We start from the raw sequence: 57,671 nt of genomic DNA, 5'->3' as shown, positions 1-57,671 counted from the left end.
CCTCTGCGAGGGCTGGCAGACCCGTGACCTCGCCGCGCACGTGGTGGTGCGCGAGCGCCGTGCCGATGCCGCGGGCGGCATCATGATCAAGCAGCTCGCGCCGCGGCTGGAGCGCGTGATGACGGAGTTCACGGCGAAGCCGTACGAGGAGCTGATCCAGCTGATCCGTACCGGCCCGCCGCGCTTCTCGCCGTTCCAGCTGAAGCAGCTCGACGAGGCGTCCAACACGGTCGAGTTCTATGTCCACACGGAGGACGTACGGCGGGCTCAGGAGGGGTGGACTCCGCGCGAGCTGGACCCGGTGTTCCAGGACGCGCTGTGGTCCCGCCTGGAGCGCATGGCCCGGCTGATGGGCCGTACCGCGCCGACCGGGCTGGTGCTGCGCCGCCCGGACGGCCAGACCGCGGTCGCCCACAAGGGGACGCCGGTCGTGACGGTGACGGGCGAGCCCTCGGAGCTGCTGATGTTCGCCCACGGCCGGCAGAGCGTGGCCAAGGTCGAGCTGGACGGCGACGAGAACGCGATCGCCAAGCTCCAGCAGGCCAAGCAGCTGGGTATCTGAGCGATCAGCCGGGCAGTTCCGCCCGGCGCAGGTCGCGGACGCTCAGGGCGATGACCCCGCCGAGCCCGCACACCGCCGCGCTGACCACGAACACGGGGCCGGTGCCCCACACGCCGATCGCCGCGGCCGACAGAGGCATGCTCAGCGGCGCGAAGCCGAGGCTGACCAGGCCGGACACGGCGGTGACGCGGCCGAGGTACGCGGGGTCGGAGTGGGTCTGGAGCAGGGCTCCGCACATCGCGCCGCTGAGTCCGGCGAGCAGCCCGACGAGCAGGGCCACGCCGACCGCCGTAAGGACGCTCGGGACCTGGGCCAGGGCGCCGATCGCGACGGAACCGGCCATGATCGACCAGCCGGCGATCCGTCCGGCGTGCGGCAGCCGTCCGCGCAGGGTCAGCAGCAGCGCCGCGGCCCCGGCGCCGGTGCCGAAGCCGGAGAGCACCCAGCCCATGCCGGACGCGCCCCAGCCGCGCTCGTCCGCGAGCAGGGTCAGGCCCACGTTGAGGGGGCCGACGAAGCCGAGGTCGCCGAGGGCGATGGCCAGCATCAGCGGGACGAGGACGCGGTGGCCGCGGATGTAGCGCAGGCCGGCCCGGAGGTCGTGCAGGGCGGTGGCGCCGCGCGCGGCGGCGGTGTCGTCGGGGGGCAGGTCCCGCATCCGTACGGAGACCAGCAGCGGCACCGACACGGCGATCAGCAGCCCGGCGACCGCGAACGCCGCCGCCGCGCCGCCGACCGCCACGCCCAGGCCGCCGAGCGGGGCGCCGACGATGCTCGCGAAGCGGATGGCGAGACCCCGCATGCCCTGCACGCGCGCGAGTTGGCCGCGGCTCGTCACGCGCGCGGGGAGTGCGCCCACGGCCGGCATGAACACCGCGTCGACCGTCCCGAACACCACGGCGAGCAGTGCCAGGAGCCACAGTCCGGGGGCGGCCAGGAAGAGCAGCGCGGCGACCGCCAGCACCGCAGCGCAGCGCACCGCGTCGCTCGCGATGACGACCCGGCGCGGCCCGAACCGGTCGGCGACGACTCCCCCGCCGAGCATCAACAGGGCGCGCGGTACGGCGCTGACGGCCATCACGACTCCGGCCTGTGTCGCCGACCCGGCGCGTACCGCGGCCCAGGAGAGGGCGATGTAGTAGACGCTGTCGCCGACCATGGACGCCGTGTAGGCGCCGAGCCAGCGCAGCACGTCGGGGTCGCGGTGGGCGGGCCTGTCGGTGGCCGTGCCGGCGGGTATGAGCGTGGTGGTCACGGGAGTCGGTCCTCTCCGGGGGTCAGACACGGAACGGGAAGCCGTGGACGTGGACGGCGACGTTCTCGCGGCCCTCGGCGTCGCCGGACCGGCTTCGCTCGTCGTACTTCCGCATCAGGGCGACCAACTCCTCGCGCAGCTCGTTCAGTTCGGCCGGGTTCAGCCGCAGGAGGGATTCGCTGTCGGGTGCCGCCGCGTTCCACTCGGGGCCCCAGGTGGAGCGTTCGTCGAGGTAGCGGCGGTACATGTCGTCGCGCTGTTCGTGGAAGAGGCGGGTCGCCGCGAGGTGTGCGGCCGCCTTCTCCGGCGCGTCCCTGAAGTCCCTGTCGCGGATGCTCACGCCTTCCGAGGAGGGCTGCCACCACCGCTCCCGGCCGTCCGAGCTCTGTGCGGGGGCCTCGTCGATCAGCCCGTGCTCGGCGAGCTTGCGCAGGTGGTAGCTGACCAGCGCGACGGCCTCGTCGACCTGGTCGGCGAGCTGGGAGGCGGTGGCCTTCTCCGCCACGCACAGGGCCCGGTACAGCTTCATCCGCAGCGGATGGGCGAGGGCCTTGAGCGTGCCCACGTCCGTGATGGAACGACTCCCCTTGGCTGTCATGCCTGTCACCGTAGATACAAAAGAAAAGTTGCGCAATCTTTTTTGCGCAACTTTCCTTTCCTATCTGCCCACTTGTAAGCCCCGGCCGCCTGGCGACCGGGGCTTACAACGCCTCCACGGGAGTCACCGCACCGGGTGCCCCGCCTCCTTCAGCGCCTGCTTCACCTCGCCGATCCGCAGATCCCCGAAGTGGAAGACGGAGGCCGCCAGCACCGCGTCCGCGCCGGCGGACACGGCCGGCGGGAAGTCCGCGAGCCTGCCAGCGCCGCCGGAGGCGATGACCGGCACGCTCACATGCTTGCGCACGGCCGCGATCATCTCCAGGTCGTAGCCGTCCTTCGTGCCGTCCGCGTCCATCGAGTTGAGCAGGATCTCCCCCGCCCCCAACTCGGCCGCCCGGTGCGCCCATTCGACCGCGTCGATGCCGGTGCCCTTGCGGCCGCCGTGGGTGGTGACCTCGAAGGAGCCCTCGGGGGTCCGGCGCGCGTCCACCGACAGCACCAGCACCTGCCGTCCGAACCGCTCCGCGATCTCCCGGATCAGCTCGGGCCGCGTGATCGCCGCCGTGTTGACGCCGACCTTGTCCGCGCCCGCCCGCAGCAGCTTGTCCACGTCCTCGGCCGTGCGGACGCCGCCGCCGACCGTGAGCGGGATGAAGACCTGCTCGGCGGTGCGCCGGACCACGTCGTACGTCGTCTCGCGGTTGCCGGAGGACGCGGTGATGTCCAGGAAGGTCAGCTCGTCGGCGCCCTCGGCGTCGTAGACCTTGGCCATCTCGACGGGGTCGCCCGCGTCGCGCAGGTTCTGGAAGTTGACGCCCTTGACGACCCGGCCGTTGTCCACGTCCAGGCAGGGGATCACCCGTACGGCCAGGGTCATGCGGACCCCCCGGATTCCCCGGACTCCTCGCCGGAGCGGTACGCCTCCACCTCGACCTCGACGACCAGGCTCGGGTCGACGAAGCCGGACACGATGATCATCGAGGCGGCGGGGCGGATCGCGTCGAAGAGTTCCTTGTGTGCGCGGCCCACGTCCTCCACATCCCGTGCGTGGGTGATGTACATACGGGTGCGCACCACATCGGCGCGGCCGAGGCCCAGTTGGTCCAGCGCGGAGAACGCGACGTTGAACGCGTTGACCGTCTGCTCGTAGGGACCGCCCCCGGCGATCTCGCCGTCCACTATCGAGGTGCACCCGGAGACCAGCACCAGGCCGTTGGGCAGCTCCACCGCGCGGGAGTAGCCGAAGGCGTCCTCCCAGGGGGCGCCGGTCGACACGCGTCGTAGCTCGGTCACCGGGCCACCGCCTCCAATGCCTCTTCCAGGGTGAACGCCTTCGCGTACAGGGCCTTCCCGACGATGGAGCCCTCGACACCGAGCGGGACCAGCTCGGCGATGGCGCGGAGGTCGTCCAGGGAGGACACGCCGCCGGAGGCCACGACCGGGCGGTCGGTCGCCGCGCACACGGTACGCAGCAGCTCCAGGTTGGGGCCCTGGAGGGTGCCGTCCTTGGCGATGTCGGTGACCACGTACCGGGCGCAGCCCTCGGCGTTGAGGCGCTCCAGCGTCTCGTAGAGGTCGCCGCCGTCACGGGTCCAGCCGCGTCCGCGCAGGGTCGTGCCGCGTACGTCGAGGCCGACCGCGATCTTGTCGCCGTGCTCGGCGATGACCTTGGCGACCCACTCCGGGGTCTCCAGCGCGGCGGTGCCGAGGTTCACCCGGGTGCAGCCGGTGGCGAGGGCGGCGGCGAGGGTGTCGTCGTCGCGGATGCCGCCGGACAGCTCGACCTTGATGTCCATGGCGCCGGCGACCTCGGCGATGAGCTTGCGGTTGTCGCCGGTGCCGAACGCGGCGTCCAGGTCGACGAGGTGCAGCCACTCGGCGCCGGAGCTCTGCCAGGCGAGGGCGGCCTCCAGGGGGGAGCCGTAGGAGGTCTCGGTCCCGGACTCGCCGTGGACGAGGCGGACGGCCTGGCCGTCGCGGACGTCGACGGCGGGGAGGAGTTCGAGCTTCGAAGGCATCAGAGGGTTCCGATCCAGTTGTTCAGCAGCTGCGCTCCGGCGTCGCCGGACTTCTCGGGGTGGAACTGCGTGGCCCACAGGGCGCCGTTCTCCACGGCGGCCACGAAGGGCTTGCCGTGCGTCGACCAGGTCACCAGGGGGGCGCGCATCGCCGGGTTCACGACTTCGAGGGTCCAGTCGTGGACGGCGTAGGAGTGCACGAAGTAGAAGCGCGCGTCCGCGTCGAGGCCCGCGAAGAGCTGGGAGCCCGCCGGGGTGTCGACGGTGTTCCAGCCCATGTGGGGCACGATCTCGGCCTGGAGGGGCTCGACGGAGCCGGGCCACTCGTCCAGGCCCTCGGTCTCCACGCCGTGCTCGATGCCGCGCGCGAAGAGGATCTGCATGCCGACGCAGATGCCCATCACGGGGCGCCCGCCGGCCAGCCTGCGCCCGACGATCCAGTCGCCACGCGCCTCCTTGAGCCCCTTCATGCAGGCGGCGAAGGCGCCGACACCGGGCACCAGCAGGCCGTCCGCGTTCATCGCCCTGTCGTAGTCACGCGTTATCTCGACCTCGGCACCCGCGCGCGCGAGGGCCCGCTCGGCGGAGCGGACGTTCCCGAAGCCGTAGTCGAAGACGACGACCTTCTTCGCCGCGCTCAACTCCACACCGCCAGCCGCATGACCCCCGCGACCAGACACATCGCCGCGCCGATGGAGACCAGCACGATGAGGCTCGCCGGCATCTTCTGCTTGACGAACGAGTAGACCCCGCCGAGAAGGAAGAGTCCGACGACGATCAGGAGGCTGGAGAGGCCGGTCACAGCGCGCCCTTCGTGGAGGGGAGGATGCCGGCCGCGCGCGGGTCGCGCTCGGAGGCGTAGCGCAGCGCGCGGGCGAGCGCCTTGAACTGGCACTCCACGATGTGGTGTGCGTTGCGCCCGTAGGGCACGTGCACGTGCAGGGCGATCTGGGCCTGGGCGACGAAGGACTCCAGGATGTGCCGGGTCATCGTGGTGTCGTACTCGCCGATCATCGGCGCCATGTTCTCGGGCTCGGTGTGCACGAGGTAGGGGCGGCCCGACAGGTCGACGGTGACCTGGGCGAGGGACTCGTCCAGCGGGACCGTGCAGTTGCCGAAGCGGTAGATCCCGACCTTGTCGCCGAGCGCCTGCTTGAAGGCGGCGCCGAGCGCGAGGGCGGTGTCCTCGATGGTGTGGTGCGAGTCGATGTGCAGATCGCCCTCGGTCTTCACGGTGAGGTCGAACAGACCGTGCCGGCCGAGCTGGTCGAGCATGTGGTCGTAGAAGCCGACCCCTGTCGACACGTCGACCTTGCCGTGCCCGTCGAGGTCGATCTCGACGAGGACCGACGTCTCCTTGGTCGTCCGCTCCACGCGTCCTACGCGGTTCATCTGCTCTGCTCCTTCGTCAACTCACGGACCGCGTCGAGGAACGCGTCGTTCTCTTCGGGGGTTCCGGCGGAGACCCGCAGCCACCCCGGGATGCCGTTGTCCCGGACCAGGACGCCCCGGTCGAGGATCTCCTGCCAGGCGGTGTGGGAGTCCGCGAACCGGCCGAACTGCACGAAGTTCGCGTCGGACTCGACGACTTCGCAGCCGAGGGCACGCAACTCCCGTACCAGCCGGTCCCGTTCACCCTTCAGCTGCTCCACGTACCCGAGCAGCGTGTCGGTGTGCTCCAGCGCGGCCAGCGCGGTCGCCTGGGTGACGGCCGACAAGTGGTAGGGCAGCCGTACGAGTTGGACGGCGTCGACGACGGCGGGGTGCGCGGCGAGATAGCCGAGGCGGAGCCCGGCGGCCCCGAACGCCTTCGACATCGTCCGTGAGACGACGAGATTCGGCCGACCTTCGAGCAGCGGCAGCAGCGAGTCGCCGTGGCTGAACTCGATGTACGCCTCGTCGACGATCACCATCGACGGCTTGGCCGCCTGGGCCGCCTCGTACAGCGCGAGCACCGTCTCGGGCGGAACGGCGTTGCCCGTGGGGTTGTTGGGGGTCGTGACGAACACGACGTCGGGCCTGTTCTCCGCGATCCACCGCTCGGCGGCAGCGAGGTCGATCGAGAAGTCCTCGGTGCGCGGCCCGGAGATCCAGCCGGTGCCCGTGCCGCGCGCGATGAGCGCGTGCATCGAGTACGACGGCTCGAAGCCGATCGCGGTACGGCCGGGCCCGCCGAAGGTCTGGAGCAGCTGCTGGATGACCTCGTTGGAGCCGTTGGCCGCCCACACGTTCTCGACGCCGACCCGGTGACTCCCGGTCTTGGTGAGGTAGTTGGCCAGCTCGGTGCGCAGCTCGACCGCGTCCCGGTCCGGGTAGCGGTTGAGGTCGCGGGCGGCGTCACGGACCCGCTCGGCGATCCGCTCGACCAGCGCTTCGGGCAGCGGGTAGGGGTTCTCGTTGGTGTTCAGCCGTACGGGGACGTCCAACTGGGGCGCGCCGTAAGGGGACTTGCCGTGCAGCTCGTCCCGTACCGGAAGATCGTCGATTCCGAAGCTCACTTGCCGGGCACCTTCCCACCACGCGAGATCTGTTCGTCTCCGACGAACCTCGCCTTGACCGCCGCGCCGTGCGCGGGCAGGTCCTCGGCCTCCGCCAGCGTGATCACGTGATGCGCCACGTCCGCCAGCGCGTCCTTCGTGTAGTCGACGATGTGGATGCCGCGCAGGAAGGACTGCACGGAAAGTCCGGAGGAGTGGCAGGCGCAACCCCCGGTGGGCAGCACGTGGTTGGAGCCGGCCGCGTAGTCGCCGAGCGAGACGGGCGCCCAGGGTCCGACGAAGACCGCGCCCGCGTTCCGCACCCGGTCGGCCACGGCGGCCGCGTCGGCGGTCTGGATCTCCAGGTGCTCGGCGCCGTACGCGTCGACGACCCGCAGGCCCTCGTCGACGCCGTCGACCAGGACGATCGCGGACTGCCGGCCGGCCAGCGCCGGGACGATCCGGTCCTCGATGTGCCTGGTGGCCGCGACCTGCGGTTCGAGTTCCTTCTCGACGGCGTCCGCGAGGGCCACGGAGTCCGTGACCAGGACGGCGGCGGCGAGCGGATCGTGCTCGGCCTGGCTGATCAGGTCGGCGGCGACGTGCACCGGGTCGGCGGTGTCGTCGGCGAGGACCGCGATCTCGGTGGGCCCGGCCTCGGTGTCGATGCCGATCTTGCCGGTGAAGTAGCGCTTGGCGGCGGCGACCCAGATGTTGCCGGGGCCGGTGACCATGTTCGCGGGCGGGCAGGACTCGGTGCCGTGGGCGAACATCGCGACGGCCTGGGCGCCGCCGACGGCGTAGACCTCGTCGACGCCGAGCAGGGCGCAGGCGGCGAGGATCGTCGGGTGCGGCAGCCCGTCGAACTCGGCCTGCGGCGGCGAGGCGAGCGCGATGGACCGGACCCCTGCCTCCTGGGCCGGGACGACGTTCATGATCACGGACGACGGGTACACGGACCGGCCGCCCGGGGCGTACAGCCCCACCCGGTCGACCGGCACCCACTTCTCGGTGACCGTGCCGCCGGGCACGACCTCGGTGGTGTGGGTCGTCCGGCGCTGCTCGCGATGGACGAGCCGGGCGCGCCGGATGGACTCCTCCAGGGCCGCGCGGACCTCCGGGTCGAGCCGCTCCAGCGCGTCACCGAGCGCCTGGACCGGGACCCGCACCTGCTCCTGGCGTACGCCGTCGAACTTCTCGGCGAAGTCGATCAGCGCCGCGTCGCCCCGATGATGCACGGCCTCGCAGATCGGACGCACCTTCTCCAGGGCGGCCGAGACGTCGAAGTCGGCTCGGGGCAGCAGGTCGCGCAGGGCGGGTCCCTCGGGGAGGGCGTCGCCGCGCAGATCGATTCGGGAGATCACGCGCCAATTCTCTCAGACTGAGATCGGGCACCGTTCGCGCGTATCAATGGCTGATACAGAACGTGGCCGGAACCCGGAAGATCCCCCTCACGTCTAGTGTTCCGGGCGTCACGGAGCGGGCATGAACAGGTGTGCGAAACCCGTGAGTAGTTGAGAGGGATGAAAGAGCAGTGACCGAGGGTGCCGGCATCCGCGCGGGGGATCTGCCGGACGATCTGACCGCCGCCGAGGCCGGCATGTGGCAGGCCTTCCGCAATGGCAGCGTGTACGACCTGAGCAGCGGCGACACGGTCGTCGACGATCCGCACGGCGGGCATCCGTGGGGCCCGGAGCGGACCGTACGGGCCCGCATCGTGTGCTGGCTGCTCCTGGACGGCCCGCCCCCGCTGTCGGGCCGCGTGGCCTCCCTGAAGCTCACCGGAGTGCAGATCAGCGGCGTCCTGGACCTCGCGGGCGGCACGGTCGCGCCGTACGTCGAGCTGAAGGGCTGCCGCTTCGAGCGGGAGGTGCTGCTCCCGGAGGCCCACTTCCAGACCCTGCGCATGGTGGACTGCTCGGTGCCGCGCCTGGAGGCGGCCCGGGTGCACACGGAGGGTGACCTGCACCTGCCGCGCTGCCGCTTCCACAACGGGGTACGGCTGACCGACGCGCACATCGGCACCGACCTGCTGCTGAACCAGGCGATCGTCTACCGGGACCGCAGCGGGCGTTCGATCGCCGCCGACGGCATGACCGTGGGCCAGGATCTCCAGGCCGAACTCCTCGAATCGCACGGTGAGTTGAGCCTGCGCAGCGCCAAGGTGGGCGTCTCGCTGAGCCTGCGCGGCGCCCGGCTGGCCAACCCGTACACCCGACTCGCCCTGAACGCGCCCCAGTTGACCGTGGGCCGCACCCTGTACCTGACCCCGGCCGGTGTCGGCGGTCCCTGGCTGAGCGGCACGACTCCCGCGCGCGGGACCCGCATCCAGCGTTTTGCGTGCCAGGGCGGGGTGCGGCTGGACGACGGGCGGTTCGGGGACGCGGTGGACCTGGAGCGGGCCCGGTTCACCTTCACGGACGACCAGGAGCTGTCGCTGCTCCGCGTCCAGACGCCCGAGCTGCGATTCCTCGGGGAGCAGCCGCAGCGCGGCAAGGTGGTGCTGTCGGGGGCGCGGATCGTGAACCTCATCGACCGGTCGACCAGCTGGCCGGGCCCCGGCAACCTGCACATGGGCGGCTTCGCGTACGAGAACCTCGTACCGCAGGGCCCGTTCCCGCTGGACGCCCGCCTCGACTGGGTGGCGGCGGCGACCCCGGAGTACAACCCGGAGCCGTACGAGCGCCTCGCGACCGTGCTGCGGAACGCCGGGGAGGACGAGGACGCGCGCGAGGTGCTGCTCGCCAAGCAGCGCAGGCGCCGGGAGAGTCTGCCGGTCGCGGCCAAGGTGTGGGGGTTCGTGCAGGACTGGACGGTCGCCTACGGGTACCGGCCGGGCCGGGCCGCCGTGTGGATGGCGGTGCTGTGGGCGGCGAGTTCGCTGGCCTTCGCGCACGCCGACCACGCGCCGGTGAACGGGAACGGGCATCCGCCCTGGAGCCCCGCGCTGTTCGCGCTGGACCTGCTGCTGCCGGTGATCGACCTGGGGCAGGCGGGCCAGTGGCAGCTGCACGGCGGCTGGCAGTGGCTGTCGGTGGTGCTGATCCTGCTGGGGTGGATCCTGGCGACGACGGTCGCGGCGGGCGCCACACGGCTGCTCAGACGCGGCTAGGGCTGCCCTGGGAGCCCCTACGGAGCCCGCGCGCACAGCGCTCGAACAGATGAGCAACAGTCACCTTTTGCCTGCCCTTGACCGACGTGCGTACAACTTTCCGCGGGGTGGCCAATCGGTCTGGCGCACTCCGGATCCGCGGACTTTCAATGGTCGACACCATGGCTCTGCTGCGCGCGTTCATCCGCACCGCCCGGATGGCAAGGAACACCTCGCGGCTCGCCGCCGGACTGCCGGCCGACGACGAGGTCCTCCTCGACGCGCCCGACGACCGGCTCGGCCCCGCGCTGGTCGGGGCGGGCCGCGGCGAGTACGGCCCGGCGGCCGGGCTGCTGGCCGCGACCCGTGCCGACGCCGGCTGGGAGGACCGCGACCGCTACACGCGCCGGCTCGCCGCGTTCGCCCGCTGCCGCCCCGAGTGGCTGGCGGACTGGCGCGCCGCCGCCCCGCACGACCCGGACGCGCTGCTGGTCGAGGCGCAGCTCGCGGTGGACCGCCGCTGGGAGTCGCCGGCCCGCGCCGAGCTGTTGCGCGAGCTGACCCCGCTGATCACGGCGGCCGCCGCGGCCGAGCCGCGCGACCCGGTGCCGTGGCGGATCGCCCTGGACCGGGCGCGGGGCACGCACGCCGGGCACGCCGAGTTCGAACGCCTGTGGGGCGAGGCGGTCCGCCGCTCCCCGCACCACTACGGCTGCCATGTGGCCGCCCTCCAGTACCTGTCCGCCGCCTGCTGCGCGCAGTGGGGCGACACACCTCACACCGCCCGCTGCACCCACCGGGAGTGCTTCGACTTCGCCGAACCGGCCGCACAGGACGCCCTGCCGGGCTCACTCGTCCAGGCCCTCCCGGTCCGCGCGGCCTTCGCCTGTCTGACCGACGGCTGCGCTCCCACGGTCCCGCGCGCCCGCCTGGACGCGGCGGCCGACCTCGCCATCGCGCTCTCGGCCACGTACGCGGCGGCCGACCCGTGGCCCGCCGAGGTCCGCAACCTCCTCACCTACGTCCTGATCCGCCTCGAACGCTGGACGGACGCGCTGGACCAGCTCCGCCTCATCGGCCCGTACGCCACGTCGTTCCCCTGGGACCGGCTCTCCGACGACCCGCTGGGCCAGTTCCTCGAAGTCCGGGACGGCGTACGGATCGCGGTGGCCTCGGATCTCCCTCTCGGCAGTCCGATTCCGCCCGCTCTGCGGGCGATTCCGACCCAGCCGTGGGCGTTCGAGGACGCTCTCGGGTATCCACGGAGTGAGCACGGCGGTCGTGCGCGCTCCGGCGACCATTAGGCTTTTGCGCCGTGACCACCGTCCGGCTGCCGCTCTTCCCCCTGAACTCCGTTCTGTTCCCGGGGCTCGTACTTCCTCTGAACATTTTCGAGGAGCGCTATCGCGCCATGATGCGCGATCTGCTCAAGACCCCTGAGGAGGAATCGCGCCGATTCGCCGTCGTGGCCATCCGCGACGGCCACGAGGTGGCGTCCACCGCCCCGGGCATGCCCGACCAGACGGCCGTGCCCGAACGCGGGCCCGCGGCCGGCTTCGGCCCCGACCCGCTCAAGTCCTTCCACTCGGTGGGCTGCGTCGCCGACGCGGCGACGATCCGGGAGCGTGCCGACGGCAGCTTCGAGGTGCTGGCGACGGGCACGACCCGGATGCGGCTGCTCTCCGTCGACGCCTCCGGCCCGTTCCTCACGGCCGAGCTGGAGGAGCTGCCCGAGGAGAAGGGCGACGAGGCGGGCGCGCTCGCCGAGGGCGTGCTACGCGCGTTCCGCCAGTACCAGAAGCGTCTGGCGGGCGCCCGCGAACGCACCCTGTCCACCGGTGAGGCCGAACTCCCCGACGAGCCCGCGGTCGTCTCCTACCTGGTGGCCGCGGCGATGATGCTCGACACCGCGACCAAACAGCGCCTCCTCCAGGCTCCCGACACCGCCTCCCGCCTGCGGGACGAACTGAAACTCCTTCGCTCCGAGACGGCCATCATCCGTAATCTGCCGTCCCTACCGGCATCGGACCTGACCCGAGGCCCGACCAGCCTGAACTGACGCGGGAGTTCCCTGATGGCCAAGAAGCAGAAACAGCAGCAGTCGGGCGGCACCCCGGCGACGGTCGCCCTGACGGCCGCGGGGGTGCCGTACGAACTCCACGCCTACGACCACGACCCCGCCCACCCCTCCTACGGCGAGGAGGCGGCCGAGGCGATGGGCGTCTCCCCCGACCGTGTCTTCAAGACCCTGGTGGCGGACGTCGACGGCACCCTCACGGTCGCCGTGGTCCCGGTGGCGGGCCAGCTGGACCTGAAGGCCCTCGCGTCGGCGGTGGGCGGCAAACGCGCCACGATGGCCGACCCGGCCCTCGCCGAACGCACCACCGGCTACGTCCGCGGCGGCATCTCCCCCCTGGGCCAGCGCAAAAGACTCCGCACGGTCCTGGACGACTCCGCCACCGCCCACGCCACGATCTGCGTCTCGGCCGGCCGCCGCGGCCTGGAGGTGGAACTCTCCCCCAAGGACCTCGCCGGCCTCACGGCGGCGGTACTGGCGCCCATCGGGCGTGCGTGACCCCTCGACGGCATGCCTGTCCTCGGTTAAGCACAAGGGACATGTCGAAGAAAACGCGGAAACGAAAGTGGCGCACCAGAAAACACCGCGCCAACCACGGCCGCAGGCCGTCGTAACCACCGGAGCTTCTCGGCACCGGCGGCGCATCTCAGCCCGTCCGGGGTAGCCACCTGGCTCCTCAACACCGGCCGCGCATCTCAGCCCGTCCGGCGTTTGAGGACGAGGCCGTTCAGGCCGAAGCGGGGGTCTGGGGGCGGCAGCCCCCAGGGACGGGACGGGTAGGGGCGGCGGGGGCGAAAACACCTCGCCGCACCCACCCCACCCCCTAAGCCATGGGAGCCCCGTACCCGTCCTTGGGCCCCGCCCCCTGCTGCAAATACACCGGCTCAGGATCCCGAGGCCCGAACAACGCCGTAAGCCCCAGATGAACGACGAGCGCGGCCACCGGCCACGCCAGCAACGCCCCCTTCGCCCCCAACTTCAGCGGCGCGGAGAACGTGACCCCCTTGCCCACAGCCTTCGCATGCGCGAGCACGTCCTTCGTGGGCCCGAACCACACCCCCAGCCGCCACGCGATGAACGACGCGAGCAGCCCACCCAGGGTCAGCGCGGCGACCAGCGGCACTCCCCCACGCCGCCGCAGCAGGAAGACGACGAGCGCGCTCACGGCCCCGAAGGCGACGGCGAGCAGAGTGAACGTTCCGTCCACCCCCACGGCCTGCTCCCCCTCGGAGTCCTTGAGGTAGACCACCCAGCTCTTGTCGACGACGTCCCCGACGAGCGGGACGTGCGGAGCCAGCCACCACCACAGCACCCCGAGCAGCACCCCACCGACCGCCGAGGCGACGGTGACGACGAGGGCCTCGATCACTTCGGCCTTCCAGCCGGGCCCGTCCTGGTCGGACTGTCCGGCGGACGCGTCCTGCGGGCCGTGCGCGGGATATCCGGCACCCGGCGTGCCAGGGTCGCCCTGGTCGTCCGGGCCGGTCGGCGGCTGCCACGGCTCGTGCGAGGACTGGTCACGCGGCGGCGGAGGCGGAGTCAGCGGTGCGGTCACGGTGCCATCGTGCCAGGCCCGGCTGTGCGGCGCGTCACCGGACGGCGGCCCGACGGTAGGCCCAGGTCGCCACGGCCAGCGAAACGACCCCGACCCCGGCGCATACGGCGAGGTCACCGAGGACGAGCGCCCAGTCCGGATGCGCCCCGAACGTCTGCGCGAACGCCTCCACGCCGTACGTCGAGGGCAGCAGATCCCGCAGGAACCGCACCGCGTCCGGCATCCGATCAGCGGGCAGCACACCCAGCAACAGGGCCGCCGACATGCCCAACTGCCCGAGCAGTGTGGCGAGTTCGGGCCGTGGCGCGAGCAGGCCCAGGGCCGCTCCGAGCCCGGCGAGCGCGGCCCCGGCGAGCGGGATCACCGCCGCCAGAATCCAGATGTTCCCCATCGGCAGCCCGAACAGCACACACCCGAAGACGGCGGTCAGGGCGGTCCCGGGCACGGTGAAGGAGGCGTACGCCCCCGCCGCGCCGAGCACCACGGCCGCGGGCGGCACCGGCAGGGTGGCGTAGTGGTCGAGCCCGCCGCTGCCGCGCAGCTGCCCGAAGTACTGGGCGAGGAGGTTGAGCCCGACGTAGGCGACGACGAGCACGGCCGAGCCCGCGACCACGAACCGGGCGTCGCTGCTGCCGCCGTCGACGACCCCGCGCATCATGATCAGGATGCCGACCGACTGGAAGGTCGCCACGAACAGCAGCGGAATCCGCGCGACCCGCGCCCGCGACAGCTGTGCCCGGTACACGGCGGCCATGGACGGCCACAGCCTGGCCTTCGGCCCCAGCTCGGCCGCGCCCGAGGCGGTGGCCTCCGGCACGGCCAGGGGACCGCTCGGCAGAACATCGGCGGATACGACACTCACGTCGCGGTGCTCCTCTCGACGCCGGCAGTCGCCCTGTCCCATACGGATACGACGGCTCGTGCACTCATGCCTTCACCAGCCCCTGCGCGTTGCCGCCCAGTGTCAGATACACGTCCTCCAGGCTGGGCGTGGCCAGGGTGAAGTCGTCCAGGGCGGCGAACGCAGCGCCGCCGGTCACCGTGGCGACCGCGACCCGGGCCTCCTCGGGGGCCAGCCGGAGCGTCCAGCGGCGGCCCGACTCGACGGCGCGGTCCCGCAGCGCGGCGACCTCCGGGACGTCCAGCGGCGGCTTCTCCCGCCACACCAGCTCGACCCGCACCTCGCCCGCGACCTGTTCCTTCAGCCCGGCGGGGGTGTCGCAGGCGATGACCTTGCCCTGGTCGAGGACGGCGACCCGGTCGAGGACGGTCTCGGCCTCGATGACGTTGTGGGTGACGAGCAGCACGGTGGACCCGCGCTCGGCCCGGCGCCGGTCGACGGCGGACCACACGGCCCTGCGCGCCACCGGGTCCATCCCCGTGGTCGGCTCGTCCAGCACCAGCAGCGGCCGCTCCCCGACCAGCGCGGCGGCCACACACGCCAGCCGCCGCTGTCCGCCGGACAGCTTCTTCAACGGCCGCCCGGCGATGGCCGTGAGTCCCAGTTCGTCGAGTACGGCGTCCCGCTCGGCGCGGGCCTCGCGCAGGTCCAGGCCGCGCAGCCGGGCGGTGGTCTCGGCGGCGAGCGACACGGTGAGTTCGTCGAGGGCGGAGGACTCCTGGCCGAGGTAGGCGAGGATCCGCGCGGCCCGCTCCGGGTGGCGGACGATGTCGTGGCCGAGGATCTCGACGCTGCCCGCGTCGGGCCGCATGAGCCCGGTCAGCTGGCGTACGAGGGTGGACTTGCCGGCGCCGTTCGGCCCGAGCAGTCCGAAGATCTCGCCGCGGCGGATGTCGAGGGTGACGTCGTCGGTGGCCCGCACCTCGGGGGTGCCGGGCGCACCGCGCCGGCCGCGCACCGGCGGATAGGTCTTGCTGAGCCCGCGCACCGCGCACACGACATCGTCATCGTGTCGACATGCCTGTCCCGCGCGCGTACTCACAAGGGACGAGACTACGGGGTCCGGAGCCCCTGCCCGCTCGCGGGTCGGTCGAGAACAGCAAATACCCCGGTAAAGAGCGTCAATCCCCCGCGGGGGCGTGCTCGGCCGCCGTCCGTACGTCGATCTCGCGCCAGAACCCGGCCCGGATCGCGTACCGGTCGTGCTCGTCGATCTGGTCGTCCTTGTGCGCGAGGAGGCCGAACCGGGCGGCGTAGCGCAGCAGTTCGCCGTCGATGCGGTGCGGGACGCGGGGATACATCCCGGACAGTTTCTGCAGGTGGCTGCCGTGGTCGCCGAGGCGGCCCATCCAGCGGCGGGCGAAGACCTGGCCCACCTCGTAGGGGTCGCCGCCGACCGTGGTGATGTCCTCCTCGCGGTCGGCCCAGCGCTGCTCGGCGGTGGTCAGCTGCGCCAGCGTCGGCATGGAGGCGACCTCGGGCGGCTCGGCGGCGCCGCCCGGCCGGTCGACCCACCCTTTGTCGGAGGACCAGCGCAGGGTGGCGCTGGTGGGCTGGTGCGCGGGCGCAGCCGCGCCGGGGGCCTTCAGGGAGGCCAGGTCCTTGGGGGTGGGCACGCCCTTGGGCGCGGGCACCCGCTCCTGCGTGCCGTTCTCCGAGCCGGCGTCCGCGGTCGCGTGCTCGCTCTCCTCGGCCGGCCGCTCGCGCCCGGCCGGCGCGGACTCGGGCAGCGGCGCGGACAGGATCGCGGCGATCTCCGGCCGCGGCACGGGCGGCGGCGCGCACACCCCGCCGAGGTCCTTCGCCCGTACGGCCTTGGTGATCCAGGTCCGGTCCAGCACCCGCCGCTCGTCGGCCTCGGCGACCAGGTCCTCGGACTGGTTGTAGTCCCCGTCGGCGGCCTGCACGGCCCACAGGTGTACGGCGACGCCGTGCTCCTTGGCGGCCATCATGCCCGGCAGCAGATCGCCGTCGCCGGTGACGAGCACGACGTCGGAGCAGGCGCGGTTGCGGGCCAGCTCGGTCAGCTCGGCGTGCATGGCGGCGTCGACGCCCTTCTGCGCCCAGCGGCCGTCGCTGCGGGTCAGGGCGCCGAGGCGGACGGTGACGCGGGGCATCACGCGCAGCCTGCGGTGCTCGGGCTGGGGGACGCGGTCGGGGGCGCCGTCGAACCAGTAGATGCGCAGCAGGGGGCGTTCGGTGTCGGACTCGGCACGCTCGCGCAGGCCCTGGATGAGGGCGGCGTGATCGACGGTGATCCTGGAACGCGAGGGCTCCCCGGCGAGGAGACTGGCCGCCGCCCCCAGCAGATACCCGGCGTCCACCAGGACGATGCAGCGGTCCACGCGACTCACCCTCTTCCCGGTCGGTTTGCTTCGGGCTTCCTTCGAGTCTGCCCGACCGCACAGGGGTTAACGGCCCGAACTCGATCTTCGGCGTGGCGTTTGCGGACTCGACTCCTCTACCAACCCTGTCACAGACCGTAATTATCCGAAATGCGATCTCTATCAGCCTATGTGAATCTGATCCCGATCCTGGCCCCGAGATCCCTTCAGGAGGTAGATCACCATGGCCAAGAACAAGAAGAACAACCGCGATCAGCAGAAGTCCTCGGCCCCCGACCGCGCTTCGGAGCATTCCGGGTCGTCGGCACAGGACCAGGCCGAGCAGCGCATAGCCCAGGCGACTCCGGGCGACATGGCCCGCAAGAGCCGCGAGAAGCGCTTCGGCCACAACTGATCTCTGTATTGACGCTTGTTGAGATCCAGGCATGCACGGAGGGGCGCATCCGTCGACGGATGCGCCCCTCGGTCATGTCGGTCGCTCAGCCGGCCAGGCAGGCCGGGCCGAGCAGCACCTTCAGGTCGCCGAACAGGGCCGGGTCCGGCTTCACGCGGTGCCGGTCCAGGCGCAGGACGGTCGTCTTGGTCGGACCCTGGAGCTTGATGCGGACCTCGCTGTCGCCCCGGTGGTGGCTGAGGATCTCACCGAGCCTGCTGACCATGGGCGGGGTGACCCTGGTCGCCGGGATCGTGAGGATCACGGGCGCGTTGGTGCCCGCGTTCGACAGGTCCGGGACCATCAGCTCCATCGCGACCAGCCGCGGCACGTCCTCGCGCTTGTCGAGACGGCCCTTGACGAACACGATGGCGTCCTCGACGAGTTGGGTCGACACCAGCTGGTAGGTCGCCGGGAAGAACATGCACTCGATGGAGCCCGCGAGGTCCTCGACGGTGGCGATCGCCCACGCGTTGCCCTGCTTGGTCATCTTGCGCTGGAGGCCCGAGATGATGCCGCCGATGGTGACGACCGCGCCGTCCGAGTGCTCACCTCCGGTGAGCTGGGCGATGCCCGCGTCGGCCTTGTCGGACAGCACGTGCTCCAGGCCGAACAACGGGTGGTCGGAGACGTAGAGACCGAGCATCTCCCGCTCCTGCGCGAGGAGATACGTCTTCTCCCACTCGTCGGTGGTGAACTCCACGTCGAGTCCGAAGCCCGGCTCGCTGGTGTCCTCCTCGCCCATCCCGCCGAAGAGGTCGAACTGTCCCTCGGCCTCCTTGCGCTTGACCGCCACCACGTTGTCGATCATCGGCTCGAAGTGCGCGGTGAGGCCCTTGCGGGTGTGGCCCAGGGTGTCGAACGCCCCGGCCTTGATGAGGGATTCGGTGGTCCGCTTGTTGCAGGCGGCGGCCTCGACCTTGTCCAGGTAGTCGGGGAACGAGGCGTACTTCCCCTTCGCCTTGCGGGACCTGATGATCGAGTCGACCACGTTCGTGCCGACGTTGCGCACGGCCTCCAGGCCGAAGAGGATCACGTCGTCGCCCTGGGCGGCGAAGTTGTGCACCGATTCGTTGACGTTCGGCGGGAGCACCTTGATCTTCATGCGGCGGCACTCGTTGAGGTAGATCGCGGACTTGTCCTTGTCGTCCTTGACCGAGGTGAGCAGCGCCGCCATGTATTCGGCCGGGTAGTTGGCCTTCAGGTAGGCGGTCCAGTACGAGACCAGGCCGTACGCGGCGGAGTGCGCCTTGTTGAAGGCGTAGCCGGCGAACGGGACCAGGACGTCCCACAGGGCCTGGATCGCCTCGTCGCTGTAGCCGTTCTTCTGGGCGCCGGCCTGGAAGATGGTGAAGTTCTTCGCCAGCTCGTCGGGCTTCTTCTTGCCCATCACGCGGCGCAGGATGTCGGCCTCGCCGAGCGAGTACCCGGCGACGATCTGGGCGGCCTTCTGCACCTGCTCCTGGTACACGATCAGGCCGTAGGTCACCGCGAGGACCTCCTCGAGGGGCTCCTCCAGCTCCTTGTGGATCGGCGTGATCTCCTGGCGGCCGTTCTTGCGCTCGGCGTAGTTGATGTGCGAGTTCATGCCCATCGGGCCCGGGCGGTACAGGGCCGAGACGGCGGAGATGTCCTCGAAGTTGTCGGGCTGCATCTGGCGCAGCAGCGAGCGCATCGGGCCGCCGTCGAACTGGAAGACACCCAACGTGTCGCCGCGGCAGAGCAGTTCGAAGGTCTTGGGGTCGTCCAGCGGGAGGGCGAGCATCTCCAGGTCGATGCCCTTGTTGGACTTCACCATCTTGATGGCGTCGTCCATGATCGTGAGGTTGCGCAGGCCCAGGAAGTCCATCTTCAGCAGGCCGAGCGACTCGCACTGCGGGTAGTCCCACTGCGTGATGGTCACGCCGTCCGTGTGGCGGACCCACACCGGGGCGTGGTCGACAATGGGCTCGCTGGACATGATGACGCCGGCCGCGTGCACGCCCATCTGCCGGACCAGGCCCTCGACGCCCTTGGCGGTGTCGATGACCTTCTTGACGTCCGGTTCGTTCTCGTACATCCCGCGGATCTCGCCCGCCTCGCCGTAGCGGGGGTGCTTGGGGTCGGTGATGCCGGAGAGGTCGATGCCCTTGCCGAGGACGTCGGCGGGCATCGCCTTGGTGAGCCGGTCGCCCATCGCGTACGGGTAGCCCAGCACGCGCGCGGAGTCCTTGATGGCGTTCTTGGCCTTGATCTTGCCGTAGGTGCCGATCATGGCGACCTTGTCGGCGCCGTACTTCTCCGTCACGTACCGGATCACCTCGACGCGCCGGCGCTCGTCGAAGTCGATGTCGACATCGGGCATGGAGACGCGCTCGGGGTTGAGGAACCGCTCGAAGATCAGGCCGTGCGGGATGGGGTCGAGGTCGGTGATGCCCATGGCGTACGCGACGATCGAACCGGCCGCGGAACCACGGCCGGGGCCCACCGCGATGCCGTTGTTCTTGGCCCACATGATGAAGTCGGCCACGACGAGGAAGTAGCCCGGGAACCCCATCTGGATGATGACGTCCATCTCGTAGTCCGCCTGCTTCTGGCGGTCGTCCGGGATGCCGCCCGGGAAGCGCCGCTCCATCCCCCGGCGGACCTCCTCCTTGAACCAGGTGACCTCGGTGAACCCGTCCGGGATGTCGAACTTCGGCATGAGGTTCTTCGCCTCGAACATGCCGGAGGTGTCGATCTGTTCGGCGACCAGGAGGGTGTTGCGGCAGCCCTCCTGCCAGGCGTCCGAGGAATCCACGGCGTACATCTCGTCGGTGGACTTCAGGTAGTAGCCGGTGCCGTCGAAGCGGAAGCGGTCCGGGTCGGAGAGGTTCTTGCCGGTCTGGATGCAGAGCAGGGCGTCGTGCGCGACCGACTCGTGGGCGTACGTGTAGTGCGAGTCGTTCGTCACCAGGGGCGGGATGCCGAGCTTCTTGCCGATGTCCAGCAGGCCGTCACGGACCCGGTGTTCGATCTCGATGCCGTGGTCCATCAGCTCCAGGAAGTAGCGGTCCTTGCCGAAGATGTCCTGGTACTCGGCCGCCGCCTTCAGGGCCTCGTCGTACTGGCCGAGGCGCAGCCGGGTCTGGAGCTCGCCCGAGGGGCAGCCGGTGGAGGCGATGAGCCCCTCGGACCACTGGGAGATGGTCTCCTTGTCCATGCGCGGCCACTTCTGGAGCCAGCCCTCGGCGTACGCGTCCGAGGACAGCTTGAAGAGGTTGTGCAGGCCCGTCTTGTTGGCCGCCCAGATCGTCTTGTGGGTGTAACCACCGGAACCGGAGACGTCGTCTCGCTTCTGGTGCGGCTGGCCCCACTGGATCTTGCGTTTGTTGCGCCGCGACTCGGGGGCGACGTACGCCTCGATGCCGATGATCGGGGTGACGCCCGCCTTCTTGGCCGTGTGGAAGAAGTCGTAGGCCCCGTGCAGGTTGCCGTGGTCGGACATCGCGATATGGGTCATGCCCATCTCGTTGCACGCGTTGAACATGTCCTTGAGCCGCGCGGCACCGTCCAGGAGCGAGTACTGGGTGTGGACATGCAGGTGCGTGAACGGCGGCTTTGACACGGCTTGGCCTCCAGGTGATAGGTGCTGTGGCGCGCAGCGCCTCGTTGAGGGGTGGTGGTCGGGTGACGGGTGGGCGATCGACGAAGTGCGGCGGACGGTCTGGGGGGACGAGACCGAATCCTATGCCTCGGGACTGACATCGGAGGTGAGTACTGTGACGCGAGGCGTCTCGACGGGGGGCGGTGGCCGGGTGCCGGGCGGGCGGGCACTCCCACGTCCCTTCGAGCGTTGGAAGGTGACGACAGACCCGTCACATGTCACGCCCCACCCGTACCAGGAGGCACAGAGCGATGTCGGTTCCGCAGCTCAACGACGAGCACCGCGGCGAGGAGATCCTTGCCGTCTTCGACACCGCCTTCGGCGAGCTCCTGGCCGCCGACCCGGCCGCGTTCCGTGTCAAGTTCCGGAAGATGGCGGCCTCGGCCTTCGCGTTCTACCGGGGCACGGCGGCGCTTTTCTACCACGACCTCGACGCGGAGAAGCGAGGCGGCCCGTACCTGGACGACCGCACCTCGCGCGTGTGGATCCACGGCGACCTGCACGCCGAGAACTTCGGCACGTACATGGACTCGAACGGCCGCCTGGTCTTCAACGTGAACGACTTCGACGAGGCCTACGTCGGCCCCTTCACCTGGGACCTCAAGCGCTTCGCCGCCTCCGTGGCGCTCATCGGGTACGCCAAGGCGCTCGGTGACGACCAGATCACCGAGCTGGTGCAGGTGTACGCGGGCGCGTACCGCGAGCGGATCCACGCGCTGGCGACCGGCGCGAAGAGCGACGAGGTGCCGCCGTTCACGCTGGACACGGCCGACGGCCCGCTCCTGGGCGCGCTGCGCACGGCCCGCTCGCTGACCCGCTTCGAGCTGCTGGACTCGATGACGGAGATCCGTGACTTCGAGCGCCGGTTCGCGCCGGGCGGCGGGTCCATCGAGCTGGACGCGGCCACCCGGTACAAGGTCCTCGCGGCCTTCGACGGCTACCTGGAGACGCTCCCCGAGTCCTCCCTGGACCGCCCGGACTCGTACCGCGTGAAGGACGTCGTCGGCCGCCGGGGCATCGGCATCGGCTCGGCCGGTCTGCCGTCGTACAACATCCTCCTGGAGGGCAACAGCGACGCCCTGGAGAACGATGTGGTGATCTACATCAAGCAGGCCCAGACGCCGGCCGTCTCCCGGCACATCACGGACCCGGCGATCCGGGACTACTTCCAGCACGAGGGCCACCGCACGGTGATCTCGCAGCGCGCCCTCCAGGCGCACGCTGACCCGTGGCTGGGCTGGACCGAGCTGGGCGGGACCGGGCAGCTGGTCGCCGAGGTGTCGCCGTACGCGGTGGACCTGGACTGGAGCGACATCGACGACCCGGAGGAGATCGCCGCCGTCGTCGCCGACCTCGGGCGGGCCACGGCGACGATGCACGCGGCGGCCGACGACCAGTCCGGCGAGTCCCTGGTGCCGTTCTCCACGGAGCGGGCCATCGACGCGGCGATCGCGGCCGACGAGGACGGCTTCGCGGGCGTGCTCGTCGACTTCGCGCACAGCTACGGCGCACGCGCGCGTGCCGACCACCAGACCTTCGTCGATCTGTTCCGCAACGGCCGGATTCCGGGTCTGTAACCATCCGTACGCTCACAGGAACCCTTTAGCGGTGCCTTACCGGAGCACGTGACAGACTTCCTCCGCTATGGACATATCCGGGATCCAGCTCAGGGCCGTGCGCGCGGCGCTGTTCACGGCACTGGTCGTGACGCTCAGCACCGCGTCGCACGTGCTGCTGTCCCGGGTCCCCCTGCCGCTCGGCACGGTGGCGGCGATCGCCGCCGCCGTGTTCGTCATCGCGTACGCGCTGGCGGGCCGCGAGCGCGGCTTCGGCCGGATCGCCGCCCTGCTGATCCCGCTGGAGCTGGCCGCCGACACGGTCTTCACCACCGGCCAGCACGCCTGCTACGGCAGGGCGGGCGGCCCGGTCGCCGGACCGCTGCGCGCGGTCGGCCTGGACGTGCTGTGCAGCGGTGGCGGCGTGGGCACCTCGCTGGCGCGGGTGACGGGCGATCCCCCTCCGGCGGCGGCGCTGCTCGCGCACACCGACGCCACCGCCGCCTGGCTGCTGCTCGGCGCGCACCTCTGCGTCGGGCTGCTGGCCGCCGGCTATCTGCGCCGCGGCGAGCGCGCGCTCTCCGAACTGCTGCGCGCGGCCACCGCGGTGGGCTTCCGCCCGCTGCTGCTGGCCGTCAGCGCGGTGACGGGCCGCCGCACCGCGCCGGTCCGCCGGCTGCCGCGCGCCGCGCACCGCACGGCCACCGCCCGTGAGCGGCTGCTGGTGCACTCCCTGGGACGGCGTGGACCGCCGTGCTCGGTCCTCCTCGCGGTCTGAAACACCCCACAGGTACCTGAGCACCCATAAGTCCCCCACACGTATTCCGCGTACGACGTACGCGTCCCCTATGGAGATCACCAACATGAGCAAGCGGAACAGCGCAGCGGCGAAGTCGGCGGCCCGTGAGCGGCTGCGCGCCGAGCGCGAGCGCCAGGCCAAGCGCGCCAAGGTCAAGCGGCAACTCGTCGTCGCCGGCTCGGTCGTCGGTGTCCTCGCGATAGCCGGCGGCATAGGCTACGCCGTCGTCCAGAACAACAAGCCCAGTTACTGGGAGGGCCTGAAGGACGCCAAGGTCACCGCTCCGGCGAACACCTCGGGCACCAAGGGCACGACGGTGATCATCGGCAAGGCGAGCGCGAAGAAGACGCTCAAGGAGTACGAGGACCCGCGCTGCCCGGTCTGCGCCCAGTTCGAGCAGACCGTGGGCTCGACCCTCGTGAAGGACGTCGACGACGGCAAGTACAAGATCCAGTACATCGGCGGCACGTTCATCGACAACCACGACAACGGCGTGGGCTCGAAGAACGCGCTGAGCGCCCTGGGCGCCGCGCTGAACGTCAGCCCCACCGCGTTCCTGGAGTACAAGTCCGCGCTGTACTCGACGAAGTACCACCCGGAGGAGACGACCGACAAGTTCAAGGACGACAGCTACCTGATCAAGGTCGCGAACACGGTCTCCGCGCTGAAGGGCAACACGGCGTTCCAGACCGCCGTCAAGAAGGGCACCTACGACGCCTGGGCGATGGCCATGTCGAAGACCTTCGACAAAAACAAGGACGGCGTGACGGGCACCCCGAGCTTCGTCATGAACGGCAAGATGCTCACCGCCGACTCCTCGGGCAACCCGCCCATGACGGTGGCCGACTTCACCCGGGTCGTGGACGCGGCGCTCAAGGGCTGAGCCAACGAGCGGTGGAAGAGCGGGCGAACTTTACGAGTTCGCCCGCTCTCGTCAATACTGATCAGTAACCTGATCGCTCGTGACCAGTCGATACAGAGCAACCGAGGGTGTCAACCCGCCCTCCCCGCGCCGCCGTACGGTCGTCAAGGCGGCGGCCGCCACCGCCGTCCTGGCCGGCCCGCTCGTCGCCGCGCTGCCCGCGGGAGCCGCCACCCAGACGCCCGCCTTCCTGCACGGCGTCGCCTCCGGGGACCCGCTCCCGGACGGCATCCTGCTGTGGACCCGGGTGACGCCCACCGCCGAGGCGGTCCCGGGTTCGGGGCTCGGCCCGGACACCGAGGTGAGCTGGACCGTCGCCAGGGACAAGGCGTTCACGAACGTCGTCTCCCGGGGCTCCCTCACGGCGAGCGCCGCCTCCGACCACACCGTCAAGGCCGACATCCGCGGCCTGGAACCGGCCACCGACTACTACTTCCGCTTCTCGGCGGGCGGCACCGACTCCCCCACGGCGCGCACCCGCACCGCGCCGGCGGCGGACGCGAACGTCACGGGCCTGCGCTTCGGCGTCGTCACCTGCGCCAACTGGGAGGCCGGCTACTTCTCGTCGTACCGCCATCTCGCCGCCCGCGGCGACCTGGACGCGTGGCTGCATCTCGGGGACTACATCTACGAGTACAAGTCCGGCGAGTACGGGACGCGCGGCACGGTCGTACGGCCGCACGCGCCCCTGAACGAGATCATCACGCTCGCCGACTACCGCACCCGGCACGGCAGATACAAGACCGACCCCGACCTCCAGGCGCTGCATCTGAGGGCGCCCGTCATCGCGATCTGGGACGACCACGAGTTCGCGGACAACGCCTGGTCGGGCGGCGCGGTCAACCACACCGAGGGCGCCGAGGGCACCTGGACGGCCCGTCAGGCGGCCGCGAAACAGGCGTACTTCGAGTGGATGCCGGTCCGCCCCGCGATCGCGGGCACCACCTACCGCCGCCTCCGCTTCGGCAGGCTGGCCGACCTCTCGCTGCTCGACCTGCGCTCCTTCCGTTCGCAGCAGGCGAGTTCGGGCAGCGGTGCGGTCGACGACCCGGACCGTACGATCACGGGCCGGGCCCAACTCGACTGGCTGAAGGCCGGGTTGAAGGCGTCAGACACCAAGTGGCGGCTGGTCGGCAACTCGGTGATGATCGCGCCGTTCGTCATCGGCTCGCTCACCGCCGACCTGCTCAAACCGCTCGCCAAGCTGCTGGACCTGCCGCAGGACGGCATAGGCGTCAACACCGACCAGTGGGACGGCTACACCGACGACCGCCGTGAACTCCTCGCCCATCTGCGCTCGAACGCGATCGGCAACACGGTGTTCCTCACCGGCGACATCCACATGTCCTGGGCCAACGACGTACCGGTGGACGCTGGCACCTACCCGCTGTCGCCGTCCGCGGCAACGGAGTTCGTGATCACCTCGGTCACCTCCGACAACCTCGACGACCTGGTGAAGGTCCCCGAGGGCACGGTCTCCGCGCTCGCCGCGCCCCTCATCCAGGCCGCCAACCGGCACGTCCACTGGGTCGACACGGACCGCCACGGCTACGGCGTCCTCGACATCACCGCCGACCGCGCGCAGATGGACTACTACGTCCTGTCCGACCGCACCTCGCCGACCGCGACCTCGTCCTGGGAGCGGTCGTACCGCACCCGCAGCGGCACGCAGAAGGTGGAACGGACCTACGACCCGGTCTAGGTCACAGCGTGTCGAGGAAGCCGAGCGCCACCCGCCAGGTGGCCTCGGCGGCCTCCTCGTCGTAGTCCGGGAGGCCGGGGTCGGTGTACAGGTGACCGGCTCCGGCGTACCGGTAGATCTCGACGTCGGCGCCCGCCCTGCCCATCTGGAGGTACCAGGAGCTGAGCCAGTCGTCGGTCTCGAACTGGTCCGGCTCGGCGACGTGCAGCTGGACCGGCAGATCGTCGACGGAGGCGTTGGCCGCGATGTCCGACGTGCCGTGCAGGAGCAGCAGCCCGCGGGCCTTCTCGTCGCCGAGGGCGAGGGTCTGCGCGACGGACGCGCCGAGCGAGAACCCGGCGTAGACGAGCCCGCGCTCCGAATAGGGGGCGGCGGCCAGCACGGCCCGCTTCAGCAGCTCGTCCTTGCCGATCCCGTCGTTGAAGGCCATGCCCTCCTCGACCGTCTCGAACGTACGCCCCTCGAAGAGGTCCGGCGTCCACACCTCGTGGCCCGCCGCGCGCAGCCGCTCGGCGGCCTCGCGCACGGCCGGCCGCAGACCGTACGTCGAGTGGAAGACCATGATGTTCATGAAGCCATCGTGCCAGTACGGTCGGACACATGGAGAACGTACTGCGCCCGCTGATCGTCATAGGCGGCTCCGTCGTCCTCACGCTGCTCATCGGCTGGGTCACCGACCTACTGCTGCGCAAGGCGGACGCCCGGCACGACGACACCACGCTGTGGGGCCTGCTGCGCCGGGGCCGCGTGCCCTACCACCTGGTGCTCTGCGCGGCCTTCCTCAGAGCCTCCTACGACCAGGCACAACTGCTGAAGGAACACCGGGTCGGCATCGGCCAGACCCTCACCCTGGTGCTGATCGGCGCCACCGCGTGGCTGATGATCCGGGTCGCGGCGGCGATCGTGGAGTCGTCGTACACCCGCTACGCCCGCGCCTCCCGCGACGCGGCCCGGGTCCGCCGGGTCAGAACCCAGGTGACACTCATCACGCGGGTGGTCGCCGCGATCGTCGGTGTGGTGGCGATCGCCGCGATGCTGCTGACGTTCCCGGCGATGCGCGCGGCCGGCGCCTCACTGCTGGCCTCGGCGGGTGTCCTCGGCATCGTCGCCGGTGTGGCCGCGCAGTCCACTCTCGCCAACCTCTTCGCGGGGCTCCAGATCGCCTTCGGTGACATGGTGCGCATCGGCGACACGGTGGTGGTGGACGGCGAGTGGGGCACGATCGAGGAGATCACCCTCACCTTCCTCACGGTACGGACCTGGGACGAGCGCCGGATCACCATGCCGGTGTCGTACTTCACGTCCAAGCCGTTCGAGAACTGGTCCCGCGGCACCCCGCAGATGACCGGCATCGTCTACTTCCAGGTCGACCACTCGGCCCCGGTCGACGCGATGCGCGAACAGCTCCGCGAGATCCTCCGCGCCTGCCCCGCCTGGGACGGCCGCAGCTACGGCCTCGTCGTCACCGACACGACCCCCAACACCATGGAGGTCCGGGCCCTGGTCACGGCGAAGGACGCGGACGACATCTGGACGGTCCGCGTCACCGTCCGCGAACAGATGATCCGCTGGCTGTACGTGGAACACCCCTACGCCCTGCCCCGCGTGAACACGGCGGACGCGGCCCCGGTCCCCGCGGACGGTCCGTCACCCAACGGTGCGGGCAGGGGCCGGACGGCGCATGAGCCTCCGGGGCGTGACCGGGGGTGAAGGGGGCGCTGGTGAGGGGCGTCAACGCCCCCGCTCGGCCCCGCCGTTGACCTGGATCACCTGCGACGTCACATGCCCGGCAGCCGGTGAGGCCAGCCAGTGCAGGGTCGCGGCGACGTCCCCGGGCGTACCGGCCCGCCCGGTGGACGTGTCGTTGATGAGCCGTTCGCGCCGGGCCGGGTCGATCCGCGGGCCGAAGAACTCCGTGTCCTCGATGTACCCGGGCGCGACCACGTTCACGGTGATGCCGCGCGGCCCGAGATCCCGGGCCAGATCATGGGCGTACGGATGCAGGGCGGCCTTGGCCCCGCCGTACGCCCCGCTTCCCGACCCCCGGTACGCGGCGATGGAGCTCACGAACAGCACCCGCCCGCCCGGTTCCGCGAGCCGCGTCCGCAGCGCCTCGGTGAGCAGCGCGGCGCTCAGGGTGTTGATCCGGAAGTTGACCGTCCAGTCGTGCGCGACCCGGTCCAGCGGATCGCTGCTCGCGCTCCCCGGCTCCAGCGCCCCCGTGCCGCCCGCGCCGTGCACCAGCACGTCCACGGTCCCGAACTCCTCGGCGACGAACCGCGCTACCCCGCGCACGGCTTCGGGATCACTCAGATCCCCGGCGTAGGTCAGCGCCCCCGGCACCGCGGCCTTCTCCAGCACCTCGCGCCGCCGCCCGAGCAGCAGCACCCGATCTCCGTCTGCCGCGAAGGCATGCGCCGCGGCGAGCCCGATTCCCGTACCGCCACCACTGATCACCACGTTGCGAACCATGGCGCGAGCCTACAAAGAGGGTGCGGGCGACGACGAGCCATTCGACCGATGGCCGCCGACGGCGCCCCGGCCCCCACGGGAGCGGAGCACCTCTCCACCGCCCGTGAACAGGCGGTGCACGGGCGGGTGACTCACCTCAGACTGCGGACGTCGAGGTGCCGCAGCACCCGGTCCACGATCTCCGGATCGGCCCCCGGCTCACTCCGCGCCGCCAGCACCTCATGGCGGGCCGCACTCAGCATCTCCCCCTGGATGCGCCGCATCCGCTTCACCCGCTTCACCCGCTTCTCGTACGCCTCCCGCCGCTCCCCGTCCCCCACCTCGGGAGAGATCCGCACCCCGATGTCGAACGCCCGCCGCAACAACTGCTCGGACACCTCCTCCGGCAGTTCCTCGACGTCCTCGATCTCCCGCAGCCGCCGCTTCGCGGCCTTCGCCGCCCGCACCGCCAGCTCCTTCTCGAACGCCTTCTCGCTGTCGGTGTCGGCCCGCACCCCCAGCCGCTTCACCAGCCACGGCAAGGTGAGCCCCTGCAACACCAGCGTCGCCATGATCACCCCGAACGCGATGAACACGATCTCGTCCCGGTCCGGGAACGGCGACCCGTCGTCCATGGTCAGCGGAATCGCCAGCGCCAGGGCCACGGACGCCACCCCGCGCATCCCGGCCCACCACATGATCACGGTCTCCCGCCAGGACGTCGGGATCTCCTCGTCGTAGTCCCGTTTGGCGTGCAGCCGTTTCGTCAGCCAGGTCGCCGGCAGCAACCACGCCAGCCGTACGACGACCACGACCCCGACGATCGCGGCGGCCCAGCCGAGCATCTCGCCCCACCGCCCGGACGCCGTACGGATCGCGTTGTGCAGTTCGAGCCCGATCAGCCCGAACGCGACCCCGGTGACCAGCGTGTCCACGACGTCCCACACGGTCGCCCCGGCGAGCCGGGTCAGCACGTCGTCGGCGCCCAGGGAGTACTCGGCGAGGAACAGCGCGGTGGTGAGCACGGCGAGCACCCCGGAGCCGTGCAGTTCGTCGGCCAGGACGTACGAGGCGTACGGCACCAGCAGCGTCAGACCGATCTGAAGGGTCGCGTCGTCGAGGGCCGACATCAGCTTGTTCGTGGCCCAGCCCAGGGCCACGCCGACCACCACGGCGACGACGGCGGACAGCACGAAGTCGAGCCCGGCACGCCAGAAATCGAAGCTCCCACTGACGGCGGCGGCGATCGCGACGTGGTAGAGCACGATGGCCGTGACGTCGTTGAACAGGCCCTCGCCCTCCAGGATCGACACCAGCCGGCGCGGCAGCCCGAGCTGCCCGGCGACGGCGGTCGCGGCGACCGGGTCGGGCGGCGCCACCAGCGCGCCGAGCGCCACGGCGGCCGCTATCGGCAGCCCGGGCACGATCGCGCTCGCGACGGCGGCCACGGCGAGGGTGGTGACGAACACCAGGGCCACGGCCAGCAGGAAGATGGGCCGGATGTTCGCGGTGAACTGCCGCCAGGAGGTGCGCCGGACGGCCGCGTAGAGCAGCGGTGGCAGCAGCAGGGGCAGGATCAGCTCGGGCGGGACGTTCACGTTCGGCACGAAGTCGGCCACCGCGAGGACCATCCCGAGGAGCGTCATGAGCACCGGCGCCGGCAGACCGAACCGGTCCCCCAGCGGGACGCTCACCACGGCCCCGAGCAACAGGACGAAGAGGAGGGCCAATTGATCCACGGTCAGGGCTCCGGCGGGATCTCGACGTTCAACTAGCGGACGCTCAAGCCTGCCACGCCGCCCGCCCGACCAGCACTTTCGACGCCTGTCGGATACCGAGCCCCTCGCGGACCGCGCATGCGGCCCTGCTCACACGGCCGGTGTCAGCGTCTTCCGCATCGCCCGGTGCGGAATACCGGCGTCCGGGAACTCCGGCCCGTACGCCTCGTACCCGAGCCGCTCGTAGAACCCGAGGGCGTGCGTCTGCGCGTGCAGGTCCACGGCGGCCAGCCCACGCGCGCGTGCCGCGTCCTCGATGGCCCGCACCAGCGCGACCCCGACCCCGAGCCCCCGCGCCTCCTTGCTCACAGCCAACCGCCCCAGGGACCCCACGCCCAGGTCCCCGCCGGTCTTCGCCGCGGCGGCCTCGCCGTGCAGCAACCGCCCGGTCCCGAGCGGCATCCCGTCCTCCCGCACGGCCAGCACATGCGTCGCCACGGCGTCGTACGCGTCGTACTCGATCTCCTGGGCCACGCCCTGCTCGACGACGAAGACCTCCTTGCGCACCGCGAAGCAGGCCTCGCGGTCGGCCGGGTCCTCGGCGACACGCACCACGTAGGGCGTCGGACTCATGCGTACGTCTCCTCGCGCACCAGGTCCAGGGCCTGCTGGAGGTCGTCCGGGTAGCCGCTCTCGAACTCGACCCACTGGCCGTCCGCCGGGTGCTCGAAGCCGAGCCGTACCGCGTGCAGCCACTGGCGGGTCAGGCGCAGCCGCTTGGCGAGCGTCGGGTCGGCGCCGTAGGTCAGGTCGCCCACGCACGGGTGGCGGTGGGCCGCCATGTGCACGCGGATCTGGTGGGTGCGGCCGGTCTCCAGCTTCACATCGAGCAGGGAGGCCGCGCGGAACGCCTCGATGAGGTCGTAGTGCGTGACCGACGGCTTGCCCTCGGCGGTGACCGCCCACTTGTAGTCGTGGTTCGGGTGGCGGCCGATGGGGGCGTCGATGGTGCCGCTGGTCGGGTCGGGGTGGCCCTGGACCAGCGTGTGGTAGCGCTTGTCCACCGTGCGCTCCTTGAACTGGCGCTTCAAGGAGGTGTACGCCCGCTCCGACTTCGCCACGACCATCAGGCCGGACGTGCCGACGTCAAGGCGGTGCACGATGCCCTGGCGCTCGGCGGCACCGGACGTCGAGATGCGGTACCCGGCGGCGGCCAGCCCGCCGATGACCGTGGTCCCGGTCCAGCCGGGGCTGGGGTGAGCGGCGACGCCGACCGGCTTGACGATCACGATCACGTCGTCGTCGTCGTAGACGATCTCCATGCCCTCGACCGGCTCGGCGACGATCTGCACGGGCGCGGGCGCCTGCGGCATCTCGACCTCGAGCCACGCCCCGCCGTGCACACGCTCGGACTTCCCGACCACCGAGCCGTCGACCGTGACCTTCCCCGCCGCGGCCAGCTCGGCGGCCTTCGTACGGGAGAAGCCGAACATGCGGGAGATGGCGGCGTCGACACGCTCGCCCTCCAGGCCGTCGGGCACGGGCAGGTTTCGGATCTCGGGAACTGTGCTCACCCGGTCGAGTATGCCGGACGGGTCCGACACCGCCTTACCGAAGCCCGTACGGCGGCCCGGACAGCGGCCCGTGCGGTCAGTCCTTGTGGACGGTGCCGTCCGGGTCCAGGCCGCGGAAGGAGAGCAGCACGATCAGGATGCCGCCGCACACGATCGCCGAGTCGGCGAGGTTGAAGACGGCGAAGCCCTTGGGCGCGATGAAGTCGACGACCTCGCCCTGGAAGATTCCGGGCGAGCGGAAGATCCGGTCGGTGAGGTTGCCGAGCGCACCGCCCAGCAGCAGGCCGAGCGCGATCGCCCACGGCAGGCTGTAGAGCTTGCGGGCCAGCCGGGCGATCACCACGATCACGGCGGCCGCGATCATCGTGAAGATGACCGTGAAGGCCGCGCCGAACCCGAAGGCGGCGCCGGGGTTGCGGATCGCGTGGAACTCCAGCCAGTCCCCGAAGACCTCGATCGGCGCGTGGTGCTCCAGCTTGGCGACCACGAGCAGCTTGCTGACCAGGTCGAGGGTGTACGCGAACGCGGCCACCGCGAACAGCACGGCGATCCGGCGCCTGCCCCTGGGGGGCGACGCGGCGCCACCCTGCTCCGGCTCGGCCCCCGCCGCCTCTGGGGTATCCGGCGTACCGATGATGCGCTCCGCCTCTGCCACGTGAGTCCCTCAGCCTAGGTACCTAACTCAGGATGAGGGTACGGCACACCTGTCGGGGCCTTCAGTACCGGCGTTCCTGCTTCTGCTTGCACTCGACGCAGAGGGTGGCCCGGGGAAAGGCCTGCATGCGGGCCTTGCCGATCGGGTTGCCGCAGTTCTCGCACAGGCCGTAGGTGCCGGCGTCCAGCTTCCCCAGGGCGCGCTCGGTCTGGATCAGCATCTCGCGCGCGTTGGCGGCCAGCGCCATCTCGCTCTCGCGCGTGATGTTCTTGGTGCCGGTGTCGGCGTCGTCGTCGCCCGCGCCGTCCCCGGAGTCCCGCATCAGACCGGCGAGGGCCCGCTCGGTGGACGTGATCTCCTCGCTCAGCCGCGCGGCCTCGGACTGAAGCTCCGTACGGGCCTCCTCGACCTCCTCCGGTGTCCAGGGGTCCTCTCCGGGGCGCACCGCGAGGTCACCGGGCACCGCCGCGACCCGCGCCTTCGGAACGGCCCGCTTCGCCGCCGTGGCCGTGCCAGGAGTCTTCTTCGCAACCACCGTCGTGGCTCCCGTCTGCTCCGCGGCCTGCGCCGCGCCTGCCTTCGCCTTCTTGGCCGCGCTCTTCTTCGTGCCGGCCGTGCTCTTCTTTCCGCCGGCCGTGCTGTTGGTCGCCGTGGTGCGTGTGGTGCCTGTCGTGCTTTTGGTGCCTGTCGTGCGTGTGGTGCCTGTTGTGCTTTTGATGTCCGCGGTGCGTTTGGTGTCCGCGGTGCTGTTCGTGGCGGCGGCGCTCGTCGCGCCTGTGGCGCTATTCGTGCCCGTCCCTCTCTTCGTGGAACCGCTCTTGGCGCCGGTGATGCTCTTCGCAGGGCTGCTCTTCACCGACGTACTCTCCGGGGCGACGGTTTTCTTCACAGCTGCTTTCTTCACGGCCGCTTTCTTCGCGACCGTCTTCTTCGCGGCCGCCTTCTCAGGGACGGTCTTCTTCACGGCCGTCTTCTTCGTCTCCGTGGCCTTGGGAGTGGCAGCCACCTTCGTGACCGCCTTCTTCGTGGCCGTGGATTTCGCGGCGCTCTTCCTGATCGCCGCCGCCTTCGCGGCCCCCGGTCTTCCGGCCCCTTCCCCGGTCGTCTTCTTCGAAGAAGCCGCCTTCGTAGCGACCGCCTTCTTCTCCGCGGTCTTCTTCGTTGCGGTCTTCTTCGCCACCATGGCCGCGGCCCCTTCTCACATTTTGTGATCACGCACGCGAATCGTGCTGGGACGATAAATCGACTTGAGTCCCGCGGCAACGGGGCACGCCGCCCGATTCCTCCACCCTTCTGGCCTCGCGCGACAAGCCTGCATGCGTTGTGCCCAGCTCCCCGCCGGGTAATCCGCCGAGTCAGACAGCCCGAACGCCGAACGCGCGTTCACCGCCATTCGGGTCGGACGAAGGGTCGGCAGGCCGTCCGGCGGGGCCCCGGAAAATCCGGTCGGCCGCTGTCCGTGCGGCCCCGTACACTGGGCGGAGCGAGAAGCGTGGATGGGGACGAGTAGCGGCGTACGCAGCCCAGAGCGACCCGGGGACGGTGGAAGCCCGGGGGCGAGCGCGACGTGAAGATCACCCCGGAGCCGCCGGAAGAAAGCCGCAGCCTCCCAGCAGCGGCCGGTAGACCCGGCATCGCGACCCCAATGAGGGGGCTCACTGGTGCGTGGGACGCACCGGGGAGCCAAGGAGGGTGGTACCGCGGGAGCGCGCCGCACACGGCGTACGGAAAGTCGTAGCTCTCGTCCCTCCGGACGGAAGGCATAAAGTCCGCCGGAGGAAGCTCGCTGATGACAACGCCGACGTACCGCCAGGTACCCGCCCAGGTCGACCTGCCCGCGCTCGAGCACGCCGTGCTCGACTTCTGGCGCGAGCAGAAGATCTTCGCCAAGACCCTGGACCAGTCCGAGGGGCGCCCCGAGTGGGTGTTCTACGAGGGCCCGCCCACGGCCAACGGCATGCCGGGCGCCCACCACATCGAGGCGCGCGTCTTCAAGGACGTCTTCCCCCGCTTCCGGACCATGCGCGGCTACCACGTGGGCCGCAAGGCCGGCTGGGACTGCCACGGCCTCCCGGTGGAGCTGGCGGTCGAGAAGGAGCTGGGCTTCACCGACAAGCAGGACATCGAGGCGTACGGCATCGCCGAGTTCAACGCCAAGTGCCGCGACTCCGTGACCCGGCACACCGACGCCTTCGCCGAGCTGACGACCCGCATGGGCTACTGGGTCGACCTCGACGACGCCTACCGCACCATGGACCCCGAGTACATCGAGTCGGTCTGGTGGTCGCTCAAGGAGATCTTCAACAAGGGCCTGCTGGTCCAGGACTACCGCGTCGCCCCCTGGTGCCCCCGCGACCAGACCGGCCTCTCGGACCACGAGCTGGCGCAGGGCTACGAGACGGTCGTCGACCCCTCCGTGTACGTCCGTTTCCCGCTCACCTCCGGTCCGCTGGCCGGCCGTGCCGCACTCCTGGTCTGGACGACGACCCCCTGGACGCTGGTGTCCAACACGGCCGTCGCCGCCCACCCCGGGGTCACCTATGTCGTCGCGACGAACGGCGAGGAGCAGCTCGTCGTCGCCGAGCCGCTGCTCGCCAAGGCCCTCGGCGAGGGCTGGGAGACCACCGGTGAGACCTTCACCGGCGCCGAGATGGAGCGCTGGACGTATCAACGTCCGTTCGAGCTCGTGGAGTTCCCCGAGCCCGCCCACTACGTGGTGAACGCGGAGTACGTGACGACCGAGGACGGCACGGGTCTGGTCCACCAGTCCCCCGCCTTCGGCGAGGACGACCTCAAGGTCTGCCGAGCGTACGGCCTCCCGGTGGTCAACCCGGTCCGCCCGAACGGCACCTTCGAGGAGAGCGTCCCCCTCGTGGGCGGTGTCTTCTTCAAGAAGGCCGACGAAAAGCTCACCGAGGACCTCCGGGACCGCGGCCTGCTCTTCAAGCACGTGCCGTACGAGCACAGTTACCCGCACTGCTGGCGCTGCCACACCGCGCTGCTGTACTACGCGCAGCCCTCCTGGTACATCCGCACCACGGCCGTCAAGGACCGCCTTCTGGAGGAGAACGAGAACACCAACTGGTTCCCGGACACCGTCAAGCACGGCCGGTACGGCGACTGGCTGAACAACAACATCGACTGGGCGCTGTCCCGCAGCCGCTACTGGGGCACCCCGCTCCCGATCTGGCGCTGCGAGGACGACCACCTCACCGTGGTGGGCTCCCGCGCGGAACTGACCGAGCTGACGGGCACCGACCAGTCGGCCCTCGACCCGCACCGCCCGTTCATCGACGCGGTCACCTTCGCCTGCCCCGAGTGCGGCGAGACGGCCACGCGCGTGCCCGAGGTCATCGACGCCTGGTACGACTCGGGCTCGATGCCGTTCGCGCAGTGGGGATATCCGTACAAGAACAAGGAGTTGTTCGAGAGCCGCTACCCGGCGCAGTTCATCTCCGAGGCGATCGACCAGACCCGCGGCTGGTTCTACACGCTGATGGCGGTCGGCACCCTGGTCTTCGACAAGTCGTCGTACGAGAACGTCGTCTGCCTCGGCCACATCCTCGCCGAGGACGGCCGCAAGATGTCCAAGCACCTGGGCAACATCCTTCAGCCGATCCCGCTGATGGACCAGCACGGGGCGGACGCGGTGCGGTGGTTCATGGCCGCGGGCGGCTCCCCCTGGGCGGCCCGCCGCGTGGGTCACGGCACGATCCAGGAGGTCGTCCGCAAGACCCTCCTGACGTACTGGAACACGGTCGCCTTCCAGGCCCTGTACGCCCGCACGTCCGACTGGGCGCCCAGCGCGGCGGACCCGGCCCCGGCCGACCGCCCGGTCCTGGACCGCTGGCTGCTGTCCGAACTCCATGCCCTCACCGACCAGGTGACGCAGGCTCTGGAGTCCTACGACACCCAGCGCGCCGGCAAGCTCCTCTCGGCGTTCGTCGACGACCTGTCGAACTGGTACGTCCGCCGCTCCCGCCGCCGCTTCTGGCAGGGCGACAAGGCCGCGCTGCGCACCCTGCACGAGGTCGTCCAGACGGTCACCCAGCTGATGGCCCCGCTGACCCCGTTCATCACCGAGCGGGTCTGGCAGGACCTCATCGTCCCGGTGACCCCGGACGCCCCGGAGTCCGTCCACCTCTCCTCGTGGCCGGAGGCGGACCTCTCCGTCATCGACCCCGAGCTGTCGAAGCAGATGGTCCTCGTACGGCGCCTGGTGGAGCTGGGCCGGGCCACGCGCGCGGAGTCGGGCGTCAAGACGCGTCAGCCGCTGTCCCGCGCGCTGATCGCGGCCACGGGCTTCGGCACCCTGGACCCGGAGCTGCACGCGCAGATCACGGAGGAGCTGAACGTCGAGGGGCTCGCCTCGCTGAGCGAGGTCGGCGGCTCGCTGGTCGACACCACGGCGAAGGCCAACTTCCGCGCCCTGGGCAAGCGGTTCGGCAAGCGCGTCCAGGACGTGGCCAAGGCGGTGGCGAACGCGGACGCGGCTGCCCTCTCCCTGGCGCTGCGCGAGGGCACGGCGACCGTCGAGGTGGACGGCGAGACCATCACGCTGGCTCCCGATGAGGTGATCATCACAGAGACCCCGCGCGAGGGCTGGTCCGTGGCCTCCGACTCGGGGGCGACGGTCGCCCTCGACCTGGAGATCACCGAGGAGCTGCGGCAGGCGGGCCTGGCCCGTGACGCGATCCGGCTGATCCAGGAGTCCCGCAAGAACAGCGGCCTGGACGTCGCCGACCGGATCGCCCTGCGCTGGACGTCCACCGACCCGGCGGTCATCGCGGCCCTGTCCGAGCACGCGTCCCTGATCGCCGACGAGGTCCTCGCCACGGACTTCGCCCAGGGCGAGGCGGACGACAGTTTCGGCCCGGCGTTCACGGACGAGGGGTTGTCGCTGGTGTTCCGCCTGCACAAGGCGTAGTGCTGGGCGCGCTCAAGCAGTTGAGCGCCGTCGGGGTGCGGCCGGTCCGTTCAGGACCGGCCGCCCGTGGCCGGTCGCGCCCGCGCGGCGGAGCCGGACATGTCACAGCCCCGCGCCCCTCGGGGCGCGAACCAGAACACCAAAAGGGCGGGGCCCCCGGATGATCCGGGGGCCCCGCCCTTTTGAACGCTGCCGACGCCCAAGGCGTACTAAAGGCCGGTCAGTTGTCGTCCTCGTCGATCAGGAACCCGCGCATCGGCGAGGGAGCCTGGCCCATCGGCGACGGGCCCTGCGGCCGGACCGGAGCCATCGGCTGGGTCATGGCCGGGGACATCTGCTGCTGGCCGCCGTAGGACGGACCGGCGGGCGGCGGGCCGCCCATGCCCTGGTTGCCGCCGTACGACGGGGCGCTCGCGCCGGCCGGGGCCATGGAAGGCGCCGGGGACGGCGGAAGCGACGCGGTCGCCGGAGTGCGCGGCGGGGCCAGCGAGTCGTCGGCCTGGGTCTCCAACTGACGCAGCTGGGACTCGAGGTAGGACTTCAGACGCGTGCGGTACTCGCGCTCGAAGCCGCGCAGGTCCTCGACCTTGCGCTCCAGCGTGGCGCGGGCGGACTCCAGGGAGCCCATCGCGACGCGGTGCTTCTCCTGCGCGTCCCGCTCCAGGGCGTCGGCCTTGGCACGGGCGTCACGCTCAAGACCCTCGGCGCGCGAACGGGCCTCGCCGACGATCTTGTTGGCCTCGGAACGGGCCTCGGCGATCGCCTGGTCGGCGGTCTGCTGAGCCAGCGAGAGGACACGGGCGGCGCTGTCGCCACCGGGACCCTGCTGCGGCATGCCGCCCATCGGACCGCCCATGGGGCCGCCCATCTGCTGCTGCATCTGGGGCTGACCCTGCATCGGGCCCTGGCCCATCTGCTGCATCTGGCCCTGCATCGGGCCGCCCTGGCCCATCGGACCCTGACCCATGGGGCCCTGGCCCATCGGACCCTGGCCCTGCGGGCCGCCCTGGCCACCGGGGCCGGCGGGCAACTGCGGGGCACCGCTCGGCAGCTGGGGCGGGCCGCCCATGGGGCCGCCCATCTGCTGCTGCGGCGGGCCCGATATGCCGGCGGGCACCGGGGCGCCCGGACCGCGCATGCCTTGCGGGGGCATGCCCTGCTGGGGCATCCCCTGCTGCTGCATGCCGCCCTGCTGCATGCCACCTTGCTGCATGCCGCCCTGCTGCTGGTCCTGTTCGGGGGGCTTGCGCATGTTCTGTTGGTTCTGCGCGGCCGCGCGCGTGGCGGCGGCCAGCTTGGCGCGCAGATCCTCGTTCTCCCGCAACAGGCGGGTCAGTTCGGCTTCGACCTCGTCGAGGAAGGCATCGACCTCGTCCTCGTCATAGCCTTCTCGGAGGCGGACGGTCGTGAACTGCTTGTTCCGCACGTCCTCGGGGGTCAACGGCATCTCTTCACCTCAACGTAGTCATCGGCAGTCGGCAAGACCGTATCGTCCACTGTCACCTCGCGAGATTGCCCACGATAGAGATCAAGATGTAGACGATGATCATCAGGACGAAGAAGGACAGGTCGAGCGCCACGCCCCCGAGACGCAACGGCGGGATGAACCGCCGTAGAAGCTTCAACGGTGGATCGGTGACAGTGTAGGCGGCCTCCAGAACGACCACCATCGCCTTGCCGGGTTGCCATGAGCGGGCGAACTGGAAGACGTAGTCCATGACCAACCGGAAGATGAGCACGATGAGGAACACCATCAGCGCGATGTAGATCACCTGCGCGAACACGCTCATGGTCTGTCTTTCCCTCTCCCCTGTTCCGTGCTTCCTAGCGGCTGTCTGTCTCAGCTCTGATTGAAGAACCCGCCCTCTGCGATGCGGGCCTTGTCCTCCGCCGTGACATCGACGTTAGCAGGCGACAACAGGAACACCTTCTGCGTCACCCGCTCGATGCTGCCGTGAAGACCAAACACCAAACCGGCCGCAAAGTCGACAAGTCGCTTCGCGTCTGTGTCATCCATCTCAGTCAGATTCATGATCACCGGGGTGCCTTCACGGAAGTGTTCCCCGATGGTACGGGCCTCGTTGTAGGTCCGGGGGTGAAGTGTGGTGATCCGGTAAGGCTCTCGTTCCGACACGACCTTGGGCATGATCACCGGTGCGTTCTTCTCCAGGGACTGGCGTTCTTGTGTGATGGATGCCACGGGCGCGATACGCGCCGGACGTCCTGATTCCGTACCCAGGGAAGCGGAATGGGACACAGGGTCACGAGGAGCCGGAGGCTGCACCACTCGTACCGGTTCGTCCCTTTGGGACTGATGCGGGCTGTGTGACTGGTGCGACGGCTCATGCCGTCGACGGTCCCGCTCGGGCTCCGGGTCCAGTTCGGGTTCGAAGTCGTCATCGGGGTCGAAACCCCGGCCGTCGTACCCATCGTCCTCCACGAGGCCGAGGTAGACCGCCATCTTGCGCATCGCGCCGGCCATGCTCTGAGTCCTCCGCTCTGTGGTGGATCGGCTGACGACTGCCAAGTGCCCGCGATCCACGAGGTCGTTACGCCCGCCTTCGGCGGCATTGACCATATTTTCTGCTGTGGTCCGACTTCTTGGCGACGTTACCCGAGCCTGGGGCGCACGCCGAGTACCGCAGTGCCGACGCGCACATGTGTCGCTCCGGCTGCCACGGCCTGTTCGAGGTCCGCACTCATCCCTGCGGACACCATGTTCGCAGCCGGATGGGCTCGGCGCAGGTCAGTCGACAAATCCATCAACCGCCCGAACGCCGCCTGTTGGCGTCCGGCGTACTCCCCGGTGAGCGGCGCCACGGTCATCAGTCCGTCGAGCCGCAACCCCGGAGCCCCGGCGACGAGATCGGCCAACTCCCCGACGCCGCCCGGCGCCACGCCACCCCGCTCGCCCCGCCCGCTCACTCCCGCGTCGAGCGCGACCTGGATGAGACAGCCCAGTTGGCGTCCCGTCCGCTCGGCCTCCTTCGACAGCGCGGTGACGAGCCGGGCCCGGTCGACCGACTGCACGACATCGGCGTAACCGACCACGGATCGCACCTTGTTGGTCTGCAACTGACCGACGAAGTGCCAACTCAGCGCCAGATCCGCACAGTCGGCGGCCTTCGGGGCGGCGTCCTGGTCCCGGTTCTCGGCGACATGACGCACACCGAGCTCCGCCAAGATCCGCACATCGCTCGCCGGATAGGTCTTCGTGACCACGATCAGGGTCACTTCTTCACGCTTGCGCCCCGCCGCCGCACAGGCGGCGGTGATGCGCTCCTCGACTTTCGCCAGATTTACGGCGAGTTCATCCCTGCGGTCCGTCATGTCCCGTCAGTCCAGCCAGACATAGCTCGCCAGTCGCCCGGTGGTCCGGTCGCGGCGGTACGAGAAGTGGTCGTCCGATTCACGGGTGCACACCGGCGACTGCTCCCGGTCGCGCACCCCGAGCCGGTCGAGTTGCGCGAGTGCGCCGGCGGTCACGTCGACCGCGGGAGTGCCCCAACTCGTCTCGGCGTGCGCCGCCGGTTCCACCGCGGCGACGTCGGCCCGCATCTCGGCGGGCACTTCGTAGCACCGGCCGCAGACGGCGGGTCCGGTGCGGGCGACGATCCGGGCGGGATCGGCGCCGAGTTCGATCATGGCCCGTACGGCGGCGGGGACGACCCCGGCGACCATGCCCGGGCGTCCGGCGTGGGCCGCGCCCGCGATCCCGGCGACCGGGTCGGCGAGCAGGACCGGCGTGCAGTCGGCGGTCAGCACGGCGAGGGCGAGACCGCGCCGGGCGGTGACGAGCGCGTCGACGGAGGGGATGTCCGAGGCGCCCCAGGGCTCCTCGACGACCGCCACATCGGCCCCGTGCACCTGGTTCATCCAGACCACCAGGCCGGGGTCCAGCCCCAGCGACTTGGCGGCCAGTTCACGATTGGTACGCACGGCGTCGGGGTCGTCGCCGACCGCGCCGCCGAGATTGAGCTCCTCGTACGGAACGGCGCTCACCCCGCCCCACCTGTCGGTGAAGGCGAAGTGCGCGCCGCTCACGGTGTCGAGCTGTCCTATCACTTCAGGAAGTCCGGTACGTCCAGCTCCTCGGCGGCGCTGTCCGAGTAGGTCCGCGACGGCGGGACCGGCGGGGCGACCGGGAGGTCGGCGACCGGCTCCGGAGCCGGCTCCGGCTCCTCCTTGGGCTTGACGCTGCCGAGCGAGCCGAAGGACGGACGGCTCTCCTGCCGTGCCGGGGTCGGCTCGTCGCGGCGGGCCGAGGACGAACTCGAGCCCGTCTCACGGCGGGTGGGCGGCTGGCCGCCGTCGAAGCCGGCCGCGATGACCGTGACCCGGACCTCGTCGCCGAGAGCGTCGTCGATGACGGCTCCGAAGATGATGTTGGCCTCGGGGTGGGCGGCCTCGCTGACCAGCTGGGCCGCTTCGTTGATCTCGAACAGGCCGAGGTCGGAGCCGCCGGAGATGGAGAGCAGGACGCCGCGGGCGCCGTCGATGGAGGCTTCGAGAAGGGGCGAGGAGATCGCCATCTCGGCCGCCGCCACCGCGCGGTCGTCGCCGCGGGCCGAGCCGATGCCCATGAGGGCCGAACCGGCCTCGGACATCACGGACTTGACGTCGGCGAAGTCGAGGTTGATCAGGCCGGGCGTGGTGATGAGATCGGTGATGCCCTGCACACCGGAGAGCAGGACCTGGTCCGCCGACTTGAAGGCGTCGAGGACCGAGACCTGGCGGTCCGAGATGGACAGCAGCCGGTCGTTCGGGATGACGATGAGGGTGTCGACCTCTTCGCGGAGTTCGGCGATGCCGTCCTCCGCCTGGTTCGCCCGGCGCCGTCCCTCGAAGGTGAACGGGCGGGTGACCACGCCGATCGTGAGGGCGCCCAGGGAGCGCGCGATGTTGGCCACGACGGGGGCGCCGCCGGTGCCGGTGCCGCCACCCTCGCCGGCCGTCACGAAGACCATGTCGGCCCCCTTGAGGACCTCCTCGATCTCCTCACGGTGATCCTCGGCGGCCTTGCGGCCGACGGCCGGGTTGGCGCCGGCGCCGAGTCCGCGGGTGAGTTCGCGGCCGACGTCGAGTTTGACGTCGGCGTCGCTCATCAACAGCGCCTGCGCGTCGGTGTTGATGGCGATGAACTCGACGCCCTTGAGACCGACCTCGATCATCCGGTTGATGGCATTGACACCACCGCCGCCGACACCGATGACTTTGATGACTGCGAGGTAGTTCTGCGGTGCTGCCACGTCGAAGGCCTCTCGCCTCGAGTTACGTGTCGTCGGTCGCGGTGTTCCGCGACCCGACGACGGATGCCGAATGGGACGGTCCGTAGCGCCGACCCGAACCCTAACGTTGAAGTTTAGGGTTACCAGTGTGTCCGTTCCTTGAAGTCTTCTGAACAGGACACTAAGTCGACAAGTGGCGCACGTTCAACGAACACGCCGAACCTCCCGTTTTTCTTTTCACCCTATGTGATCAGCCGTAGCGCTGCCCAACCAGGGTGCTGGCCTGCGCGAATGTGCGTCAACTCCCGGCTGACGCAGGGGCGGTGGGAACGCTGACATCGAAGTGCCGGGCGCCGGAAGCTGCTTTCATGAGAGCGGTGAGCGTACGCGCCTTCGCGGCGCCCTTGTCGCCGCTTCCCCATGCGACGGTCCGGCCACCGGTCAACTCCAGCGAGATGTCGTCGTAGGAACGGACCTTGACGACCTGTGTGGTGCGGGCGACCGCGGCCGGAATGTCACCCGCTACCCGTACCGCCTCGCGGACGAGTCGGGTCTCGCCGAAGCGGCGCAGGCCGGCCGCGGACGAACCCGATGGCGAGAGCGCCAATTCGAGGGTGGGGATGGACTTCGGCGGGGTGGAAACAGTGGCGAACCGCACGCCCTCGGCGTCCACTTCGACGAAGTTTCCGCCCTTTTTCTCGACCAGGACCGGGACGCGTTCGGTCACTTTCAGCCCGATTCCGTGTGGCCAGGAACGGACTACGTCAACCGCGTCAATTCGGGGCAATTTACTGCGGAGTCGGGCTTCGATCGCTTCCGTGTCGACCGAGACGAGCGGTCCGCCGACCGGAACGTCGGCGGCTTCGCGCACCTGTTCCGGCGTCAGGACCTTCGTGCCGGAGACCGACACCTTCTCGACCCGCAGCCACGGCGAGCCGTAGAGCAGCCAGACCGCGACGGCGCCCAACACGACTGCGGCGAGGGCGAGTACGACAATCAGACGAAGGCGCCTTCGTCCCAGGCGCCGGACAAGGGGCGGGCCGGACAACTCCTGTTGGCGTTCACCGCGCTCGGCGGTGCTCGGTCCGGCCACGCTCCCCTGCCTCTCTCACATAGGACTAACGGTGCCGCGAGGCGATCGCCTCGTACACCATGCCGACGAGCAGGTCGTCGGCGTCGCGGCGGCCGAACTCGCTTGCCGCGCGCGACATCTCGTACAGCCGGTGCGGGTCGGCGAGCACGGGCAGGACGTTGCCCTGGACCCACTCGGGCGTCAGTTCCGCGTCGTCGACCAGGAGTCCGCCGCCGGCCTTGACCACCGGCTGGGCGTTCAGCCGCTGTTCGCCGTTGCCGATGGGCAGCGGGACGTAGGCGGCCGGGAGTCCGACGGCGGAGAGTTCGGCGACGGTCATCGCGCCCGCGCGGCAGAGCATCATGTCGGCCGCGGCGTACGCGAGGTCCATCCGGTCCACGTACGGTACCGGGATGTAGGGGGGCATCCCCGGCATCTGGTGCACCTGCGGCAGTTCGTTCTTCGGGCCGACCGCGTGCAGGATCTGGATTCCGGCCTGTTGGAGGTACGGCGCGACCCGCTCGACCACCTCGTTGAGGTGCCGGGCGCCCTGCGAGCCGCCGGAGACCAGCAGCGTCGGCAGGTTCGGGTCGAGGCCGAACGCGGCCCGGGCCTCGGGCCGTACGGCCGCGCGGTCCAGGGTGGCGATCGTGCGGCGCAGCGGGATGCCGATGTAGCGGGCGTCCCGCAGCTTGCTGTCCGGGGTCGAGACGGCGACCCGGGCCGCGTACCGCGAGCCGATCTTGTTGGCCAACCCGGGCCTGGCGTTGGCCTCGTGGATCACGATCGGCACCCCGAGGCGCTTGGCCGCGAGATAGCCGGGCAGCGCCACATAGCCGCCGAAGCCCACGACGCAGTCCGCCTTGGTGCGCTCCAGGATCTGCTCGGCGGCCTTGATCGTGCCGCGCAGCCGGCCCGGTACCGTGATCAGTTCCGGGGTGGGCTTGCGCGGCAGCGGTACGGCGGGGATCAGCGCGAGTTCGTAGCCCCGCTCGGGTACGAGACGGGTCTCAAGGCCGCGCTCCGTGCCCAGGGCCGTGATCCCCACGGTGGGGTCCTGCCTGCGCAGGGCATCCGCGAGGGCGAGCGCCGGCTCGATGTGGCCGGCGGTCCCCCCACCGGCGAGTACGACATGCACCGAAATTCACCGCTCTCCGGACGAACGCGCCGCCGAGGCACGCCGTCGCATCGTGTTCCATCTCCGGGGCCGTTGGCCGGAACCGGTACCCCTGGCCCCCCGCTTTCTACCAAAGCGGGGTTGCCGCATCGCAAGCGCCGCCCGCGCAGCGGGGTCGTCGCGCGCGAAGGCGATCAGCAACCCGATGGCGAACATGGTCGGCAGCAGGGCGGAACCCCCGTAGGAGAACAGCGGGAGCGGGACGCCGGCGATCGGCAGCAGGCCGAGCACCGCACCGATGTTGATCACCGCCTGAGCGGTGATCCAGGTGGTCACGCCTCCCGCGGCATACCTCACGAAGGGGTCCTCCGTGCGTCCGGCCACGCGGATACCCGCATAGCCTAGAGCCGCGAAGAGGGCGAGCACCGACAGTGTGCCCGCCAGACCCAGTTCCTCACCGGTGACGGCGAAGATGAAGTCGGTGTGGGCCTCGGGGAGTTGACCCCATTTCTCCACACTCGCCCCGAGCCCGGAGCCGAAGATCCCGCCGGACGCGAGCGCGTAGATGCCGTGCACGGCCTGCCAGCAGTCGGCGACCCCGGTCTTCGGCTCGGTGGCGCCGATGCAGGCGAGCCGCGCCATGCGGTTGGGGCTGGTCTTGATGAGGATCACACCGATCGCGGCCGCGACCGACAGCACGCCGACGAAGAGCCGGGTCGGAGCGCCGGCCAGCCAGAGCAGGCCGAACAGGATCGCGGTGAGGATGATCGCCGTACCCATGTCGCCGCCGAGCATGATCAGCCCGAGCAGCATGAACGCGACCGGCACCAGCGGCACCAGCATGTGCTTCCACTGGGACAGCATCGCCTTGTCCTGCTTGCGGGCGAGCAGGTCGGCGCCCCACAGGACGAGGGCCAGCTTGCCGAACTCGCTGGGCTGGATCTGGAAGGAGCCGCCGAGCGAGATCCAGTTGCGGTTGCCGTTGACCGACATCCCTATCCCCGGCAGCTGCACCAGCGCCATCATGAAGACGGCGCCCGCGAGGATCGGATAGGCCAGCGCCCGGTGCAGCTTGACCGGCATCCGCGAGGCGGCCAGCGCCAAGACCCCGCCGATACAGGCCGCGAGGAACTGTTTGCGGAAGAAGTACGAACCGGGCAGGGAGAGTTGGAGCGCCGTGATCTGGGAGGCCGAGTAGACCATCACCAGACCGAGCACGGTGATCAGCACGCTGCCGCCGGCGATCAGGTAGTACGCGGTCAGCGGCCGGTCCCAGGCCCGGCGGGCGTTGGCGTAGAGCCGTCGTACGGGGTTGTCGCGTACGGTCCGGGCGGCGGCGGGACGTCGGGGGGGCCGCTGCTGCACGGGCGGCCGGCCGGTACGGCTACTGGGCATCAGCGCCTCCGCTTGCGTCGGTCAGGCGCCGAGTTCGCGAACCGCCTGGGCGAACGCGTCACCGCGCTTGGTGTAGTTGGCGAACATGTCCATGGAGGCGCAGGCCGGGGCCAGCAGCACCGTGTCGCCGGCGGCGGCGAGTCGCTGTGCCTCCTGGACAGCCGCGAGCATCGCCCCAGTGTCGGTCCGGTCGAGGTCGACGACGGGTACTTCCGGCGCGTGTCGCGCGAGGGCTTCGCGGATCAGCGCGCGATCGGCGCCGATCAGCACGACGCCCCGGAGGTGCTTGGCCGACTTGGCGACCAACTCGTCGAAGGTGGCGCCCTTGGCGAGTCCGCCGGCGATCCACACGATCGACTCGTAGGCCGCCAACGAGGCTTCCGCCGCATGGGTGTTGGTGGCCTTGGAGTCGTCGATGTACGCGACGCCGTCCACATCGGCCACGTGCGCGATGCGGTGCGCGTCGGGCGTGAAGGCCCGCAGCCCGTCCCGTACGGCCTTGGCGGGCACCCCGAAGGCGCGCGCGAGGGCAGCGGCGGCAAGGGCGTTGGCGATGTTGTGGGGGGCCGGCGGGTTGACGTCCGCGACCTCGGCGAGTTCCTGCGCGTTCTTCTGCCGGTCCTCGACGAAGGCGCGGTCCACCAGGATGCCGTCCACGACGCCGAGTTGGGAGGGCGCGGGACTTCCGAGGGTGAACCCGATCGCCCGGCAGCCCTCTTCGACGTCGGCCTCGCGGACGAGGTCCTCGGTGGCCTTGTCGGCGACGTTGTAGACGCAGGCGACCTGATTGCCTTCGTAGATACGGCCCTTGTCGGCGGCGTACGCCTCCATGGAGCCGTGCCAGTCGAGGTGATCGGGCGCCAGGTTCAGGACGGCGGCGGAGTGGGCGCGCACCGAAGGTGCCCAGTGGAGCTGATAGCTCGACAGTTCGACGGCGAGGACGTCGTATTCCTCGTCCCCGAGGACGGCGTCCAGGACCGAGACGCCGATGTTGCCGACCGCCGCCGTGCGCAGGCCGCCCGCCTTCAGGATCGAGGCGAGCATCTGGACGGTGGTGGTCTTGCCGTTGGTGCCGGTGACGGCCAGCCAGGGGGCCGCCCCGGGGCCGCGCAGGCGCCAGGCGAGCTCCACGTCCCCCCAGACCGGCACGCCCGCCTCACGGGCCGCAGTGAACAGCGGCTTGCCGGGCTGCCAGCCGGGGGTGGTGACGATCAGTTCGGTGCCCTCGGGCAGGGTCGCCCCGTCGCCGAGGCGCACGGTGATGCCGAGCGCCTCCAGGTCGGCGGCCTGGGCCCGGGAGCGCTCGTCGTCGCCGTCGTTGACGACCGTGACGAGCGCGCCGAGTCCGTGCAGGACCTTGGCGGCCGGGATCCCGGAGACTCCGAGTCCGGCGACGGTGACGTGCTTGCCCTCGAAGGAGAGCCCCTGCCCTTCGGTCACTTTTCCGCTGCCCATCCCGCGTAGAAGAGGCCCAGGCCGACGATCACGCAGATGCCCTGGATGATCCAGAAGCGGACCACCACGAGCACTTCGGACCAGCCCTTGAGTTCGAAGTGGTGCTGGAGCGGGGCCATTCGGAAGACCCGCTTGCCGGTGAGTTTGAACGAGCCGACCTGGATGACCACCGACATGGTGATGAGGACGAAGAGACCACCCATGATGGCGACCAGCAGCTCGGTGCGGGAGAGGATCGCCAGACCCGTCAGCACACCGCCGAGGGCCAGCGAACCGGTGTCCCCCATGAAGATCTTGGCCGGCGAGGTGTTCCACCACAGGAAGCCCAGGCAGGCCCCCATCAGCGCGGAGGCGATGACCGCGAGGTCGAGCGGATCGCGCACTTCGTAGCAGGCGTTCGGGTTGGTCAGGGTCTGCGCGTTGGCGCAGGACTCCTGGAACTGCCAGACACCGATGAAGGTGTAGGCACCGAAGACCAGCACCGAGGCGCCGGTGGCGAGACCGTCCAGACCGTCCGTCAGGTTCACGCCGTTCGACATCGCGAGGATCATGAACAGCGCCCAGATCACGAACAGGATCGGGCCGATCTTCCAGCCGAAGTCCGTGATGAACGACAGCTTCGTCGAGGCCGGGGTGTTGCCGCGGGCGTCCTGGAACTGAAGGGCGAGCACCGCGAAGCTGATGCCGACGATCAGCTGGCCGGCCATCTTCGCCTTGGCCCGCAGGCCCAGCGAACGGCGCTTGACGATCTTGATGTAGTCGTCCAGGAAGCCGACCAGGCCCATGCCCACCATCAGACCGAGCACCAGCAGACCCGAATAGGTCGGCGTGTAACCGGTGATGACCTTGGACAGGAAGTAGGCGGCGACCGTCGCGAAGATGAACGCGATACCGCCCATCGTCGGCGTACCGCGCTTGCTGGCGTGCTCGCGCGGGCCGTCGTCACGGATGTACTGGCCGTAGCCCTTGCGGGCCAGCAGCTTGATCAGCAGCGGGGTGCCCACCAGGGTCAGGAACAGGCCGATGACTCCTGAGAACAGGATCTGCTTCATCATCGGGCGGCAACCTCACCCTCGGCACCGGTCTCGATGAGCGCCTGCGCCACGCTCTCGAGCCCGACCGACCGGGACGCCTTCACGAGAACGACGTCTCCCGGGCGCAACTCGCTGCGCAACAGGTCGACCGCCGCCTGTGCGTCGGACACGTGCACCGACTCCTCACCCCACGAACCCTCGTTATATGCGCCCAGTTGCAGCCAGGACGCTTCCCTGCCCCCGACCGCGACGAGCTTGCCGACATTGAGCCGGACGGCCAGCCGTCCGACCGCGTCGTGCTCGGCGAGCGCCTCGTCCCCGAGCTCGGCCATCTTGCCGAGCACCGCCCACGTCCTGCGTCCCTTGCCCATGGCCGCGAGCGCGCGCAAGGCGGCTCGCATGGACTCGGGGTTCGCGTTGTAGGCGTCGTTGACGATGGTCACGCCGTCCGGTCGCTCGGTGACCTCCATCCGCCAGCGGGAGAGGGAGCCCGCCTCGGAGAGCGCGGTGGCGATCTCGTCTGCGGACATGCCCAGCTCATGGGCGACGGCGGCCGCGGCGAGCGCGTTCGACACGTGGTGCTCACCGTACAGGCGCATGGTCACTTCGCTGCACCCGGAGGGTGTGTGAAGGCTGAAGGCGGGCTGTCCGCTGTCCGTGAGTCTCACGTTCTCGGCCCGAACGTCCGCTTCGCCGGACTCTCCGAAAAGGATCACCTTCGCCTTCGTACGGGAGGCCATGGCCCGTACGAGCGGATCGTCCGCGTTGAGGATCGCGGCACCGCCGTCCTCGGCCGGAGGGAGCGCCTCCACGAGTTCGCCCTTTGCCTGCGCGATCTGTTCGCGGCCGCCGAACTCGCCGATGTGGGCGGTGCCGACGTTGAGGACGAGGCCGATCCTCGGGGGCGTCAGATCCGTCAGATAGCGGATGTGACCGATGCCGCGGGCGCCCATCTCCAGGACGAGGAACCTCGTCTCGTCGGTGGCGCTCAGCGCGGTCAGCGGCAGCCCGATCTCGTTGTTGAACGATCCCGGCGTGAACACCGTGGGCGCCTTGCGCGAGAGCACCTGCGCGATGAGGTCCTTGGTGCTGGTCTTGCCCGCCGAGCCGGTGAGGGCCACGAGCGTCGCGCCGAGGCGTCGTACGACATGGCGGGCGAGGGCGCCCAGGGCGCTCTGGACGTCGTCCACGACGATCGCGGGGACGCCGACCGGGCGGGACGCCAGCAGGGCCGTCGCGCCCGCCTCCACGACCGCTTCCGCGAAGTCGTGGCCGTCGACGCGCTCGCCGACGAAGGCGACGAAGAGGCTGCCTGGCTGCACTTCCCTGGAGTCGCGGACCACCGGGCCGGTGACCTGGACGGACGGATCCGGTATGTCGTGCGTCTGCCCGCCGACGACTTCTGCGATCTCGGCGAGGGAGAGGGCGATCACAAGTTCATCCCTGGGTCTTCTGGATAGCTTCGCGAAGCACCTGGCGGTCGTCGAAGGGACGGACCACTCCGGCGATGTCCTGGCCCTGCTCGTGGCCCTTGCCCGCGACCAGCACGGTGTCGCCCGGCTGTGCGCGGGCGACGGCGGCGGCGATGGCGGCGGCCCGGTCCTCGAAGACCTGGACCTCGCCGCGCTCGTGCGCGGGCACCGAGGCGGCGCCCTGGAGCATCGTCGCGAGGATCGCGAGGGGGTCCTCGGAGCGGGGGTTGTCGGAGGTCAGTACGGCGGTGTCGGCGAGCCGGGCGACGGCGGCGCCCATGGGCTCGCGTTTCGTCCTGTCGCGGTCCCCGCCGCAGCCGAGCACGACGTGCACCTTGCCCTCGGTGACCTTGCGCAGCGCGCGGAGAACCGATTCGACGGCGTCCGTCTTGTGGGCGTAGTCGACGACCGCGAGATACGGCTGTCCGGCGTCCACGCGCTCCAGCCGGCCCGGCACGCCCGGCACGGCGGCGATGCCGTCGGCGGCGAGCTGCGGGTCGAGGCCCGCGGTGGCCAGGGCGGCGATCGCGGCGAGGGTGTTGGCCACGTTGAAGGAGCCGGCGAGCGGCGAACGGGCCGTGATCCGCTCGCCCTTGGGGCCGACCGCGGTGAACGTCGAGTCCATCGGGCCGACTTCGACGTCCTCGGCGCGCCAGTCGGCGTCCGGGTGGCCCTCGGCGGAGTAGGTGGTGACGGGCACCGTGGCCTCGGCGACGAGCCTGCGGCCGTACTCGTCGTCGAGGTTGACCACTCCCTGGCGGCTGCGCAGCGGGGTGAACAGCTGCGCCTTGGCCTGGAAGTAGTCCTCCATGCCCGAGTGGAACTCCATGTGTTCCGGGCTGAGGTTGGTGAAGACCGCGATGTCGAAGACGCAGGCGTCGACCCGGCCGAGGACCAGCGCGTGGCTGGAGACCTCCATGGCGACCGCGTCGACCCCGCGCTCCAGCATGACCGCGAACAGGGCCTGGAGATCGGTGGCTTCGGGGGTGGTGCGCTCCGACTTGATGCGCTCGTCGCCGATGCGCGTCTCGACCGTGCCGATCAGACCGGTGGACCGGACGGTTCTCAGGCCGCCCTCCACGAGGTACGCCGTCGTGGTCTTGCCGGAGGTGCCGGTGATCCCGATCTGGAGCAGATCGTGGCCGGGGTGGCCGTAGATCGTGGCCGCCAGCTCGCCCATCTGCCCGCGCGGATTCTCTACGACCAGGACGGGCAGGCCTGTTGCTGCCGCGCGGTCGGCGCCGGCCGGGTCCGTCAGGACGGCGACGGCACCGAGGCCGGCCGCCTGGGTGGCGAAGTCGGCGCCGTGCAGGCGGGCGCCGGGCAGCGCGGCGTAGAGGTCGCCGGGACGGACGGCGCGCGAGTCATGGGTGATGCCCGTGACCTCGGCGCTCGTCGTCGGCGCGGCTGTGCCCAGTTCGTCGGCGAGTTCCGCGAGGGATGTGGCGGAGAGCTGCGCCGGCCTGGGCGGCCCCGGATATGTCACGGATGCGCCCTTCTGGGGGGTTTGGGACTGATCGGCGGTTGGCACGGCGGTGAGCGTACCGGGCACACCGGCCCCGGAGCGAAGTGAGGGGCGGGGCTCGCCCTGGTTCCCGGACTGGGAGGTGATCATGGTCACGGATCGGTTCCTGGCTGTTGCGCTGATCAGGGCGTGAAGGTCACGGGCAGATTCGCGGCCTTGGCCCCGGTGGGCGGGACCTGGAGGGTCTTGAGGGCGAACTCCATCACCTGCTTGTAGATCGGTCCGCAGATCTGACCGCCGAAGTAGCTTCCGCTGGTGGCGTTCTGGATCGCGCAGTAGACGGTGATGCGGGGGTTGTCGGCGGGCGCGAACCCGGCGAACGACGAGGTGTAGCCCTTGTACTTGCCGGTGGCCGGATCCACGCGGTTGGCGGTGCCGGTCTTGCCCGCAACCCGGTACCCCGGAATGGCGGCCTTACCGCCCGTGCCCTGCTCGTCGTCCACCACGGACTCCAGCATCTGGGCGAGGGTCTTCGCCGTCTTCGCACTGATGACCCGGGTCTTCTTGGGCGTCGCCGCGGGGGTGAAGCGGCCGTCGGGTCCCTTCGTGCCGCGCACCAGGGTGGGCTCGATCCGGACACCGCCGTTGGCGACCGTCGAGTACACGGAGGCCGCCTGGAGGGCGTTGAGGGACATGCCCTGGCCGAAAGGAATCGTGTACTGCTGCGAGGTCGACCACTTGGAGGCGGGCGCGAGGATGCCCCTGGTCTCGCCGGGGAAGTCCAGCCCGCTGTAGCTGCCGATGCCGAACTTGTGCAGATACGAGTACAGGACCTGGTTGGCCTGCCCCTGCGTCTTGCCGAGCTGGCCGGCCGCCTCGATGGTGCCGATGTTGCTGGACTTGGCCAGCACGCCGTTGAGGGTCAGGTTCCAGGTCGCGTGGTCCACGTCGTCCTGGAAGAGCCGGTCGCCCCGGTGCAGCCGGTTCGGCACGACGACATGCGTCAGCGGGGTGGCCGCGTTCTCCTGGAGCACGGCGGCCATCGTCATGACCTTGGCGGTGGAGCCGGGCTCGTAGGCGTCCTGGAGGGCCGCGTTGCCCAGGGAGGCCGCGTTGGCCTGCGCGAGGTCGTTCGGGTCGAAGCCCGGCGCGTTGGCCATGGCCAGGATCTCGCCGGTGCGGGTGTCCTGCACGATCACGTACCCGCGGTCCGCCTTGGACTTCTTCACCTGCTCGGTGATGGCGTTCTGCGCGGCCCACTGGATGTCCCGGTCGATCGTCAGCTCGACGTCGGAACCCGGCACCGCCGGAGTCTCCGTGGAGCCCGCGGTGGGCACCTGGACGCCGCCGGACTGGGCGTAGCGGACCTTGCCGTCCTTGCCCGTGAGGTCCTTGTTCAGCTGCTGCTCGACTCCGCCGCCGCCCTTGCCGTCGGCGTTGACCCAGCCCAGTATCCCGGCGGCGAGATCGCCGTTCGGGTACACGCGCTTGGTGGTGGGGACGGCGAGGACACCGGCCAGGACGTTGACCGTGGCCGGGTCGGTCGAGGACTTGGTGGTGAGCGCGCTCTTCAGGTCCTTGATCTGCTTCCAGACCTGCGGGGTCTGCCGGTTGGCGAGCACCACGTAGCGCAGGTTCCTGTTCGCCGGCCTGAGCTTCTTGACGAGGGAGGCCTGGTCCACGCCGAGGATCGGGGCGAGGAGGGCCGCGGCCTGCTCGGGCCCGTCGTCGATCTTCAGCTGCTTGCGGGTGAACAGCGTCGGGTCGGCGGTGATCGTGTACGCGTCGACGCTGGTCGCGAGGGCCACCCCGGAGCGGTCGGTGATCTCGCCGCGCTCGGCGGCCAGGACGTAGTCGACGTACCGGTTCTGCGCGGCCTTCGCGGCGTACGCGCTCGCGTCGACCGCCTGCACCTGTAGCAGCCGTACGACGAAGGCGATCAGGACGAGGGTCAGCGCCAGGCTGATCATGCGCAGCCGGGGGCGGGGGCTGCCGAGCCGGAGGGAGCGCGGGCCCGCGGGGCGGCCGGAGGAGTGCGCCGAGGGCCGGGGCGAGGCCGGGCTGCGGGCGGGGCGGGCGCCGGGGCCCGGGCGGCGCCGGGGGGTGCCGCCCCCTTCCGGCCGTTCGGGCCTGGCCGGTCCTGGCACTCGGCGGCGCGGCGGTTCCCTGTCGGACACTTCCGTCACCTGCCGGGAGTCGTGGTCGGAGTCGGGGAGGGCGGTACTGCGGTGGGGGTCACCGGCGCGGCCGGGACCGGAACCCCTGCCGGGCTCGCGGCCGGAGTCGGCGCCGGGGCCGGGGCCTGCTGACGGCTCGGGCTCGGGCTGCTCACGAGGGCCTCGGGGGCGAGGATCACCGGTGTGTTCGCCGCGGTCCTCGCGGCGGCCTGTTCGGGGACGCCCTTCACGGTGCCGTTCGGGTCGAGGAAGGCGGGGTCCCCGCCGGGCACCATGCCGAGTTCGCGGGCGCGGCGCTGGAGGGCGTCGGGGGCGGAGTAGGCGTCCACGTCCCGCTGGAGTGCCTGTTCCTCGTCGGTGAGGCTCTTCGTCTGCTTCTGGAGGTCGTCCAGCTTGAACTGTCCTTCGCTGAGTGCGGAGTTCAGCACGAGCAGTCCGATCAGGCCGCCGCCCAGCAGGAGGACGACAAGGAGGACGAACGGGGTCCGGGCCGCCTGGATCCCGCCTGTCTGCGCGGGTCCGGTCGGGAAGAGCCGCGCGAGTCGGGCGGCCCTGCCCCTCAGTTCAGGTTTCCTGCTCACTCACGCCCCCGAGTCGGAATGTCGGACCCACCCGCTGCTCGCGGCGAGCGCGCCCGCTGCCGGACGCCCTGCCTCACCCCATGCTCAGTCAACTACGTCCTCCCTGATGCGCTGAGCTCCCCGCAGCCGTGCGGGTGCCGCCCGCCGGTTCTCGGCGACCTCTTCCTCGGTGGGAAGTTCGGCACCGCGCGTCAGGAGCTTGAGCCGGGGCTGGTATTGCTCGGGCACGACGGGCAGGCCAGGAGGCGCGGTGGTGGCGGCGCCGGCCGCGAACACCTGCTTGACCAGGCGGTCTTCGAGCGAGTGGTAGGACAGGACGGCGATCCGACCGCCCACGGCAAGGGACTTCACCGCGGCGGGGATCGCGCGCTCCAGGACGGACAGTTCGCCGTTGACCTCGATGCGCAGCGCCTGGAAGGTGCGCTTGGCCGGGTTGCCGCCGGTGCGCTTGGCGGCCTGCGGCAGCGAGTCGCGGATCAGCTCGACGAGCCGCGCGCTGTTGCTGAACGGCTCCTTGTCGCGCTCCCGGACGACCGCGGACACGATCCGCTTGGCCTGCTTCTCCTCGCCGTACGCCCGCAGGATGCGGACGAGTTCACCGGGCGCGTAGGTGTTGAGGACCTCGGCGGCGCTGATGCCGGTCGTCTGGTCCATGCGCATGTCGAGGGGCGCGTCCTGGGCGTAGGCGAAGCCGCGGTCGGCCTCGTCGAGCTGCATGGAGGAGACGCCGAGGTCGAACAGGACGCCCTCCACGCGCGGGATGTCCAGGCGCTCCAGCACGTCGGGCAGTTCGTCGTAGACGGCGTGCACGAGGGTGGCCCGGTCGCCGAAGGGGGCGAGGCGCTCCCCGGAGAGGCGCAGCGCCTCCTTGTCGCGGTCGAGGGCCACGAGCCGCGCCTCGGGGAACCGGGTCAGCAGGGCCTCGCTGTGCCCGCCGAGGCCGAGGGTGCAGTCGACGACCACCGCGCCCGGCCGCTCCAGGGCGGGGGCCAACATGTCCAGGCACCGCTGGAGCATCACCGGGACGTGTCGACTGTTGCTCAAGGGGCCCTCTCAGGTCCGGCGGGCCGTACGCACCGCCGGGTCCCCACCCGCTGACGAAAGGGAAGCCTGCCGGCGCCGAAGGCGTCAGCCGACCGGGAGCGGGAGGAGGCCGAGCCGTACGTACGCGCCGCGCACGTGGGGAGAATCCGGAAGGTCGCCGGGGTCTCCGGGAAAAGTCCAGCAGGGAGAGCCTCGTCTCCCGCTCCGCGCAACTTTAGTCCACGCTGTCCCGCGGTCAATCAACCGGCCTGCGCGTCGCGGACCGGGGTGCGTGCGAAGCGTCAAAACGGGAAGAATCACCCGGCCGGGTGCACCCCCGCCACCCGTGTGGGTTACCTCACAAGAGGACGCGATGACGCTCTTTTTCCCGCCCCACACCGCGACCGAACCGCCGGTGACCAGTACCGTCATGGGTATGACGACCTCCGCATCCGTACCCACAGAGTCCGAAGGCGCCATAAACGACAGCGGGACCGTGACGGACCGCCTCGTCGAGGCCAACGGACAGTACGCCGCCGCGTTCACCGATCCGGGAATGGACGCCCGACCCGTGCTCCAGGTGGCCGTGGTGGCCTGCATGGACGCACGTCTCGACCTGCACGCGGCGCTCGGCCTGCATCTGGGCGACTGCCACACGATCCGCAACGCGGGCGGGGTCGTCACCGACGACGTCATCCGCTCCCTCACCATCAGCCAGCGGGCGCTCGGCACCCGCAGCGTGGTTCTCATCCACCACACCGGCTGCGGCCTGGAGTCCCTCACCGAGGAGTTCCGGCACGACCTGGAGATGGAGGTCGGCCAGCGCCCCGCCTGGGCGGTGGAGGCCTTCCGTGACGTCGACCAGGACGTACGGCAGTCCATGCAGCGTGTGCGCACCTCGCCGTTCCTGCTGCACACTGATGATGTGCGCGGCTTCGTCTTCGACGTGAAGTCGGGTCTGCTGCGCGAGATCGACCCCGCCTGACGCACCCGCCCACCCCGAAGACGCACGCCTCGGACCGCCCAGAAGGTCATAAGACCCGACAAAGCGAAGGCAGTTGTCCACAGGCGAGTGACACGAACCGGTAACGGCAACAAGAATGCGGGTGTGGCGTCGCGCGGAACTTTTCCCGCGCGGTGTCCGTGTTTCGGGGTGGGCCGGTCCGCATCACAGGCGTCGGCCCATGGAAAGAACGGGCCGAGGAGGGCCGGGTGACGACCTATGACGATCGAGCGAGCCTTACGGATCTGACCGCCACTGTGGAGCGAGTCCGCAGTTCGGTGGAAGGAGTGATCGAGGGCAAGCCCGAGGTCGTACGGCTTTCGCTGACCGTGCTGCTCGCCGAGGGACATCTTCTGATCGAGGACGTTCCGGGTGTGGGCAAGACAATGCTGGCCAAGGCGCTGGCACGGTCGATCGACTGTTCGGTGCGGCGAATCCAGTTCACGCCCGACCTGCTGCCCTCGGACATCACCGGTGTGTCCATCTGGGACCAGCAGCAGCGGGACTTCGAGTTCAAACCGGGCGCGATCTTCGCCCAGATCGTGATCGGCGACGAGATCAACCGCGCCTCGCCGAAGACCCAGTCCGCGCTCCTGGAGTCCATGGAGGAGCGCCAGGTCACCATCGACGGCCAGACCTACGAACTGCCCAGCCCCTTCATGGTGGTCGCCACGCAGAACCCGGTCGAGATGGAGGGCACGTACCCGCTGCCCGAGGCCCAGCGCGACCGCTTCATGGCGCGGGTCTCCATCGGCTACCCGAGCGCGGAGGCCGAGCTCCAGATGCTCGACATCCACGGCGGGGTCAGCCCGCTGGACGACCTCCAGCCCGTGGCGCACGCGCACGACATCGTCAAGCTGGTCGAGGCGGTCCGCGGCGTCCACGTCGCCGACCCGGTCCGCAGATACGCGGTGGAGCTGGTCGGCGCCACCCGCAACCACCCGGACCTCAGACTCGGCGCCTCCCCGCGCGCGACGCTGCACCTGCTGCGCGCGGCGAAGGCCTCGGCCGCCCTGAGCGGCCGTGAGTACGCGCTGCCGGACGACATCCAGGCCCTCGCGGTCGCGGTCCTGGCCCACCGCCTGCTGCCCACCGCCCAGGCCCAGTTGAACCGTCGTACGGCGGAGCAGGTCGTCCAGGAGATCCTCCAGCGCACCCCCGTGCCCGCGGCACCGGCCCCGCAGAGTGGCCTGGGTCTCGGGGGGTACGGCCAGCAGCCGCCCCGGAGGCTGTGATGACCACCGGGGAGGCGGAGACCGACCGGGACGAGAAGGGCGGTGTCCGTACGGCCCTGGCCGGGCTGACCACCCGCGGACGCTCGTTCCTGGCCGCCGGGATCGCCGCCGCGGTCTGCGCGTACGTCCTGGGGCAGAGTGATCTGCTCCGGGTCGGGATGCTGCTCGCGG

Annotated in this window: 53 protein-coding genes (2 of these 53 only partly in view); 15 read left to right on the top strand and 38 right to left on the bottom strand. The window is 70.5% G+C overall.

Annotated features, from left to right (window positions below):
* A protein-coding gene (locus ACIRB1_RS09925; protein WP_352183719.1) for a TIGR03085 family metal-binding protein crosses the window boundary here: on the top strand, positions 1 to 562 show its 3' portion. It extends 74 nt beyond the left edge of the window; the window shows 562 of its 636 coding nt (coding positions 75-636); its start codon lies beyond the left edge, outside the window; it ends in the stop codon at positions 560 to 562.
* Positions 563 to 566: 4 nt separating this feature from the next.
* On the opposite strand, the gene ACIRB1_RS09920 is transcribed toward ACIRB1_RS09925, so the two are convergent.
* The 10 genes from ACIRB1_RS09920 to hisD form a co-directional block, all read right to left on the bottom strand.
* Positions 567 to 1,817 (bottom strand): MFS transporter, encoded by a 1,251-nt coding sequence (locus ACIRB1_RS09920; protein WP_403465186.1) that lies wholly within the window; start codon positions 1,815 to 1,817, stop codon positions 567 to 569.
* A 22-nt stretch (positions 1,818 to 1,839) separates the two neighbouring features.
* On the bottom strand, positions 1,840 to 2,415 hold the full coding sequence (locus ACIRB1_RS09915; RefSeq protein WP_403465185.1) for an ArsR/SmtB family transcription factor: 576 nt from the start codon (positions 2,413 to 2,415) through the stop codon (positions 1,840 to 1,842).
* 123 nt (positions 2,416 to 2,538) lie between these two features.
* On the bottom strand, positions 2,539 to 3,294 hold the full coding sequence (gene hisF, locus ACIRB1_RS09910) for an imidazole glycerol phosphate synthase subunit HisF (protein ID WP_352183716.1): 756 nt from the start codon (positions 3,292 to 3,294) through the stop codon (positions 2,539 to 2,541).
* Entirely contained in the window at positions 3,291 to 3,710 is a 420-nt protein-coding gene (locus tag ACIRB1_RS09905; RefSeq protein WP_352183715.1) for a RidA family protein, read from the bottom strand. Before ACIRB1_RS09905 ends, hisF begins: the two co-directional genes overlap by 4 nt.
* The gene (gene priA / locus ACIRB1_RS09900) at positions 3,707 to 4,435 is read right to left on the bottom strand and encodes a bifunctional 1-(5-phosphoribosyl)-5-((5-phosphoribosylamino)methylideneamino)imidazole-4-carboxamide isomerase/phosphoribosylanthranilate isomerase PriA (protein WP_352183714.1); all 729 of its coding nucleotides are present in this window, start codon (positions 4,433 to 4,435) and stop codon (positions 3,707 to 3,709) included. Before priA ends, ACIRB1_RS09905 begins: the two co-directional genes overlap by 4 nt.
* Complete coding sequence (gene hisH, locus ACIRB1_RS09895; RefSeq protein WP_352183713.1) at positions 4,435 to 5,082, bottom strand: imidazole glycerol phosphate synthase subunit HisH; 648 nt, start codon at positions 5,080 to 5,082, stop codon at positions 4,435 to 4,437. Before hisH ends, priA begins: the two co-directional genes overlap by 1 nt.
* Positions 5,073 to 5,237: a hypothetical protein gene (locus ACIRB1_RS09890; protein WP_019062288.1), complete on the bottom strand. Its 165-nt coding sequence runs from the start codon at positions 5,235 to 5,237 to the stop codon at positions 5,073 to 5,075. The genes hisH and ACIRB1_RS09890 overlap by 10 nt, the downstream gene beginning before the upstream one ends.
* Entirely contained in the window at positions 5,234 to 5,827 is a 594-nt protein-coding gene (gene hisB, locus ACIRB1_RS09885; protein ID WP_043675308.1) for an imidazoleglycerol-phosphate dehydratase HisB, read from the bottom strand. Before hisB ends, ACIRB1_RS09890 begins: the two co-directional genes overlap by 4 nt.
* Positions 5,824 to 6,933, bottom strand: a complete 1,110-nt coding sequence (locus tag ACIRB1_RS09880) for a histidinol-phosphate transaminase (protein ID WP_403465184.1) — start codon at positions 6,931 to 6,933, stop codon at positions 5,824 to 5,826. The genes hisB and ACIRB1_RS09880 overlap by 4 nt, the downstream gene beginning before the upstream one ends.
* Positions 6,930 to 8,276, bottom strand: coding sequence for a histidinol dehydrogenase (hisD, locus tag ACIRB1_RS09875; RefSeq protein ID WP_403465183.1), 1,347 nt, complete (start codon positions 8,274 to 8,276; stop codon positions 6,930 to 6,932). Before hisD ends, ACIRB1_RS09880 begins: the two co-directional genes overlap by 4 nt.
* A gap of 170 nt (positions 8,277 to 8,446) precedes the next feature.
* On the opposite strand from hisD, the gene ACIRB1_RS09870 reads away from it, so the two are divergent.
* The 4 genes from ACIRB1_RS09870 to ybaK all read left to right on the top strand — a co-directional run bounded on the left by ACIRB1_RS09870 (position 8,447) and on the right by ybaK (position 12,578).
* On the top strand, positions 8,447 to 10,024 hold the full coding sequence (locus ACIRB1_RS09870; RefSeq protein ID WP_403465182.1) for an oxidoreductase: 1,578 nt from the start codon (positions 8,447 to 8,449) through the stop codon (positions 10,022 to 10,024).
* 149 nt (positions 10,025 to 10,173) lie between these two features.
* Complete coding sequence (locus ACIRB1_RS09865; RefSeq protein ID WP_403465181.1) at positions 10,174 to 11,307, top strand: hypothetical protein; 1,134 nt, start codon at positions 10,174 to 10,176, stop codon at positions 11,305 to 11,307.
* An 11-nt stretch (positions 11,308 to 11,318) separates the two neighbouring features.
* The gene (locus tag ACIRB1_RS09860; protein WP_266767748.1) at positions 11,319 to 12,062 is read left to right on the top strand and encodes an LON peptidase substrate-binding domain-containing protein; all 744 of its coding nucleotides are present in this window, start codon (positions 11,319 to 11,321) and stop codon (positions 12,060 to 12,062) included.
* A gap of 15 nt (positions 12,063 to 12,077) precedes the next feature.
* Positions 12,078 to 12,578 (top strand): Cys-tRNA(Pro) deacylase, encoded by a 501-nt coding sequence (ybaK, locus tag ACIRB1_RS09855; RefSeq protein WP_352183708.1) that lies wholly within the window; start codon positions 12,078 to 12,080, stop codon positions 12,576 to 12,578.
* A 325-nt stretch (positions 12,579 to 12,903) separates the two neighbouring features.
* Here the strand turns inward: ybaK and ACIRB1_RS09850 are convergent, their stop codons facing one another.
* The 4 genes from ACIRB1_RS09850 to ACIRB1_RS09835 all read right to left on the bottom strand — a co-directional run bounded on the left by ACIRB1_RS09850 (position 12,904) and on the right by ACIRB1_RS09835 (position 16,881).
* Positions 12,904 to 13,635 carry a DUF2567 domain-containing protein gene (locus ACIRB1_RS09850; RefSeq protein ID WP_403465180.1) on the bottom strand — a complete coding sequence of 244 codons (732 nt, stop codon included), beginning with the start codon at positions 13,633 to 13,635 and terminating at the stop codon, positions 12,904 to 12,906.
* Between the two features lie 34 nt (positions 13,636 to 13,669).
* Positions 13,670 to 14,497, bottom strand: a complete 828-nt coding sequence (locus ACIRB1_RS09845) for an ABC transporter permease (protein ID WP_352183706.1) — start codon at positions 14,495 to 14,497, stop codon at positions 13,670 to 13,672.
* Between the two features lie 64 nt (positions 14,498 to 14,561).
* The gene (locus ACIRB1_RS09840) at positions 14,562 to 15,533 is read right to left on the bottom strand and encodes an ABC transporter ATP-binding protein (RefSeq protein WP_352183705.1); all 972 of its coding nucleotides are present in this window, start codon (positions 15,531 to 15,533) and stop codon (positions 14,562 to 14,564) included.
* A gap of 124 nt (positions 15,534 to 15,657) precedes the next feature.
* Positions 15,658 to 16,881, bottom strand: coding sequence for an NYN domain-containing protein (locus ACIRB1_RS09835; protein ID WP_352183704.1), 1,224 nt, complete (start codon positions 16,879 to 16,881; stop codon positions 15,658 to 15,660).
* Positions 16,882 to 17,104: 223 nt separating this feature from the next.
* Here ACIRB1_RS09835 and ACIRB1_RS09830 point away from each other — a divergent pair, with 223 nt between their 5' ends.
* Positions 17,105 to 17,275, top strand: coding sequence for a hypothetical protein (locus tag ACIRB1_RS09830; RefSeq protein WP_352183703.1), 171 nt, complete (start codon positions 17,105 to 17,107; stop codon positions 17,273 to 17,275).
* Between the two features lie 85 nt (positions 17,276 to 17,360).
* Here ACIRB1_RS09830 and dnaE read toward each other — a convergent pair whose 3' ends face one another.
* Positions 17,361 to 20,900, bottom strand: coding sequence for a DNA polymerase III subunit alpha (dnaE, locus tag ACIRB1_RS09825; protein ID WP_352183702.1), 3,540 nt, complete (start codon positions 20,898 to 20,900; stop codon positions 17,361 to 17,363).
* A 290-nt stretch (positions 20,901 to 21,190) separates the two neighbouring features.
* Here dnaE and ACIRB1_RS09820 point away from each other — a divergent pair, with 290 nt between their 5' ends.
* The 4 genes from ACIRB1_RS09820 (at position 21,191) to ACIRB1_RS09805 (ending at position 25,918) form a co-directional block, all read left to right on the top strand.
* Positions 21,191 to 22,516, top strand: coding sequence for a DUF2252 domain-containing protein (locus ACIRB1_RS09820; RefSeq protein WP_403465179.1), 1,326 nt, complete (start codon positions 21,191 to 21,193; stop codon positions 22,514 to 22,516).
* A gap of 67 nt (positions 22,517 to 22,583) precedes the next feature.
* Positions 22,584 to 23,273 carry a hypothetical protein gene (locus ACIRB1_RS09815; RefSeq protein ID WP_352183700.1) on the top strand — a complete coding sequence of 230 codons (690 nt, stop codon included), beginning with the start codon at positions 22,584 to 22,586 and terminating at the stop codon, positions 23,271 to 23,273.
* Between the two features lie 85 nt (positions 23,274 to 23,358).
* Complete coding sequence (locus tag ACIRB1_RS09810; protein ID WP_403465178.1) at positions 23,359 to 24,177, top strand: DsbA family protein; 819 nt, start codon at positions 23,359 to 23,361, stop codon at positions 24,175 to 24,177.
* Positions 24,178 to 24,256: 79 nt separating this feature from the next.
* Positions 24,257 to 25,918, top strand: coding sequence for an alkaline phosphatase D family protein (locus ACIRB1_RS09805; protein ID WP_403465177.1), 1,662 nt, complete (start codon positions 24,257 to 24,259; stop codon positions 25,916 to 25,918).
* Position 25,919: 1 nt separating this feature from the next.
* Here ACIRB1_RS09805 and ACIRB1_RS09800 read toward each other — a convergent pair whose 3' ends face one another.
* A complete protein-coding gene (locus ACIRB1_RS09800) occupies positions 25,920 to 26,489 on the bottom strand; it encodes a dienelactone hydrolase family protein (RefSeq protein ID WP_352183697.1) in 570 nt (189 codons plus the stop codon).
* Positions 26,490 to 26,518: 29 nt separating this feature from the next.
* Here ACIRB1_RS09800 and ACIRB1_RS09795 point away from each other — a divergent pair, with 29 nt between their 5' ends.
* Entirely contained in the window at positions 26,519 to 27,628 is a 1,110-nt protein-coding gene (locus tag ACIRB1_RS09795; protein WP_352183696.1) for a mechanosensitive ion channel domain-containing protein, read from the top strand.
* 21 nt (positions 27,629 to 27,649) lie between these two features.
* Here the strand turns inward: ACIRB1_RS09795 and ACIRB1_RS09790 are convergent, their stop codons facing one another.
* From ACIRB1_RS09790 to ACIRB1_RS09765, 6 genes are all read right to left on the bottom strand, one after another.
* Positions 27,650 to 28,390, bottom strand: coding sequence for an SDR family NAD(P)-dependent oxidoreductase (locus ACIRB1_RS09790; RefSeq protein ID WP_403465176.1), 741 nt, complete (start codon positions 28,388 to 28,390; stop codon positions 27,650 to 27,652).
* Between the two features lie 131 nt (positions 28,391 to 28,521).
* On the bottom strand, positions 28,522 to 30,108 hold the full coding sequence (locus ACIRB1_RS09785) for a Na+/H+ antiporter (protein ID WP_352183694.1): 1,587 nt from the start codon (positions 30,106 to 30,108) through the stop codon (positions 28,522 to 28,524).
* A 129-nt stretch (positions 30,109 to 30,237) separates the two neighbouring features.
* Positions 30,238 to 30,720 (bottom strand): GNAT family N-acetyltransferase, encoded by a 483-nt coding sequence (locus ACIRB1_RS09780; RefSeq protein ID WP_403465175.1) that lies wholly within the window; start codon positions 30,718 to 30,720, stop codon positions 30,238 to 30,240.
* The gene (locus ACIRB1_RS09775) at positions 30,717 to 31,661 is read right to left on the bottom strand and encodes an RluA family pseudouridine synthase (RefSeq protein ID WP_033284519.1); all 945 of its coding nucleotides are present in this window, start codon (positions 31,659 to 31,661) and stop codon (positions 30,717 to 30,719) included. The genes ACIRB1_RS09780 and ACIRB1_RS09775 overlap by 4 nt, the downstream gene beginning before the upstream one ends.
* A gap of 76 nt (positions 31,662 to 31,737) precedes the next feature.
* Entirely contained in the window at positions 31,738 to 32,316 is a 579-nt protein-coding gene (gene lspA / locus ACIRB1_RS09770) for a signal peptidase II (RefSeq protein WP_328831986.1), read from the bottom strand.
* 61 nt (positions 32,317 to 32,377) lie between these two features.
* The gene (locus ACIRB1_RS09765) at positions 32,378 to 33,499 is read right to left on the bottom strand and encodes a TraR/DksA C4-type zinc finger protein (RefSeq protein WP_403465174.1); all 1,122 of its coding nucleotides are present in this window, start codon (positions 33,497 to 33,499) and stop codon (positions 32,378 to 32,380) included.
* A 606-nt stretch (positions 33,500 to 34,105) separates the two neighbouring features.
* On the opposite strand from ACIRB1_RS09765, the gene ileS reads away from it, so the two are divergent.
* Complete coding sequence (gene ileS, locus ACIRB1_RS09760; RefSeq protein ID WP_403465173.1) at positions 34,106 to 37,243, top strand: isoleucine--tRNA ligase; 3,138 nt, start codon at positions 34,106 to 34,108, stop codon at positions 37,241 to 37,243.
* A 220-nt stretch (positions 37,244 to 37,463) separates the two neighbouring features.
* Here the strand turns inward: ileS and ACIRB1_RS09755 are convergent, their stop codons facing one another.
* The 16 genes from ACIRB1_RS09755 to rsmH form a co-directional block, all read right to left on the bottom strand.
* On the bottom strand, positions 37,464 to 38,690 hold the full coding sequence (locus tag ACIRB1_RS09755; RefSeq protein ID WP_352183690.1) for a DivIVA domain-containing protein: 1,227 nt from the start codon (positions 38,688 to 38,690) through the stop codon (positions 37,464 to 37,466).
* A gap of 52 nt (positions 38,691 to 38,742) precedes the next feature.
* The gene (locus tag ACIRB1_RS09750; protein ID WP_019062316.1) at positions 38,743 to 39,033 is read right to left on the bottom strand and encodes a YggT family protein; all 291 of its coding nucleotides are present in this window, start codon (positions 39,031 to 39,033) and stop codon (positions 38,743 to 38,745) included.
* A gap of 50 nt (positions 39,034 to 39,083) precedes the next feature.
* Positions 39,084 to 39,725: a cell division protein SepF gene (locus ACIRB1_RS09745; protein WP_266767779.1), complete on the bottom strand. Its 642-nt coding sequence runs from the start codon at positions 39,723 to 39,725 to the stop codon at positions 39,084 to 39,086.
* A 128-nt stretch (positions 39,726 to 39,853) separates the two neighbouring features.
* Positions 39,854 to 40,573: a YggS family pyridoxal phosphate-dependent enzyme gene (locus ACIRB1_RS09740; protein ID WP_352183689.1), complete on the bottom strand. Its 720-nt coding sequence runs from the start codon at positions 40,571 to 40,573 to the stop codon at positions 39,854 to 39,856.
* Positions 40,574 to 40,579: 6 nt separating this feature from the next.
* The gene (gene pgeF, locus ACIRB1_RS09735; protein ID WP_352183688.1) at positions 40,580 to 41,308 is read right to left on the bottom strand and encodes a peptidoglycan editing factor PgeF; all 729 of its coding nucleotides are present in this window, start codon (positions 41,306 to 41,308) and stop codon (positions 40,580 to 40,582) included.
* Positions 41,305 to 42,492 (bottom strand): cell division protein FtsZ, encoded by a 1,188-nt coding sequence (ftsZ, locus tag ACIRB1_RS09730; protein ID WP_352183687.1) that lies wholly within the window; start codon positions 42,490 to 42,492, stop codon positions 41,305 to 41,307. The genes pgeF and ftsZ overlap by 4 nt, the downstream gene beginning before the upstream one ends.
* 277 nt (positions 42,493 to 42,769) lie before the next feature.
* A complete protein-coding gene (locus ACIRB1_RS09725) occupies positions 42,770 to 43,564 on the bottom strand; it encodes an FtsQ-type POTRA domain-containing protein (RefSeq protein WP_352183686.1) in 795 nt (264 codons plus the stop codon).
* A 25-nt stretch (positions 43,565 to 43,589) separates the two neighbouring features.
* Positions 43,590 to 44,681, bottom strand: coding sequence for an undecaprenyldiphospho-muramoylpentapeptide beta-N-acetylglucosaminyltransferase (murG, locus tag ACIRB1_RS09720; RefSeq protein ID WP_033284460.1), 1,092 nt, complete (start codon positions 44,679 to 44,681; stop codon positions 43,590 to 43,592).
* Positions 44,682 to 44,687: 6 nt separating this feature from the next.
* Positions 44,688 to 46,055, bottom strand: a complete 1,368-nt coding sequence (gene ftsW, locus ACIRB1_RS09715; RefSeq protein ID WP_352183685.1) for a putative lipid II flippase FtsW — start codon at positions 46,053 to 46,055, stop codon at positions 44,688 to 44,690.
* A 21-nt stretch (positions 46,056 to 46,076) separates the two neighbouring features.
* Positions 46,077 to 47,510 (bottom strand): UDP-N-acetylmuramoyl-L-alanine--D-glutamate ligase, encoded by a 1,434-nt coding sequence (gene murD, locus ACIRB1_RS09710; protein WP_403465172.1) that lies wholly within the window; start codon positions 47,508 to 47,510, stop codon positions 46,077 to 46,079.
* Positions 47,492 to 48,565 carry a phospho-N-acetylmuramoyl-pentapeptide-transferase gene (mraY, locus tag ACIRB1_RS09705; RefSeq protein ID WP_352183683.1) on the bottom strand — a complete coding sequence of 358 codons (1,074 nt, stop codon included), beginning with the start codon at positions 48,563 to 48,565 and terminating at the stop codon, positions 47,492 to 47,494. The genes murD and mraY overlap by 19 nt, the downstream gene beginning before the upstream one ends.
* Complete coding sequence (murF, locus tag ACIRB1_RS09700; protein WP_403465171.1) at positions 48,562 to 49,977, bottom strand: UDP-N-acetylmuramoyl-tripeptide--D-alanyl-D-alanine ligase; 1,416 nt, start codon at positions 49,975 to 49,977, stop codon at positions 48,562 to 48,564. Before murF ends, mraY begins: the two co-directional genes overlap by 4 nt.
* A gap of 4 nt (positions 49,978 to 49,981) precedes the next feature.
* Positions 49,982 to 51,502: a UDP-N-acetylmuramoyl-L-alanyl-D-glutamate--2,6-diaminopimelate ligase gene (locus ACIRB1_RS09695; protein WP_352183857.1), complete on the bottom strand. Its 1,521-nt coding sequence runs from the start codon at positions 51,500 to 51,502 to the stop codon at positions 49,982 to 49,984.
* A gap of 161 nt (positions 51,503 to 51,663) precedes the next feature.
* Entirely contained in the window at positions 51,664 to 53,658 is a 1,995-nt protein-coding gene (locus ACIRB1_RS09690) for a penicillin-binding transpeptidase domain-containing protein (RefSeq protein WP_352183681.1), read from the bottom strand.
* 5 nt (positions 53,659 to 53,663) lie between these two features.
* Positions 53,664 to 54,239 (bottom strand): septum formation initiator family protein, encoded by a 576-nt coding sequence (locus tag ACIRB1_RS09685; protein WP_403465170.1) that lies wholly within the window; start codon positions 54,237 to 54,239, stop codon positions 53,664 to 53,666.
* A gap of 84 nt (positions 54,240 to 54,323) precedes the next feature.
* Positions 54,324 to 55,283 (bottom strand): 16S rRNA (cytosine(1402)-N(4))-methyltransferase RsmH, encoded by a 960-nt coding sequence (rsmH, locus tag ACIRB1_RS09680; protein WP_352183679.1) that lies wholly within the window; start codon positions 55,281 to 55,283, stop codon positions 54,324 to 54,326.
* A gap of 415 nt (positions 55,284 to 55,698) precedes the next feature.
* Here rsmH and ACIRB1_RS09675 point away from each other — a divergent pair, with 415 nt between their 5' ends.
* The 3 genes from ACIRB1_RS09675 to ACIRB1_RS09665 form a co-directional block, all read left to right on the top strand.
* Complete coding sequence (locus tag ACIRB1_RS09675) at positions 55,699 to 56,247, top strand: carbonic anhydrase (RefSeq protein ID WP_352183678.1); 549 nt, start codon at positions 55,699 to 55,701, stop codon at positions 56,245 to 56,247.
* A 227-nt stretch (positions 56,248 to 56,474) separates the two neighbouring features.
* Entirely contained in the window at positions 56,475 to 57,500 is a 1,026-nt protein-coding gene (locus tag ACIRB1_RS09670; protein ID WP_328831967.1) for a MoxR family ATPase, read from the top strand.
* Positions 57,500 to 57,671: the 5' end (the start) of a DUF58 domain-containing protein gene (locus ACIRB1_RS09665; protein WP_352183677.1), read on the top strand. It continues 1,184 nt past the right edge of the window; the window shows 172 of its 1,356 coding nt (coding positions 1-172); it begins with the start codon at positions 57,500 to 57,502; its stop codon lies beyond the right edge, outside the window. Before ACIRB1_RS09670 ends, ACIRB1_RS09665 begins: the two co-directional genes overlap by 1 nt.

Origin of the sequence: Streptomyces sp. NPDC096013, assembly GCF_044763565.1 — a bacterium.
In the GTDB taxonomy this organism is placed as follows: domain Bacteria; phylum Actinomycetota; class Actinomycetes; order Streptomycetales; family Streptomycetaceae; genus Streptomyces.
Note: the sequence above shows the minus strand (reverse complement) of the source record. Positions and strands in the feature narration are given on the sequence as shown.

Coding starts and splice junctions, on each gene's coding strand:
- ACIRB1_RS09915 (WP_403465185.1), bottom strand. CDS start 2,415: ATGACAGCCAAGGGGAGTCGTTCCATCACGGACGTGGGCACGCTCAAG.
- hisF (WP_352183716.1), bottom strand. CDS start 3,294: ATGACCCTGGCCGTACGGGTGATCCCCTGCCTGGACGTGGACAACGGC.
- priA (WP_352183714.1), bottom strand. CDS start 4,435: ATGCCTTCGAAGCTCGAACTCCTCCCCGCCGTCGACGTCCGCGACGGC.
- hisB (WP_043675308.1), bottom strand. CDS start 5,827: ATGAACCGCGTAGGACGCGTGGAGCGGACGACCAAGGAGACGTCGGTC.
- ACIRB1_RS09865 (WP_403465181.1), top strand. CDS start 10,174: ATGGTCGACACCATGGCTCTGCTGCGCGCGTTCATCCGCACCGCCCGG.
- ybaK (WP_352183708.1), top strand. CDS start 12,078: ATGGCCAAGAAGCAGAAACAGCAGCAGTCGGGCGGCACCCCGGCGACG.
- ACIRB1_RS09830 (WP_352183703.1), top strand. CDS start 17,105: ATGGCCAAGAACAAGAAGAACAACCGCGATCAGCAGAAGTCCTCGGCC.
- ACIRB1_RS09820 (WP_403465179.1), top strand. CDS start 21,191: ATGTCGGTTCCGCAGCTCAACGACGAGCACCGCGGCGAGGAGATCCTT.
- ACIRB1_RS09815 (WP_352183700.1), top strand. CDS start 22,584: ATGGACATATCCGGGATCCAGCTCAGGGCCGTGCGCGCGGCGCTGTTC.
- ACIRB1_RS09810 (WP_403465178.1), top strand. CDS start 23,359: ATGAGCAAGCGGAACAGCGCAGCGGCGAAGTCGGCGGCCCGTGAGCGG.
- ACIRB1_RS09800 (WP_352183697.1), bottom strand. CDS start 26,489: ATGAACATCATGGTCTTCCACTCGACGTACGGTCTGCGGCCGGCCGTG.
- ACIRB1_RS09795 (WP_352183696.1), top strand. CDS start 26,519: ATGGAGAACGTACTGCGCCCGCTGATCGTCATAGGCGGCTCCGTCGTC.
- ACIRB1_RS09790 (WP_403465176.1), bottom strand. CDS start 28,390: ATGGTTCGCAACGTGGTGATCAGTGGTGGCGGTACGGGAATCGGGCTC.
- ACIRB1_RS09780 (WP_403465175.1), bottom strand. CDS start 30,720: ATGAGTCCGACGCCCTACGTGGTGCGTGTCGCCGAGGACCCGGCCGAC.
- ACIRB1_RS09765 (WP_403465174.1), bottom strand. CDS start 33,499: ATGGTGGCGAAGAAGACCGCAACGAAGAAGACCGCGGAGAAGAAGGCG.
- ileS (WP_403465173.1), top strand. CDS start 34,106: ATGACAACGCCGACGTACCGCCAGGTACCCGCCCAGGTCGACCTGCCC.
- ACIRB1_RS09755 (WP_352183690.1), bottom strand. CDS start 38,690: ATGCCGTTGACCCCCGAGGACGTGCGGAACAAGCAGTTCACGACCGTC.
- ACIRB1_RS09750 (WP_019062316.1), bottom strand. CDS start 39,033: ATGAGCGTGTTCGCGCAGGTGATCTACATCGCGCTGATGGTGTTCCTC.
- ACIRB1_RS09745 (WP_266767779.1), bottom strand. CDS start 39,725: ATGGCCGGCGCGATGCGCAAGATGGCGGTCTACCTCGGCCTCGTGGAG.
- ACIRB1_RS09740 (WP_352183689.1), bottom strand. CDS start 40,573: ATGACGGACCGCAGGGATGAACTCGCCGTAAATCTGGCGAAAGTCGAG.
- ftsW (WP_352183685.1), bottom strand. CDS start 46,055: ATGCCCAGTAGCCGTACCGGCCGGCCGCCCGTGCAGCAGCGGCCCCCC.
- murD (WP_403465172.1), bottom strand. CDS start 47,510: ATGGGCAGCGGAAAAGTGACCGAAGGGCAGGGGCTCTCCTTCGAGGGC.
- mraY (WP_352183683.1), bottom strand. CDS start 48,565: ATGATGAAGCAGATCCTGTTCTCAGGAGTCATCGGCCTGTTCCTGACC.
- ACIRB1_RS09675 (WP_352183678.1), top strand. CDS start 55,699: ATGACGACCTCCGCATCCGTACCCACAGAGTCCGAAGGCGCCATAAAC.